This window comes from Sporosarcina sp. GW1-11 (assembly GCF_033088395.1).
GTDB lineage: Bacteria > Bacillota > Bacilli > Bacillales_A > Planococcaceae > Sporosarcina.
Genome location: NZ_JAPMIW010000002.1, coordinates 137,809 through 195,479, shown reverse-complemented (window position 1 = coordinate 195,479; position 57,671 = coordinate 137,809). Strand labels below are relative to the sequence as shown.

Annotated in this window: 58 protein-coding genes, 1 other RNA gene, 3 pseudogenes and 2 other annotated features; of the genes and pseudogenes, 54 read left to right on the top strand and 8 right to left on the bottom strand. The window is 42.6% G+C overall.

The window, feature by feature from the left end; genetic code table 11:
* Window positions 1–4: 4 nt before the first annotated feature.
* The 24 genes and pseudogenes from ORD22_RS03030 (at window position 5) to rpmA (ending at window position 19,548) form a co-directional block, all read left to right on the top strand.
* Entirely contained in the window at window positions 5–1,672 is a 1,668-nt protein-coding gene (locus tag ORD22_RS03030; protein WP_317644393.1) for a GspE/PulE family protein, read from the top strand.
* Between the two features lie 11 nt (window positions 1,673–1,683).
* The gene (locus tag ORD22_RS03025) at window positions 1,684–2,721 is read left to right on the top strand and encodes a type IV pilus twitching motility protein PilT (RefSeq protein ID WP_317644392.1); all 1,038 of its coding nucleotides are present in this window, start codon (window positions 1,684–1,686) and stop codon (window positions 2,719–2,721) included.
* Window positions 2,722–2,723: 2 nt separating this feature from the next.
* Window positions 2,724–3,935, top strand: a complete 1,212-nt coding sequence (locus tag ORD22_RS03020) for a type II secretion system F family protein (protein ID WP_317644391.1) — start codon at window positions 2,724–2,726, stop codon at window positions 3,933–3,935.
* Window positions 3,936–4,051: 116 nt separating this feature from the next.
* A complete protein-coding gene (locus ORD22_RS03015; protein ID WP_317644390.1) occupies window positions 4,052–4,195 on the top strand; it encodes a type II secretion system protein in 144 nt (47 codons plus the stop codon).
* Window positions 4,146–4,490, top strand: coding sequence for a Tfp assembly type protein (locus ORD22_RS03010; protein ID WP_317644389.1), 345 nt, complete (start codon window positions 4,146–4,148; stop codon window positions 4,488–4,490). The genes ORD22_RS03015 and ORD22_RS03010 overlap by 50 nt, the downstream gene beginning before the upstream one ends.
* 445 nt (window positions 4,491–4,935) lie before the next feature.
* Entirely contained in the window at window positions 4,936–5,919 is a 984-nt protein-coding gene (pilM, locus tag ORD22_RS03005) for a type IV pilus biogenesis protein PilM (protein ID WP_317644388.1), read from the top strand.
* A 1-nt stretch (window position 5,920) separates the two neighbouring features.
* Window positions 5,921–6,607: a hypothetical protein gene (locus ORD22_RS03000; RefSeq protein WP_317644386.1), complete on the top strand. Its 687-nt coding sequence runs from the start codon at window positions 5,921–5,923 to the stop codon at window positions 6,605–6,607.
* Window positions 6,600–7,286 carry a pilus assembly protein PilO gene (locus tag ORD22_RS02995; RefSeq protein ID WP_317644385.1) on the top strand — a complete coding sequence of 229 codons (687 nt, stop codon included), beginning with the start codon at window positions 6,600–6,602 and terminating at the stop codon, window positions 7,284–7,286. The genes ORD22_RS03000 and ORD22_RS02995 overlap by 8 nt, the downstream gene beginning before the upstream one ends.
* 11 nt (window positions 7,287–7,297) lie before the next feature.
* Entirely contained in the window at window positions 7,298–8,053 is a 756-nt protein-coding gene (locus ORD22_RS02990; protein WP_317644384.1) for a prepilin peptidase, read from the top strand.
* A 91-nt stretch (window positions 8,054–8,144) separates the two neighbouring features.
* Window positions 8,145–8,771, top strand: a complete 627-nt coding sequence (locus tag ORD22_RS02985) for a hypothetical protein (RefSeq protein WP_317644383.1) — start codon at window positions 8,145–8,147, stop codon at window positions 8,769–8,771.
* 84 nt (window positions 8,772–8,855) lie between these two features.
* Window positions 8,856–9,458 (top strand): Maf family protein, encoded by a 603-nt coding sequence (locus ORD22_RS02980; RefSeq protein WP_317644382.1) that lies wholly within the window; start codon window positions 8,856–8,858, stop codon window positions 9,456–9,458.
* A 1-nt stretch (window position 9,459) separates the two neighbouring features.
* Window positions 9,460–9,960 (top strand): annotated as a pseudogene (radC, locus tag ORD22_RS02975) (RadC family protein); the annotation flags it as partial.
* A 558-nt stretch (window positions 9,961–10,518) separates the two neighbouring features.
* A complete protein-coding gene (locus ORD22_RS02970; RefSeq protein ID WP_317644381.1) occupies window positions 10,519–12,330 on the top strand; it encodes a reverse transcriptase domain-containing protein in 1,812 nt (603 codons plus the stop codon).
* A 105-nt stretch (window positions 12,331–12,435) separates the two neighbouring features.
* A pseudogene (locus ORD22_RS02965) lies at window positions 12,436–12,639 on the top strand (JAB domain-containing protein); the annotation flags it as partial.
* A 317-nt stretch (window positions 12,640–12,956) separates the two neighbouring features.
* Window positions 12,957–13,973: a rod shape-determining protein gene (locus ORD22_RS02960; protein WP_317644380.1), complete on the top strand. Its 1,017-nt coding sequence runs from the start codon at window positions 12,957–12,959 to the stop codon at window positions 13,971–13,973.
* A gap of 18 nt (window positions 13,974–13,991) precedes the next feature.
* Complete coding sequence (gene mreC, locus ORD22_RS02955; protein WP_317644379.1) at window positions 13,992–14,879, top strand: rod shape-determining protein MreC; 888 nt, start codon at window positions 13,992–13,994, stop codon at window positions 14,877–14,879.
* 3 nt (window positions 14,880–14,882) lie between these two features.
* Window positions 14,883–15,404 carry a rod shape-determining protein MreD gene (gene mreD / locus ORD22_RS02950; RefSeq protein WP_317644378.1) on the top strand — a complete coding sequence of 174 codons (522 nt, stop codon included), beginning with the start codon at window positions 14,883–14,885 and terminating at the stop codon, window positions 15,402–15,404.
* Between the two features lie 19 nt (window positions 15,405–15,423).
* Window positions 15,424–16,095: a septum site-determining protein MinC gene (minC, locus tag ORD22_RS02945; protein WP_317644377.1), complete on the top strand. Its 672-nt coding sequence runs from the start codon at window positions 15,424–15,426 to the stop codon at window positions 16,093–16,095.
* A gap of 1 nt (window position 16,096) precedes the next feature.
* The gene (minD, locus tag ORD22_RS02940) at window positions 16,097–16,897 is read left to right on the top strand and encodes a septum site-determining protein MinD (RefSeq protein ID WP_317644376.1); all 801 of its coding nucleotides are present in this window, start codon (window positions 16,097–16,099) and stop codon (window positions 16,895–16,897) included.
* 94 nt (window positions 16,898–16,991) lie between these two features.
* Window positions 16,992–17,534 (top strand): peptidoglycan DD-metalloendopeptidase family protein, encoded by a 543-nt coding sequence (locus tag ORD22_RS02935; protein WP_317644375.1) that lies wholly within the window; start codon window positions 16,992–16,994, stop codon window positions 17,532–17,534.
* The gene (locus ORD22_RS02930) at window positions 17,531–18,154 is read left to right on the top strand and encodes a metalloprotease (protein ID WP_317644374.1); all 624 of its coding nucleotides are present in this window, start codon (window positions 17,531–17,533) and stop codon (window positions 18,152–18,154) included. Before ORD22_RS02935 ends, ORD22_RS02930 begins: the two co-directional genes overlap by 4 nt.
* Window positions 18,155–18,509: 355 nt before the next feature.
* Window positions 18,510–18,586, top strand: a sequence feature (ribosomal protein L21 leader region).
* A 14-nt stretch (window positions 18,587–18,600) separates the two neighbouring features.
* Window positions 18,601–18,909: a 50S ribosomal protein L21 gene (gene rplU, locus ORD22_RS02925; protein WP_317644373.1), complete on the top strand. Its 309-nt coding sequence runs from the start codon at window positions 18,601–18,603 to the stop codon at window positions 18,907–18,909.
* 6 nt (window positions 18,910–18,915) lie between these two features.
* Entirely contained in the window at window positions 18,916–19,242 is a 327-nt protein-coding gene (locus tag ORD22_RS02920) for a ribosomal-processing cysteine protease Prp (RefSeq protein ID WP_317644372.1), read from the top strand.
* A gap of 12 nt (window positions 19,243–19,254) precedes the next feature.
* Window positions 19,255–19,548, top strand: coding sequence for a 50S ribosomal protein L27 (rpmA, locus tag ORD22_RS02915; protein WP_317644371.1), 294 nt, complete (start codon window positions 19,255–19,257; stop codon window positions 19,546–19,548).
* Between the two features lie 66 nt (window positions 19,549–19,614).
* On the opposite strand, the gene ORD22_RS02910 is transcribed toward rpmA, so the two are convergent.
* Window positions 19,615–19,971, bottom strand: a complete 357-nt coding sequence (locus ORD22_RS02910) for a hypothetical protein (RefSeq protein ID WP_317644370.1) — start codon at window positions 19,969–19,971, stop codon at window positions 19,615–19,617.
* A 137-nt stretch (window positions 19,972–20,108) separates the two neighbouring features.
* Between ORD22_RS02910 and ORD22_RS02905 the strand changes: the two genes are divergently transcribed.
* The 7 genes from ORD22_RS02905 to ORD22_RS02875 all read left to right on the top strand — a co-directional run bounded on the left by ORD22_RS02905 (window position 20,109) and on the right by ORD22_RS02875 (window position 26,166).
* Complete coding sequence (locus tag ORD22_RS02905; RefSeq protein ID WP_317644369.1) at window positions 20,109–20,642, top strand: Spo0B domain-containing protein; 534 nt, start codon at window positions 20,109–20,111, stop codon at window positions 20,640–20,642.
* Between the two features lie 3 nt (window positions 20,643–20,645).
* Window positions 20,646–21,935, top strand: a complete 1,290-nt coding sequence (obgE, locus tag ORD22_RS02900) for a GTPase ObgE (protein ID WP_317644368.1) — start codon at window positions 20,646–20,648, stop codon at window positions 21,933–21,935.
* A gap of 32 nt (window positions 21,936–21,967) precedes the next feature.
* Window positions 21,968–22,423, top strand: a complete 456-nt coding sequence (locus ORD22_RS02895) for an ACT domain-containing protein (RefSeq protein WP_317644367.1) — start codon at window positions 21,968–21,970, stop codon at window positions 22,421–22,423.
* Between the two features lie 37 nt (window positions 22,424–22,460).
* Window positions 22,461–23,345 carry a prephenate dehydratase gene (gene pheA / locus ORD22_RS02890; protein ID WP_317644366.1) on the top strand — a complete coding sequence of 295 codons (885 nt, stop codon included), beginning with the start codon at window positions 22,461–22,463 and terminating at the stop codon, window positions 23,343–23,345.
* A 127-nt stretch (window positions 23,346–23,472) separates the two neighbouring features.
* Window positions 23,473–24,555 (top strand): LysM peptidoglycan-binding domain-containing protein, encoded by a 1,083-nt coding sequence (locus tag ORD22_RS02885; protein ID WP_317644365.1) that lies wholly within the window; start codon window positions 23,473–23,475, stop codon window positions 24,553–24,555.
* Window positions 24,556–24,561: 6 nt separating this feature from the next.
* Window positions 24,562–25,431 carry a phosphotransferase gene (locus ORD22_RS02880; protein ID WP_317644364.1) on the top strand — a complete coding sequence of 290 codons (870 nt, stop codon included), beginning with the start codon at window positions 24,562–24,564 and terminating at the stop codon, window positions 25,429–25,431.
* 12 nt (window positions 25,432–25,443) lie between these two features.
* Window positions 25,444–26,166 (top strand): YebC/PmpR family DNA-binding transcriptional regulator, encoded by a 723-nt coding sequence (locus tag ORD22_RS02875; protein WP_317644363.1) that lies wholly within the window; start codon window positions 25,444–25,446, stop codon window positions 26,164–26,166.
* Window positions 26,167–26,208: 42 nt separating this feature from the next.
* Here ORD22_RS02875 and ORD22_RS02870 read toward each other — a convergent pair whose 3' ends face one another.
* Complete coding sequence (locus ORD22_RS02870) at window positions 26,209–26,826, bottom strand: hypothetical protein (protein WP_317644362.1); 618 nt, start codon at window positions 26,824–26,826, stop codon at window positions 26,209–26,211.
* Window positions 26,827–27,128: 302 nt separating this feature from the next.
* Here ORD22_RS02870 and ORD22_RS02865 point away from each other — a divergent pair, with 302 nt between their 5' ends.
* From ORD22_RS02865 to ORD22_RS02835, 7 genes are all read left to right on the top strand, one after another.
* Window positions 27,129–27,695 carry an NADPH-dependent FMN reductase gene (locus ORD22_RS02865; RefSeq protein WP_317644361.1) on the top strand — a complete coding sequence of 189 codons (567 nt, stop codon included), beginning with the start codon at window positions 27,129–27,131 and terminating at the stop codon, window positions 27,693–27,695.
* 120 nt (window positions 27,696–27,815) lie between these two features.
* Window positions 27,816–28,421 (top strand): Holliday junction branch migration protein RuvA, encoded by a 606-nt coding sequence (gene ruvA / locus ORD22_RS02860; RefSeq protein WP_317644360.1) that lies wholly within the window; start codon window positions 27,816–27,818, stop codon window positions 28,419–28,421.
* Window positions 28,422–28,440: 19 nt separating this feature from the next.
* Window positions 28,441–29,439 carry a Holliday junction branch migration DNA helicase RuvB gene (gene ruvB, locus ORD22_RS02855; RefSeq protein WP_317644359.1) on the top strand — a complete coding sequence of 333 codons (999 nt, stop codon included), beginning with the start codon at window positions 28,441–28,443 and terminating at the stop codon, window positions 29,437–29,439.
* 18 nt (window positions 29,440–29,457) lie between these two features.
* Window positions 29,458–30,510, top strand: coding sequence for a tRNA preQ1(34) S-adenosylmethionine ribosyltransferase-isomerase QueA (gene queA / locus ORD22_RS02850; protein WP_317644358.1), 1,053 nt, complete (start codon window positions 29,458–29,460; stop codon window positions 30,508–30,510).
* Entirely contained in the window at window positions 30,511–31,650 is a 1,140-nt protein-coding gene (tgt, locus tag ORD22_RS02845) for a tRNA guanosine(34) transglycosylase Tgt (protein WP_317644357.1), read from the top strand.
* 50 nt (window positions 31,651–31,700) lie between these two features.
* Window positions 31,701–31,961 carry a preprotein translocase subunit YajC gene (gene yajC, locus ORD22_RS02840; RefSeq protein ID WP_317644418.1) on the top strand — a complete coding sequence of 87 codons (261 nt, stop codon included), beginning with the start codon at window positions 31,701–31,703 and terminating at the stop codon, window positions 31,959–31,961.
* Between the two features lie 108 nt (window positions 31,962–32,069).
* Window positions 32,070–32,705, top strand: a complete 636-nt coding sequence (locus ORD22_RS02835) for a DUF421 domain-containing protein (protein WP_317644417.1) — start codon at window positions 32,070–32,072, stop codon at window positions 32,703–32,705.
* On the opposite strand, the gene ORD22_RS02830 is transcribed toward ORD22_RS02835, so the two are convergent.
* Window positions 32,702–34,219: a putative polysaccharide biosynthesis protein gene (locus ORD22_RS02830; protein WP_317644356.1), complete on the bottom strand. Its 1,518-nt coding sequence runs from the start codon at window positions 34,217–34,219 to the stop codon at window positions 32,702–32,704. The genes ORD22_RS02835 and ORD22_RS02830 overlap by 4 nt on opposite strands.
* Before the next feature lie 114 nt (window positions 34,220–34,333).
* Here ORD22_RS02830 and ORD22_RS02825 point away from each other — a divergent pair, with 114 nt between their 5' ends.
* The 12 genes from ORD22_RS02825 to ORD22_RS02770 all read left to right on the top strand — a co-directional run bounded on the left by ORD22_RS02825 (window position 34,334) and on the right by ORD22_RS02770 (window position 50,396).
* On the top strand, window positions 34,334–34,645 hold the full coding sequence (locus tag ORD22_RS02825) for a post-transcriptional regulator (RefSeq protein ID WP_317644355.1): 312 nt from the start codon (window positions 34,334–34,336) through the stop codon (window positions 34,643–34,645).
* 130 nt (window positions 34,646–34,775) lie between these two features.
* A complete protein-coding gene (secDF, locus tag ORD22_RS02820) occupies window positions 34,776–37,043 on the top strand; it encodes a protein translocase subunit SecDF (protein ID WP_317644354.1) in 2,268 nt (755 codons plus the stop codon).
* Window positions 37,044–37,114: 71 nt separating this feature from the next.
* Window positions 37,115–37,477 carry a LapA family protein gene (locus ORD22_RS02815; RefSeq protein WP_317644353.1) on the top strand — a complete coding sequence of 121 codons (363 nt, stop codon included), beginning with the start codon at window positions 37,115–37,117 and terminating at the stop codon, window positions 37,475–37,477.
* 1,007 nt (window positions 37,478–38,484) lie between these two features.
* Window positions 38,485–40,830, top strand: coding sequence for a single-stranded-DNA-specific exonuclease RecJ (recJ, locus tag ORD22_RS02810; RefSeq protein WP_317644352.1), 2,346 nt, complete (start codon window positions 38,485–38,487; stop codon window positions 40,828–40,830).
* Window positions 40,821–41,333, top strand: a complete 513-nt coding sequence (locus ORD22_RS02805; RefSeq protein WP_317644351.1) for an adenine phosphoribosyltransferase — start codon at window positions 40,821–40,823, stop codon at window positions 41,331–41,333. The genes recJ and ORD22_RS02805 overlap by 10 nt, the downstream gene beginning before the upstream one ends.
* A gap of 151 nt (window positions 41,334–41,484) precedes the next feature.
* Complete coding sequence (locus ORD22_RS02800; protein ID WP_317644350.1) at window positions 41,485–43,683, top strand: RelA/SpoT family protein; 2,199 nt, start codon at window positions 41,485–41,487, stop codon at window positions 43,681–43,683.
* A gap of 14 nt (window positions 43,684–43,697) precedes the next feature.
* A complete protein-coding gene (gene dtd / locus ORD22_RS02795; RefSeq protein ID WP_317644349.1) occupies window positions 43,698–44,138 on the top strand; it encodes a D-aminoacyl-tRNA deacylase in 441 nt (146 codons plus the stop codon).
* Between the two features lie 84 nt (window positions 44,139–44,222).
* Window positions 44,223–44,442, top strand: a binding site (T-box leader).
* A 71-nt stretch (window positions 44,443–44,513) separates the two neighbouring features.
* Window positions 44,514–45,776 carry a histidine--tRNA ligase gene (hisS, locus tag ORD22_RS02790; RefSeq protein WP_317644348.1) on the top strand — a complete coding sequence of 421 codons (1,263 nt, stop codon included), beginning with the start codon at window positions 44,514–44,516 and terminating at the stop codon, window positions 45,774–45,776.
* A 135-nt stretch (window positions 45,777–45,911) separates the two neighbouring features.
* Entirely contained in the window at window positions 45,912–47,681 is a 1,770-nt protein-coding gene (gene aspS, locus ORD22_RS02785; protein ID WP_317644347.1) for an aspartate--tRNA ligase, read from the top strand.
* A gap of 76 nt (window positions 47,682–47,757) precedes the next feature.
* Window positions 47,758–47,937, top strand: a non-coding RNA gene (gene ssrS, locus ORD22_RS02780) — 6S RNA.
* Between the two features lie 258 nt (window positions 47,938–48,195).
* Window positions 48,196–48,963, top strand: coding sequence for a tRNA threonylcarbamoyladenosine dehydratase (locus ORD22_RS02775; protein WP_317644346.1), 768 nt, complete (start codon window positions 48,196–48,198; stop codon window positions 48,961–48,963).
* Between the two features lie 14 nt (window positions 48,964–48,977).
* Window positions 48,978–50,396, top strand: coding sequence for an NAD-dependent succinate-semialdehyde dehydrogenase (locus tag ORD22_RS02770; protein WP_317644345.1), 1,419 nt, complete (start codon window positions 48,978–48,980; stop codon window positions 50,394–50,396).
* A 53-nt stretch (window positions 50,397–50,449) separates the two neighbouring features.
* On the opposite strand, the gene ORD22_RS02765 is transcribed toward ORD22_RS02770, so the two are convergent.
* Together ORD22_RS02765 and ilvA are read right to left on the bottom strand one after the other, a co-directional pair.
* A complete protein-coding gene (locus tag ORD22_RS02765) occupies window positions 50,450–51,001 on the bottom strand; it encodes a GDYXXLXY domain-containing protein (RefSeq protein WP_317644344.1) in 552 nt (183 codons plus the stop codon).
* Window positions 51,002–51,288: 287 nt separating this feature from the next.
* Window positions 51,289–52,557, bottom strand: a complete 1,269-nt coding sequence (gene ilvA / locus ORD22_RS02760; RefSeq protein WP_317644343.1) for a threonine ammonia-lyase IlvA — start codon at window positions 52,555–52,557, stop codon at window positions 51,289–51,291.
* A gap of 885 nt (window positions 52,558–53,442) precedes the next feature.
* Here ilvA and ORD22_RS02755 point away from each other — a divergent pair.
* Together ORD22_RS02755 and ORD22_RS02750 are read left to right on the top strand one after the other, a co-directional pair.
* Window positions 53,443–53,868, top strand: a complete 426-nt coding sequence (locus ORD22_RS02755) for a DUF948 domain-containing protein (protein WP_317644342.1) — start codon at window positions 53,443–53,445, stop codon at window positions 53,866–53,868.
* Between the two features lie 21 nt (window positions 53,869–53,889).
* Window positions 53,890–54,363: a DUF948 domain-containing protein gene (locus ORD22_RS02750; RefSeq protein WP_317644341.1), complete on the top strand. Its 474-nt coding sequence runs from the start codon at window positions 53,890–53,892 to the stop codon at window positions 54,361–54,363.
* A 222-nt stretch (window positions 54,364–54,585) separates the two neighbouring features.
* Here ORD22_RS02750 and ORD22_RS02745 read toward each other — a convergent pair whose 3' ends face one another.
* Entirely contained in the window at window positions 54,586–55,023 is a 438-nt protein-coding gene (locus tag ORD22_RS02745) for a DUF948 domain-containing protein (RefSeq protein ID WP_317644340.1), read from the bottom strand.
* 5 nt (window positions 55,024–55,028) lie between these two features.
* Window positions 55,029–55,448 carry a DUF948 domain-containing protein gene (locus tag ORD22_RS02740; RefSeq protein WP_317644338.1) on the bottom strand — a complete coding sequence of 140 codons (420 nt, stop codon included), beginning with the start codon at window positions 55,446–55,448 and terminating at the stop codon, window positions 55,029–55,031.
* Between the two features lie 391 nt (window positions 55,449–55,839).
* Between ORD22_RS02740 and ORD22_RS02735 the strand changes: the two genes are divergently transcribed.
* Window positions 55,840–56,592, top strand: coding sequence for an SDR family NAD(P)-dependent oxidoreductase (locus ORD22_RS02735; protein ID WP_317644337.1), 753 nt, complete (start codon window positions 55,840–55,842; stop codon window positions 56,590–56,592).
* Between the two features lie 135 nt (window positions 56,593–56,727).
* Here ORD22_RS02735 and ORD22_RS02730 read toward each other — a convergent pair whose 3' ends face one another.
* Entirely contained in the window at window positions 56,728–57,153 is a 426-nt protein-coding gene (locus ORD22_RS02730) for a MarR family winged helix-turn-helix transcriptional regulator (protein WP_317644336.1), read from the bottom strand.
* Window positions 57,154–57,350: 197 nt separating this feature from the next.
* Here ORD22_RS02730 and ORD22_RS02725 point away from each other — a divergent pair.
* A pseudogene (locus ORD22_RS02725) lies at window positions 57,351–57,671 on the top strand (methyl-accepting chemotaxis protein); the annotation flags it as partial.

Sequence of the window (57,671 nt, the reverse complement as noted above, 5' to 3'; positions counted from 1 at the left end):
TCTAATGGCAGTCACTAGAAAGCGTCTTGGAGATTTATTGATAGAGTCGGGTTTACTGACAGATGAACAATTAATGGGCGCGTTAAAAGACAAGCCGCGTGATCAACGTTTGGGTGATGCCTTATTGCAACGTGGGTATATTACGGAGCAACAATTGATCGAAGTGCTTGAGTTCCAGCTTGGAATTCCACACGTTAACTTATTCAGATATCCGTTTGATCCGAAACTTTTTAATATTGTACCTAAAGGTTTAGCGAAGCAGAAGATGATCGTGCCGTTGAAGAAAGATGGCGATAAATTATTTGTCGCGATGGCGGACCCGATGGACTATAACACGATAGAAGATTTACGTTTATCTACAGGCTTTCATATTGAAACGGCTATTGCGTCAAAAGATGATATTACACGAACGATTACTAGATATTATGATGATGAGTTATTCGATGACATTTTATTCGAGGAGCCGGAAACGCCACAAGAACAACAACAACAGCAAGAAGATTTAGTCGACCAAGATTCACCTGTAGTCCGGCTCGTTAATCAGATTATTTCAAGTGCGGTATCGATGAAAGCAAGTGATATTCATATTGACCCACAAGAGCACCAAGTCGTCATCCGCTTTCGAATCGATGGGAAACTACAGACGGAGCGTGTGTTGCCGAAGCATATGCAAGCGATGCTACTAGCCCGCATTAAAATCATGGGGAACTTGAATATTACTGAATCGCGTATTCCGCAAGATGGGCGAATTAAAGTAACGATAGATTTTCGTCCTATTGATTTACGTCTATCAACTTTACCTACTGTGTTCGGTGAAAAAATTGTTATGCGTATTTTAGATTTAAGTAGTTCGTTGAATGATTTGGGGAAATTAGGATTTGGTCAGACGAATTTACATCGATTTTTAAAAGAAATCGAAAAGCCGAATGGAATTATTTTGATATCTGGTCCAACAGGTTCAGGTAAATCTTCTACGTTGTATGCCGCGCTGAATCGTTTGAATAATGAAGATGTCAATATCATTACAATTGAGGATCCTGTCGAGTATCAATTAGAAGGAATAAACCAAATACAAGTGAATTCGAACGTAGGGCTGACATTTGCGGCTGGACTACGTTCGATTTTAAGGCAGGATCCAGATGTAGTCATGGTGGGAGAAATTCGAGATAAAGAGACGGTAGAGATTGCGATACGTGCGTCCTTAACGGGGCACTTAGTGTTAAGTACGATTCATACGAATGACTCTGTCGCTTCAATTTCTCGTTTGCTAGATATGGGTGTTGAACCTTTCTTACTGACAGCTTCATTAAATGCGATTGTGGCGCAACGTTTAATTAGACGCGTGTGTCGTGACTGTGAAACTAGACAACCGGCAACGGAGCGTGAAAAATTAATTTTCGCCAAGCGTGGGCTAACGATTGACGAAATTCATCGTGGGTCCGGTTGTGCGGCGTGTAATATGACTGGTTATCGGGGGCGTATTGCGATTCACGAGGTGCTAATTATTAATGCTGAAATGCGTGACGCTATTAACAAAGAAGCTGCTCCGAATATATTACGTGAAATTGCAGAAAAGAGTAAAACGATTTTCTTAATTGATGACGGATTGGAAAAAGTTAAACAAGGCATTACGACAACAGAAGAAGTGTTGCGAATTGCATTGGTTGAATAGGAGGGTGTGCAATGCACGAACGAATTGATCAATTACTGACGGAAGCTTTTAATAGCAAGGCGTCTGATATTCACTTAACAGTCGGTGTACCTCCAATTTTTCGTATACATGGAGATTTAAAGCGTTATGGAGAAATACCGCTAACTCCTGATGATACGGAGAGAATTGTCTTTCAAACGATACCGGAAAAGATGCTTGCTGCATTTAAAGAAGCAGGGCAAATCGATTATTCCTATGAAATAGCGGGTGTCTCTCGTTTTCGTGTCAATGCTTTCCAACAACGCGGTTCGATTTCATTAGCGTTCCGAACGATTCCTACGAAAATTCCTACGATTGACGAGTTGAACATGCCAGCAACGCTTATGAACTTGGCTGGAACTGCTCAAGGCTTGATTTTGGTCACAGGTCCCACGGGTTCAGGAAAATCTACGACGCTAGCAGCGATGATTCGGTATATGAATGAAACGATGAGAAAGCATATTATTACATTGGAAGATCCAATTGAATACATGCATGAACATGGTACATCCATTATCGATCAGCGGGAAGTTGGTTTTGATACGAATTCGTTTGCGGATGGTTTGCGTGCTTCTTTGCGTCAAGATCCAGATGTTATTTTAGTCGGGGAGATGCGGGATTTGGAGACGATTTCCACAGCGATTACTGCAGCGGAAACAGGCCACTTAGTGCTCGCGACATTGCACACATGGAGTGCAGCTTCGACGATTGATAGAATTATAGACGTCTTTCCGCATGGGCAACAGTCTCAAATTCGCGTGCAGTTAGCGGGGGTTCTGACAGCGGTAGTGTCCCAGCGATTATTTAAAACGATGGATGGAACAGGCCGACGTGCGGCAACAGAAATTATGATTAATAATGCAGCGGTATCGAACTTGATCCGTTCTGAAAAGGTGCATCAGATTCCGAACGTGATTCAGACAAGCCGGGCGAGTGGGATGCATATGATGGATCATTCGGTGAAAAGTTTGATGGAGCAACGGATTATATCCTATGAAGCAGCCCTGCCGTTTTTACAGGGAGATGACTGATTATGCCACGTTTTACGTATGAAGGGCGTGACGCCAAATCTATCCGACGTGGAACGGTAACAGCAACGAATAAGCGAGATGCCGCGATCAAACTGAAAAATCAAGGGATCCGTGTAGTTAGTATTGTAGAACAAAAAGAAACGGCATTGACGAAAGAAATTACGATTGGTAGTCCGGTTAAACGGGATCAACTCATTATGTTTTTACGGCAGTTTTCCACGTTGTTGCAGGCGGGTGTGACAATTGTTGATGCCGTTCGAATTCTATCAGTACAAGTGGAACAAGCGGCGTTTCGTAAAATATTAACTTCGATACAAGAAGACTTACGTACTGGAACACCATTGTCCGTTGCTTTTGCGAAACATCCCAAAGTATTTGAACCGTTGATTTTAAATATGATCGGTGCAGGGGAAGTATCTGGGACTGTGGATGAGTCACTTGATCGGTTAGCAGATCATTTTGAAAAGGCTTATCGAACGAGACAAAAAGTGATATCTGCTTTGGCGTATCCAATTGTTGTTGGGATTGTAGCGATTGCGGTAGTGATTTTCCTTCTGTGGTTCGTTGTGCCGATGTTCGTTGAGATGTTTGATAGTATTGGTAGTCAGTTGCCATGGTTGACGCGAGCAGTTATGGCGGCGAGTGAATGGATAGAGAGTTACTGGTATATTTTGATTCTAATTACTTCAGCGATTGTTGTAGGGTATTTATTACTACGTAGTAATCCTAAGGGGAAATATACACTAGATACTATCGTTCTTCGATTGCCGATTTTCGGACCAATCGTTCAAAAAGCTGCATTGGCTATGATGACTAGAACATTAAGCTCGATGTTTTCTAGTTCAGTTCCTATTTTGCAAGCGTTGTTGATGACTGAACGTGTAATTGGCAATAAGGTTATTGCTAAAGTCATAGGTGAATCAAGAGAATCTATGGAACGTGGAGGATCATTGACAGAACCGATGTTAAATCATTGGGCGTTCCCACCGCTAATCCCTCATATGATTGCAATAGGAGAGGAAACTGGTTCTTTGGACTCTATGTTGGCGAAAGTGGCAGATTTCTATGAAAAGGAAGTAGAAGCTGCGACGGATCGCCTAAAGGCGCTAATTGAGCCATTAATGATCGTATTCTTAGCTGCGGTAGTAGGGACTATAGTTTTGGCAATTATGTTGCCGATGTTTAGTATGTTTGAACAGATAGACAATTTGTAACAGGTTTAACACATTTGTATGAAATAGATAATATTTTTTCAGTTTACTAGTGTTATATTCCTAAGTATTATGGTATAGTATATTCATAGAGTACGAAAAAAAGAGGAGGAAAACAAATGAAAAAGTTTATCCAAAAGAAGTTGAATCAAAAAGGTTTGACGCTTGTCGAGTTGCTAGCTGTTATTGTTATTTTGGGGATTATCGATCGCTGTGCCGGCTATTGGGAATATTATTACGAATTCGAAGGTCAGCGCACTTAAGGCTGATGGACAAAATGCTATTTCTGCTGCAAATATTTATTTTGCTGAAAGTAAAGAACCAGATACATCTATTACTATAGATGAACTTCAAGAAGATGGCTATTTAGATGATATTGGTGGACTTAGCGGAGATGGTACAGTTAATAAAGGTACTGGTGATGTGACTGCAATTACTATTTCTGCTACAGCAACGAATGGTAATATCTCAGTAGAATTCAATGATGCTTCTAATGCGGATATTAATGCCGCTGATAATAAAGCTGGTCTAGAAGGTAAAGTTACCGTAACACGCTGACAATAAAACATTTTTTTAACCGTGATTCTGTGAATTATCATAGGTATTACTGGCTTTTTAGAAGATTTAAAGCCTTGCAGTAAACATTGGACTCTGTAGAGATTAATTCTCTTCAGGGTCTTTTTTAAACTTTAATTCTCAACAGAGAAAATATGTTAAATAGTAAGCAAAACTATCTTGGATTTCTGGAAATACTGAAACAAATAAAAATCATGTAAAATTGAGGAGAGCAACTGTACAAATTATTCAAGAGAGCAGGAAGTCTACAAAAGTTGGGACAGAGTTTTGTGGAGATTTCACCTGATTAATGTAAAAGTTTATAGTCTATAAGCATTATTCACTACGAATCTTTCATTCCCCCCATATATTTGCTATAATTAGCGTAATCAAATAGTAGGATAAGAACCGTATGATTGCCCAGTATTGTTTGTCTGAAGGGAGCTGTATGATGGCCGTTTTCTCTAAAATATCACATCATTTATCGAAGTTTGGTCGTAAGAAGCGTATTCATTCCTTAACGCTCGATGACGACGCGATTCGTTATGTGCGCATTAAGTCTCGCCATCCAATCGTTCTCGATACCGCAAAAGAACTGGTTCTTCCGCCACATGTAATAAATGAAGGTAGAATTGCTAACGAAGAAGTGCTCGTGCAAGTGTTAGGTGAAGCGGTAAAGGATTGGAATCTTGTGAAACGTAGTGTGGCATTCCTGGCGCCTGATGCCTTTGTCATTATTCGTAAAGTCGCTTATCCAGAAACGGTTCAAGATGAAGAATTAAAGGGGCATTTTTTTATTGAAATTGGTTCGACGATTTATTTGCCTTTTGATGATCCGGTGTTCGATGTTGTTCCATACATAACGAATGGCGCTCAGCAAGAAGCCATTTTGATAGCTTCCAAGGAAAGTGTGATGCAGTCTTATGAAACTATTTTGGAGGCCGTGAAAACGGATCCTGTCGTTGCGGATATTGCTCCGCTTTCATTATACCGATTGGCGTATCATGAATATGCGTTTGAAGGTACAGAACATATTTTACTAGCTGATTTACGTGGACGTAGTTTGACGGTATCAATATTCAATAATCACTACCCTCTATTCATTCGCACGATGGAATTAGAAGTTCCACTTAGTATGACAACGGGTGAAACACTTGATGAAAAGCAAGTTGAACCGATGACGATTGTTATGGAGTTGGAAAAGTTAGCGAATTTCTATCGATTTAATTTGGCGGAGGGGGATTCGGTTATTACGCATTTGCTGTGGAATGGTACGTATGGACAGCAGGAGCTTGTACTTCAAATGGTGCGAGAGCGTCTGGCGATTGAAGCGCTTCCTTTAGTGAAGGAACGGATTACTTGTGTGGATGGTACGGAAGTTACAGCGGATTTCCACCGAGTAATTGGTCTCGCTTTGAAGGAAGAGGTGTAAGATGCATAAGTTAGTTGATATAAATTTACTGCCTGAGAAAATACGCGAACGCACTACATGGCTTTGGATTGTGCTTGGTATTTTCGTTGCGGCGCTACTCAGTTGGGCGCTTCTTTATTGGATGGGTCGGAATTATGAAGAAGATACGCAATTATTAAGAGAACAAACATATGACGTGCAGAAGCAACAAGAAAGTATTACGTCCCAGCTTAGACTCTCTGCGTTTGGTCAGGAAAAAGCAAGCTTAGCTTCTACGGTCGAATTTTTAGAAAAGTATCAATTTAAGACGCATCCATTGATAAAAGATCTCGTCAAAGCTTTGCCAGAGCGAGGATTCTTCTTGGAATTGACATTCACCGCGCCTAACGAAGCGACATTGACTGTTCAATTTGACGATTTAACGGAACCTGCTCATTATTTGACGCGCATTAAATCTTCTGAATTGGTGATTGACGCGACGTTTGAAGAATTGAGTGCAGTAGAATTGAAGGAAGAAGGACAACTACAAAATGTGTTACCACGCTACGAAGCGAAATATTTTATTCAATTTCTGGATGAACGTGGGGGTACAGCACCTGATGCGACAGTGGATCCGGATGCAATCGAAGCACTACAAGAAGAAACGTCTACAAATGAGTCTCAACCTTCTGCGAATATGAATACGGAAGGAGGCGGGCGAAATGGATAAGTATATATCGAGACGACAACAGCATATCGTATTAATCGTTTTAGCTGCTATATTTCTAGTTGGTGTCGTCTATTATTCGCTATTTAACCTGTATTTGCCTATGAGAGAAGAACATGAACAAACGTCTGCACAACTCGCTTCTGAACGTAATGTTTTGTTTGCGCTTCAAAAGCAGTTAGCGAATAAAGACTTGAATGAAACGATTTCTTCGGGTCCGCTACAAAAAAAAGTGCCTGTCATTCCGTTAGAAGATGCATTGCTGTTACGAATTGATAAAGCGGAAGTGAAATCGAACAGTCGAGTGCAAAATGTCAAGTTTAGTAAAAGTGAGTTCGTTGCAGAGGACTTGCCTGAAGAAGTACAAAACTTGGAAACGGTATTGATGGAAGTGAAATTGGTCGCAGATACATACGGTCAAGTAGAGAACTTCATCTATGAGATTGAAGAAATGCTGCGGATCATGAATGTCGAAACGATTCAGTTCAAAGGGTTGCCTGAAAAGACAGAAGCCGAATCGGATCTTGGTGAAATGGAATTAGTCATTTCGTTCAATGCGTTCTTCCGTCCGGACTTGGTCAATTTGCAAAGTGAAGCGCCGCGCGTAGACGCACCTGCTGCTGCGGGTAAAGACGATCCGACGACTATCAACAAAATGCGCGGCGATGAGACTGTGGAGTAAGGAGAGAGTCTATGGAATGGCTAATTGGGATATTTTTCTTCCTATACGGTATTACGTTTGGATCATTTTTTAACGTAGTCGGCTTGCGTGTACCGCTAAAGGAATCCATTGTAACTCCTCCTTCGCATTGTACGACGTGTGATCGTAATTTGACTGTGGTCGATTTAGTTCCTGTTTTTTCCTACGTGTTTTTGCGGGGGAAGTGCCGAGGATGCAAAGAGAAGATTAGTGCGATCTATCCGTTGATGGAATTGTTGACTGGTGTGCTGTTTGTTTGTGCCTATGTACATTTCGGCTTTCAATGGGAACTTGCGGTAGCTCTGTTGTTCATTTCGATGCTGATAATTATTACAGTGTCTGATTTGAAATATATGCTAATTCCGAATAAGGTGCTGTTACCGTTCGGCATTGCGATTTTCCTAGTGCGCTTTGTTAGCCCATTAACCCCTTGGTGGGATAGTTTGCTTGGGGCGGTAGTTGGATTTGGCGTGTTGTTTCTTATTGCGATTGTGTCGAACGGTGGCATGGGAGGCGGCGATATTAAACTGTTCTTTGTCATTGGTCTAGTGCTTGGGACGATGCAGACGCTGTTTACGCTGTTCCTCGCTTCATTAATTGGCGCGATTGTTGGGATGGTTTTCTTGAAACGGACAAAACAAGGACGAAAGACACCGGTGCCGTTCGGGCCGTCGATTGCGCTAGCTGCCCTCATTGCTTATTTTTATGGTAGTGAGATTGTCGGATGGTATACGAGTTTGTTTTATTAACTAAGAAAATGTTTACGGACAAGACGACAACAGTCTTGTCTTTTTTTGCGTCCGCTTTGGTAAAGTGAAGAAAAAGGTGGAGTGAGTGCAGATGAATTTTCGAAAGAGGTATTCAAGAAATATTGTAGTTCGAGCAATGGTGCAAGGCGTCGGGATTGGCTTGATTGCGGTGCTAGTTATTGGATTGACTATTTTTATGACAGGTGAAAAAGGTGCAGATCCAGCAAAGAAAATCGCTACTACGGGTCCAGGTGCGGATGAAGAGCAAGTGGCTGACGGTGATGCAGTAACGATGTTTGTAAAGCAGTACGGAGTGTTTTCGGCGAAGGAGGCGGCTGCTGAATTTGTGGCGACGGATCCATCGCTAGCAAAGACTGCCATCTTACCGGTAAACGGACAGTTTTACGTATGGGGTGCTGCTTGGCTGAAAGAAAGTCAGGTCGTCTTAAATGAAAAGGAAGATGCGTTTAAGAAGAAAATCCAAGTCGTGTCAGGCACTTGTAAGCACGCGAATGCGGATGAAGTGAAAAAAGCGTTGCTTGCGGACGATTTATCGAAAATTGAATTGTCTGCAGGTGAAGGTGAGAAGAAAAAAACAACGGATTTCGAGAAGAAATTGACCGCTATTACCGCATTTACAAAGGATTCCTCGATTGCGAGACTACATGTTTTGGCACATTATTCGAATGAAGATCCATGCTTCAAAATTCAATTTTGAGCCTATATACGGGGAAGAATTGAATTTCGCTACTTTTTCAAAAAGCTGATTATGACGTACACTATGGGAAAGGAGGCATTATCTATGAAATTTTCTAGTATTCAACCAATTATTCTCGCTTCAAATTCACCGAGACGTAAGGAGTTATTACAGTTAGCAGGTATTGAATTCACGGTGAAACCGAGTCGCGTGAAAGAGGATTTACCCTTTACACCACATGAACCCGATCGCTACGCGGTAAGGTTGTCTGAGCAAAAGGCACAGGCAGTCTTTGATGAGAATCCAACTGCGATGGTCATTGCGGCGGATACGATTGTTGTAAAAGACGACCGACAGTATCCGAAGCCAGTGAATAATGAGCAAGCTGTGGAATTTCTATTGCAGCTGTCAGGTGAGACCCATCAAGTGATTACAGGCGTCACCGTATTGTTAGAAGACCGCAAGTTGCAGTTCGCAAGCCTTTCCCAAGTGAAATTCAGAGACCTTGATATAGGGCTCGTGCACGAGTATGTGCGCTCTGGAGATGCGGCAGACAAAGCAGGAGCTTACGGTATTCAAACGGAAGGTATGTTGTTTGTTGAAGCAATTGTTGGCGATTATCAAAACATCGTTGGATTGCCGATTGGGGAACTAGTGGAACATTTGCGGCGCGAACAATGGCTGATGCTAGAAGTAGGTGATGCCTGATATGCCGCTAGATTTAGCACCTAAAATGATGATTCGTGATGTGCATATTGCAGACAGGCCACGTGAACGTTTAATCCGGGAAGGAGCGGGTAATCTTTCGAATCAAGAGCTGATGGCTATTTTATTGCGTACAGGTACGCGATCAGAATCAGTGTTAGTGCTTGCCAATCGTGTGCTATCAACGCTTGATCGTTTGGCTGATTTGAAAGAATTGACGGTAGATGAGATGACAAAGATTAAAGGGATTGGTGAAGCGAAGGCTGTACAGTTGCTGGCGGCTGCGGAACTTGGGAAGCGGCTTTACCGTGCGGCGCCACATGAACGGTATAAAATTCGCTCGCCGGAAGATGCCGCCAATTATTTAATGACGGATATGTCGTCGTTGAATCAAGAGCATTTCGTTGTTTTATTTCTAAATGTAAAAAATGAAGTATTACATAAGCGAACCATTTTTATTGGTAGCTTAAATTCTAGTATCGTCCATCCACGCGAAGTGGTGCGCCCATAAGGGTCTATAGAAAGTCTGCTTTCGCACAGCAGTAAGGGAATATCATAATGTTTTACCCTTATCATTAGTCAACTTATCTGAATGGGAAACCGGACAGGGAGTGTAGCATGTTGGAAAAGCCATAAGTTGCTTAATTACCAAAGCACGACTGAATGGCGAGATGAAATGTATGAACAAGGATGAAAGCTAAACTGCCTGAATGATAGCTCAAGGGGGACTACGGGGACCTTTAGCGGGAGGTAATGATATACGCTATATGAAATGTGCTTCATTCTTAAAAACTTCGAGAATGATGATATGATACCATTTCACCCAACTTTCGTATAAAAGTAACGAGCGAACGTCACATCCGATATCATACATGCGATATTTCTATAAATCTAAATGGGGATTACCTAAGTCAGAACGCCTAAAAGGCTATGCATATTTGATGCTGAATATCTGATAAGGTAACGGAGCTCCCGTAGTAGTCTGAGCTAGGGAAAGCCTAGTACATGGCGAAGGGGAGCAGTTTATAACGTTAATACCAAATTGGGAAGGAGCGGAGGCTCTATGAGAATTCCAACAGTAGTATTAAATCGTCTAACTGCCAAAGCAAAAGTCGGAAATTATGTATTTGAGCGACTGTATCGCAACTTGTACAACAAAGAATTCTATTTAGAAGCATATGCAAAACTGTATGGGAATAAGGGCAGCAACACCAAAGGAGTCAATGAAGATACAATTGATGGTATGAGTATGAAACGTATTGAAAAGCTCATTGAAAAACTACAAAACCAAACGTATCAACCTAATCCAGCACGAAGGGTATATATCCCTAAAAAGGATGGGAAAACAAGACCGTTAGGCATTCCTACCTTTGAGGATAAATTAGTACAAGAAGTTGTTCGCCGACTGCTTGAAAGCATCTTTGAACCATCGTTCTCTGCTCACTCTCATGGATTTAGACCAAATCGTAGCTGTCATACCGCATTAAAAGAAATCCGTAATACTTTTACGGGAACTAGATGGTTTATTGAGGGTGACATTAAAGGATTTTTTAATAATATCGACCACCATGTTTTAGTTGGCATTTTGCGAAAAAGAATTCACGATGAGAAGCTCATCAATTTAATCTGGAAATTTTTGCGCGCAGGATATGTAGAAGATTGGGTATTTCATAAAACCTATAGCGGTGCACCACAGGGTGGAATTATCAGCCCGCTTTTATCGAATATTTATTTGAATGAACTCGATGATTATGTGGGGCAATATATTGCACGCTATAACAAAGGTGACAAAAGAATTCACAATTCTTCCTATCATAACCTTGCTTCCAAGATTAACAATCACAAAGAAAAAAATAAACGTGATTGGCCAACTTTATCTGAAGAGGAAAAGAAGGAGCGGTTGAAGGGAGTAAAGGCCCTTTACAAAGAACTGCAAAGTCATGACAGTAAAGACCTCTTTGATCCAAATTATCGCCGCTTGAAATACGTTCGTTATGCGGATGATTTTTTACTCGGTGTCATTGGTAGTAAAAAGGAAGCTGAACATGTCAAACAAGATTTAACGCAGTTCCTACAAGAACAACTAAAACTAGAACTGAGTGCAGAGAAAACTTTGATTACCCATAGTAAGAACAATGCCCGCTTTCTTGGTTATGATATTCGTGTCTCTAGAGATTGGCATCGAATGAAAATGCCAAATGGAACAAAAAAACGAAAATTTAACTATCAAACAAAGCTTTTCGTTCCACACGAAAAATATATCCAAAAGTTAGTACAGTTGAATGCGTTAAAAATAGGACCGAATAATGGCTGGAAACCAATACATCGCTCGTATTTGGTGCACAATGACGACCTCGAAATTTTACGAACGTACAATGCGGAAATAGAAGGCTACTACAATTACTACCGCTTGGCGAGTAATGTACATGTTTTACAGTCTTTCCGTCAAACCATGAAATATAGCATGATTAAAACGTACGCGAATAAATACAATTCTACCGTTAGTAAGATTATCAATAAATTCAGCATTAACGGAGAATTCGGGGTTCGATATGAAACGAAAGAAGGCCCTAAAACAGCCTACTTTACGTTGCAACGAATGGAAAAAAACGATGCGATAAAACAACCAACCGTCGATACAGTTGAGAATACATTAATTTATTCAGGGCGAACAAGTATGATTGACCGTTTACTTGCCGAAAAGTGTGAATGGTGTGCTGTGTCAGGTGTACCACTTGAGATGCATCACGTTCATAAATTGAAAGATTTACAAGGGAAGAAAAAATGGGAGCAAAGAATGATAGCCCGCAGACGAAAAACGATGGCATTATGTGTAACATGCCATCACGATTTGCATAATGGCAAGTTAGATTAAAGTAAATGGAAAGCCGTATACTCTGAGAGGAGTACGTACGGTTTGGAGGGGAGTTCTTGGAAATCTAGTATAGCAATATACCAAGGCGCTGGGTTCTCACCCTACTTTCGTGAAGCGTTCAAGCGTTCGGCTGCTTCGATGATCATTTCACACAATCATCCGAGCGGTGACACGACGCCTTCAAAGGAGGATATTGAAGTGACGAAACGCTTGATTGATGCGGGCCGAATTATGGGGATTGACGTATTAGATCACATTATTATTGGTGATCAAAAGTTTATTAGTTTGAAAGACAAAGGGTATATTTGATGGTGCATTTACTGTGGAAGAGCAACAAGTAGGGAGAATGTTTATGTTCTTCCTACTTGTTTTTTTATTTTGCTTGCGTAGTGGGTTAAACGATTTCATTGGGCGGCCGAGAAACTACCTCATATGCAACACGCAATTTCCCAACGCAAAAGTGCCATGAGACTACAAATTGAGACAAGAGACTCGTAAATCAGTCTTTTTTCCATGTTTTTTGCTTTATGATGAGGCGGCACTGTAAATTTAGTTACCTTTCCGTTATAATGTAGTGTATGCTTTTAAGAAGGCCGATGACGGTTATGCAGAAAGGGAGAATACAATTGTTTGGGTTCAGAACAAGAAGTGTAGGGATTGACCTAGGGACTGCCAATACCTTAGTTTTCATCAAGGATCAAGGCATTGTACTGAGAGAACCTTCCGTAGTAGCAAAAAATACTGCAACAAATGAAATCATCGCGGTAGGTGAAGAGGCTAGAGCTATGATTGGTCGTACCCCGAACTCGATTGTAGCAATTCGCCCTATGAAAGATGGCGTCATTGCTGATTTTGAGACAACGAAGGCCATGATCTCTGATTATTTAAAAAAAGCCTTGAAAACATCAGGTAGTTCGTGGAGAAAACCAAATGTTATGATTTGCGTACCTTTTGGCATCACATCCGTTGAAAAACGTGCGGTTACCGATGCAGCGAAACAAGCGGGTGCAAAAGAAGCATTCACGATTGAAGAGCCTTTTGCAGCAGCAATCGGTGCAGATTTGCCAGTTTGGGAACCAACCGGTAGTATGGTCGTCGATATAGGTGGCGGTACGACAGAAGTTGCTATTATCTCACTCGGTGGAATTGTGACGAGTACTTCGATTCGTGTCGGTGGGGATGCGATGGATTCTGCAATCATAGAGTATGTGCGCAAAACATATCATATGCTGATAGGTGATCGGACAGCTGAAACAGTTAAGCGTGAAATCGGATCTGCTTTCGATTTAGAGAAAACAGAAAAGATGGATATTCATGGCCGTGATTTATTAACAGGCTTACCTAAAACAATGGAGATTACTTCCCAAGAAATCGTCATTGCGTTAAAAGAACCTGTAGCTGCGGTCATTGAAGGTATGCGTTCAACACTCGAGAAGACACCACCAGAATTAGCATCGGACGTTATGGATCGCGGACTTGTCTTAACAGGCGGTGGTTCGTTACTACGTAATCTTGATAAAGCCATCTCAGAAGAGACGAAAATGCCTGTCTTTATTGCGGAAAATCCATTAGACTGTGTAGTCATTGGTACAGGAAAAGCATTGGAAAATATAGATCTTATTAGAAAGATTCAAACACATTAATTGGAGGAGATGTAGGCGATGCCGCGTTTTTTTTCCAATAAACGATTAATCATTTTATTAGTAGGAGTAATCGTCCTTGTGGCATTAATTGCATTCTCACTTCGCGACCGTAACCATGCAAATGTTCCGGAACAAGCGGTGAAGGATGTTGTCGGATTTGGGCAGTCACTCTTTACGAAACCGGCTCATTTTGTCACGGGGGTCATTAAAAATATTGATACAATGCTTAATACATACGAAGAAAACAAACGATTAAAAGAACGACTGGACACATTTGCATCGATGCAAGCTGAATTGGCAGATGTCAAAGCAAATAATGTAAAATTACGTGGAATCATTGATAAACAAGAGGATCTGCGCGCGTATGAGCCGATTCAATCTACCGTAATTTCACGTAATCCCGATCAATGGGAAGAAAAGCTGATCATCGATAAAGGGACGACGAATGGCGTGGGCGTCAATATGGCGGTCATGACTGCACAAGGCTTGATTGGGAAAGTCATCTTGACGACTCCTTTCACGTCGACAGTTGAGCTAGTATCGACAGAAAACAGCAATTTCCGTGTAGCGGCAATGGTCGTTGGGGAGCAAGAAGTTTATGGTCTGATTGAAGGCTTTGATCGACAATCTCGCCAATTGATCATGAAGCGGATCGACTCTAGTTTTGATGTCAAAAAAGGAATGACCGTAACGTCTTCAGGACTCGGCGGGATTTTCCCGAGAGGCATTTTAATTGGAGAGGTGACGGAAGTGTCTACAGATGATTACGGCTTGACGAAGTTAGCGTATATTCGTCCTGCTGCCAATTTCTCCATGCTGGATCATGTCATGGTCGCGAAACGTTCTGCGATTGTGGTAGATGGTACCGATGGGGGTAATTCTGTGGACGCAAAGGGGGGACGATGAATCATGATTCGGTTCGTCATTCCCTTAATCGCTATCGTATTATTTTTCTTAGAACCGATTTTTAGCTTATTTTCTCCAATTGAGCTGAATGATACCTTCTATTTTTTTATTCCGCGATTTCTTATTGTCTATTTAATCTTTATTGCGTCATATTACAGTAGAAAACGAGCTTTTTTTTACGGTTTAGTGCTTGGTATCTTGTATGATATGTACCACATTGATATTATTGGATTATATACATTTATGTATCCGCTCATTTGTTATGTTTCGGCGTCTATTATTCGACAAATTGAGCGACGTACTTCGACAGTTATGATGTTATCATTAGTTATGATTGTCATGTTGGAATTATTGTCTTATCTTTTTGCAAGTATTATTGCATTGACATCCATTGATTTTAATGAATTCTTGACGAGTCGGCTTATTCCGACAGTTATTGCTAATTCACTATTCATCGGGATGTTTGGTTACATGTTTAAACAATTAATTGAAAAACGATTTTCACAAAAACAGGCTGGTTTTTAAGCATTGCGAGGTGATGTAGGTGACGAAATCACAGTTGATAACGATTAAAGGAACAAAAGATGGCTTAGTTTTGCGATTGGACGATCATTGTTCATTTTCCGATCTGCTGGATGAGCTAAAAGAAAAAGTAACAAGCAGCGTACTTGAAGGTGTATCTGACGTACAGCTACATACCGGGCGTCGATTTTGTGACGAGCAAGACATGAAGAGTATTCTTGCAATCATTCATACCTCTCCTAACCTACGTGTTTCGAAGGTTCATAGTGATGTCATTTCACTAGAAGCGTGCGAGAAGAAATTGATAGAGGAACAATCCGAGACCTATATCGGTATCGTTCGTTCAGGACAAGTTGTCCGAGCGGAAGGTGATTTAGTTATTATTGGGGATGTAAATCAAAGTGCCCAAGTTATTGCGGGCGGTAGTATTTATGTGTTAGGTCGCGTAAAAGGCATCGCGCATGCAGGAGCGAATGGGAATAAGGACGCTGTTATTGCAGCATCTTGGCTCGAAGCTACTCATTTGAAGATTGCCGATAAAATGGAAATCATGACAGATGAGTTAACGGTCCTTTCTGAACAACCTGAAATGGAATGTGCTTATCTCCACAAAAATGGGCAGATTGCGATTGACCGACTTCAGGAGCTCCGCCATTTACGTCCGAACCTTGCGACATTTAAGGGAGGTATATAATTTGGGAGAAGCAATTGTTATTACTTCTGGTAAAGGTGGCGTTGGTAAAACAACCACGTCCGCGAATCTTGGTACCGCTCTTGCGTTACAAGGTAAAAAAGTGTGTTTGATTGATACAGATATCGGTCTACGAAACTTAGATGTTATTTTAGGTCTTGAAAACCGAATCATATACGACCTTGTCGACGTAGTAGAAGGACGCTGTAAAGTCCATCAGGCGCTCGTAAAGGACAAGCGTTTTGAAGATCGCTTGTTTTTACTACCGGCAGCTCAGACGACAGATAAAAGCGCAGTTAATCCTGAACAGATGAAGAAACTTGTTCTTGAGATGAAAATGGATTATGACTATGTACTGATCGACTGCCCAGCAGGTATTGAGCAAGGGTATAAAAACGCTATTGCTGGTGCAGACCGTGCAATCGTTGTAACGACTCCGGAAATCTCCGCTGTGCGAGACGCAGACCGAATCATTGGTTTGCTTGAAGCAGAAGAAGGGATTGAGCCGCCTAAATTGATCATTAACCGGATCCGTGAAGGCATGATGGAAAGTGGAGAAACATTGGATATCAATGAGATTACGACGCATTTGTCGATTGATCTACTAGGAATCGTAATGGATGACCGAAATGTCATTTCTTCTTCTAACAAAGGTGAACCTGTCGTGATGGACCCAACGAATCCGGCAGCTATTGGCTATCGTAATATCGCCCGACGCATTTTAGGCGAATCGGTGCCGTTGATGACGATGGGGAAAACCAAAACAGGATTCTTTGGAAAAATCAAGAGTATGTTCGGGAAATAATAGATGTATTAACACTCAGTGCCTTTTCGGTGCTGAGTTTTTTTGCATTTTACTAGACAGCCTCTCATACACTACAGGTAAAGGAGGGGACGTGGTGAAGTGGAGAACGAAATGGATCATCGCCTTTGTGTTGACTGTGTCTATTGTCGGCTTATCAAAATTAGAAGAACGGCAGCTTGTGAATGTGCCGGTTACACAATATGTGACTACAGGTAAAGATTTTGTCATTATGAAAAAGTGGGTTTCCTCTTGGTTGGCAGATGACGAATCCATCACGGTATCTGCTGAATCAGCATTCGACCCATTCGCTTCATATGAATCGTTTCAGCCGTATCAAGATGGCGCTATTATTTCGTATACGCAACCGTTAGCTATTACGTCACAAGGCAATGGTCTCGTCGTATTTACAGGCTACACACGTTCGTCAGGTAAGACGGTGACGGTGCAATATGATAACGGGGATGAAGTGACGTACGGATTTGTCGGTTCGTTTTCAACATTACCTTACACCGCTGTGAGGCGAGGAGACGAAATCGCAGTGATGGATGAAGAAGCGATTTATATCCGAGTGAAACGCAACGGAATTCCGCTGGAGCCAACCGTTCTTGCGACGTATATGACAGGCGACCTCAAATGAAATTTCGCATTCATCCTATTTTATTGCCGATTTTCTTATTTTTCATGGTCGTCGGTGGTGTTTCCTTGTACGCAATGATTTTATTTTCGTTAGTATTTCATGAGTTCGGACACGTATTGGCCGCTACAAAAGCTGGTATGAAAATTCGAAATTGTACGATTTTTCCATACGGAGGGGAATTGCAGATTGTCAATCGACAGCTCGCAACGAAGCAGCAACGGCTGATGACAGCGCTAGGGGGACCTATCGCAACAGCCGTTCTGTTAGTCATTGGCTTAGTAATAGAATTTCCTGGTAGCGAGCAATTTTTGCAAATTCAGCACATTTTACTAACTGTCAATTTACTCCCGATCTTGCCACTGGATGGTGGACAAGTTCTTTCGGTATTGCTTGAGACCGAAAAAAATAAATATAGTACACGTTCACACTTCACACTCTACTCCATCATTGCATCCATCTCGCTAAGCGTCTATTTGACCAGCTACTTACCCGACAGCATGCCTTACGTACTGCTAACCTCATTTTTAGCTATTCAAAATATTATCTCCTATCGTTTTCGAAAATATGAACAAATCTTCGAACAGCTGGCGATTGGTAGGAAGCGTTCGTCGAGTAGTTAGCAGATGAGTCGATTGGAATTATGTGAATAACCTAGGCCTAATTCAAGAAACATTAGACCCATTATAAATATTCTGGGCGATAATGGTAGTAATTACGTGACTAACCGACACTTCTATACTTTTAAAATTCATGTGAAAAAACTTAGCGTAAGGGTGACAGTACCACTCACTAAATTCAAGGAAATACACCAGTGAAACGCATTGTAACGATATCCTTACTATTTTATTTACGGCTTAAATACCTCATAACGTTGAGGTTTTTCTTTTTTATATCAGTTAGATATTATTTCGAAAAAGATAGTGCTTGACCTTTTATTTTCTACGTGATAATATTTTACTGTTATTGATTGTAGCACCCGTGCTACAACCGCACTAAACAGGTTCAAGTATTCGCAAGACGAATCACCTGCCAAGGCGAGTCTGTATAAATAAGAGGAGGTGCAAGTATGTACGCAATTATTGAAACTGGTGGAAAACAAATCAAAGTTGAAGCAGGCCAAGAAATTTACATCGAGAAAATTTCTGGTGAAGCTGAAGAAGTGGTTACTTTTGACAAAGTCCTAATGGTTGGTGGCGAAGACATTAAAGTCGGTGCTCCATTCGTAGAAGGCGCTACTGTAACAGGTACAGTTGTCAAACAAGGCCGTGGAAAGAAAATTACGGTTTTCAAATACAAGCCTAAAAAGAACTACCGCAAAAAACAAGGTCATCGTCAGCCATACACGAAAATCGTGATCGACGGAATCAATCTGTAATCCGACATGATACATGTACGAATTATAAAAGAGCCTTCAGGGCGCATTTCAGTTTTTGAGATGGATGGTCATGCAGACTTTGCAGAACATGGTAAAGACTTAGTATGCGCAGGTGCATCAGCTGTAACCTTTGGTGCGGTTAATGCAATTGCTGAGCTAACGGGGATTATACCGGAAATCGAGCAAGGTGCGAATGGCGGATATTTACGTGTAGCGTTTCCGGTGACGGCGCGCGATGCGGAAGTCCAGTTACTCGTTCAAGCGATGATTATTTCTTTACAGACGATTGAATTAGAATATGCAAAACATATACAATTATCCTTTGAAAAGTAGGAGGTGTCAACTATGTTACTACGTTTGGATCTTCAGTTTTTCGCATCGAAAAAAGGAGTAGGTTCTACTAAGAACGGTCGTGACTCCCATTCGAAACGTCTTGGCGCTAAGCGTGCAGACGGACAATTCGTATCGGGCGGATCAATCCTTTATCGTCAACGCGGAACAAAAATTCACCCAGGTGAAAACGTTGGACGCGGTGGAGATGATACTCTATTCGCAAAAATCGACGGCGTCGTTCGTTTCGAACGCCTTGGCCGCGACAAGAAGAAAGTCAGTGTCTACCCACAAACACAAGAAGCTTAATCGGATAGCATGACTACATAGGAAAAGGACTGCACTCGTTGCAGTCCTTTTTCTTATGGGATAGATTTATGTAGGTTCAATGATCGCGAGGCTGAGTTCTATGAGCGTTGGAGTGGGTTCAATGATCGCGAGGCTGGTTTCTATGAGCGTTGGAGTGGGTTCAATGATCGCGAGGCTGGTTTCTATGAGCGTTGGAGTGGATTCAATGATCGCGAGACTGGGTTCCATGAGCGTTGGAGTGGGTTCAATGATCGCGAGGCTGGTTTCTATGAGCGTTAGAGTGGGTTCAATGATCGCGAGGCTGGTTTCTATGAGCGTTGGAGTGGGTTCAATGATCGCGAGGCTGGTTTCTATGAGCGTTAGAGTAGGTTTAATGATCGCGAGACTCGGTTCTATGAGCGTTGGAGCGGTTTCTATGATCATGAAGCTATATTTCGTGAGCGTCACCCCCGCTTCCACAATCCCAAAACACGAAACTTCACAAACACGAAGATTATTTTAGTGATTTCTGTATGAAAATGCTATACTAAGAAGTACGAATTGAGCTGGCGGTGAAAATAATGGGCAAGAATGAATTGAACGTGTCGCAAGCGGTGAAATTTAGTCGACATGATCATATGAATGATCTTCAATTATTGCTTATGTATATTGATATGGGAAAATATACAGAAGCTAAAAACTGCATCCTAGAAAAAACAGCAGATATGCAGCGGCAAGCATTGCTTCAAAAGCTTTGTCTGCCGTATACAGAAGAATGGCTGACGACACTTGAGTGGCGTTATCCTGTCTTGACAGTCGAACTGTATTGCGACATCGTTTCGAAAATTGATTCGAGCGATCTCGACGTAGTGCTTGTAAATTATTTGGAAAATCTCGTACAGATGGTGATTCCGAAAATTGAGCGCTATGCAAATTGTGCAGTAACCATTGAAGTGGTGACGGAAGAGACGTCTTGGTTTATTCAATTGACGTTTTCAGAAGTATGCATAAAACAACTAGACATCCCAGAAAACTCATCTCAGTTTACGGTCGAAGTCCACGGAGAATCGAATCAATGGACGATTACTATCGGTGGACAATTAGGAGGAAAATAAATAATGTTTGTAGATCACGTAAAAGTATTTGTTAAAGGTGGCGACGGTGGCGACGGTATGGTTGCATTCCGTCGTGAAAAATATATTGCCTATGGTGGACCCGCGGGTGGAGATGGTGGTAAAGGAGCAGATGTTACATTTATCGTAGACGAAGGTTTACGTACGTTAATGGACTTCCGTTACCAGCGTCACTTCAAAGCCCCGCGTGGAGAGCATGGCGGCAGCAAGAACATGCACGGACGTAGCGGGAAAGATATGATCGTTAAAGTTCCACCGGGTACAGTTGTTAAGGATGCTGAAACGGGAACGATTATTGCCGATTTGGTGGAAGACGGCCAGACAGCGGTAATTGCTCGTGGTGGACGTGGTGGACGAGGAAACAGCCGTTTCGCTACACCACAGAACACAGCACCTGAACTATCTGAAAAAGGAGAACCGGGAGTAAGTCGAGACATTATTTTGGAATTAAAAGTACTAGCAGATGTCGGTCTAGTAGGATTCCCGAGTGTCGGTAAATCGACGTTACTATCTGTCGTCTCTGCAGCGAAGCCGAAAATTGCGGACTACCATTTCACAACACTCGTTCCAAATTTAGGGATGGTGGAAACAGATGATCATCGTACGTTTGTTATGGCTGATTTGCCTGGATTAATCGAAGGCGCACATGAAGGCGTTGGACTTGGCCATCAGTTTTTACGTCATATTGAGCGGACGCGTGTTATTGTCCACGTCATTGATATGTCTGGACTAGAAGGTCGCAAGCCAATCGACGACTACCGCACGATCAATGCAGAGCTTGAGCAGTACAATATGCGCCTAACAGAACGTCCACAAATTATTGTTGCTAATAAAATGGATATGCCAGATGCAGAAGAGAATTTGATTGAATTCAAAGAAGCATTGGGTGACGAAGAAATACAAGTATTCCCGATTTCTGCATTGACAAGAACTGGACTAGATCCGTTATTGTATGCGGTACTCGATTTGTTGGAAACGACACCAGAATTCCCGATGTTGGAAGAAGTCGAGGAAGACGAAAACTCTGTATTGTATAAACACGAAGCGACAGGGCCGGATTTCGTTATTTCACGCGACGACGATGGCGCCTACGTGTTGTCAGGTTATACACTAGAGCGGTTGTTCCAGATGACAGACTTCAACTTCGATCAATCCGTTCGAAAGTTTGCTCGTCAGATGCGCGGAATGGGTATAGACGATGCATTGCGTGAACGTGGTGCGGAGAACGGGGATATTGTTCGGATCATGAATTACGAGTTCGAATTCTTGGAGTAAGACTTGTAATCGTTCGTTGTGGGGGGATCGTAATGGAGCAAATCGGGGAAGGCCAGTTTTATTTGGTCCGAGAAGATGTGTTGACAGAATCCATGCAGAAGATGCTGGAAGCGAAAAGAATGTTAGCGAGGGGCGAAGTGACAACGATCCAAGAGGCAACTAAACGGGTTGGTCTGTCACGCAGCGCCTTCTATAAATATCGTGATGCCGTGTTCCCGTTCGAGTCAATCGCACGGGACCGCATTTTGACAATCTTTATTCAACTAGAAGACTTGAAAGGGTCATTGGCTGTGCTATTGGAAATCGTCTCTGAGTCGAAGTGTAATGTCTTGACGATCCACCAGACAATACCTGTACAAGGTCGTGCCAATATTACATTGTCACTTGATGTTACGGAAATGGAAATAAAAGTAGAAGCCTTTTTACAGCGATTAAAAGCGCCTCGATTTATTGATTCTGTTGATTTAATTAGTTCAGGAGTGTTTTAAGTTTGATCGCTTGAATAGCTTAGGAGATGAAAGTGAAATGACAGAGAAGAAATATACACCGTCCGTTGCGTATTTGGGACCTGAAGCCACATTTACACATATCGCGGCTGTTGATTTATTTGGTAAAGAAGGATTGTCGCCACGACCGACGATTCCGGATTGTATTGAAGCTGTTACGGCAGGACATGTTGCGTATGCGCTCGTTCCATTAGAGAATGCGCTCGAAGGTTCTGTACCGTTGACGATTGATTACCTATTCCATGGTGGAGAATTATTCATCGCTGCGGAAATTTCTATACCGATTGAACAACACTTACTAGTAAATAAAGCGCAAATGGATCATATGGATGAATTGGAATCCATCCAATCTCACCCACATGCCCTTGCACAATGCCATAAGTTTTTACAGTATCGTTATCGTCGTGTTCCTTTAATTCGGACGACTTCGACAGCGGCGGCAGCTAAATCTATTTCTGAACAGCCAGAATTGCGCGTTGCAGCAATTGGTAATCGTCTGGCGGCAGAAACGTACGGCCTACATATAGCAGAAGAAAATATTCATGACTTCCATTTTAATCACACGCGTTTTGTTGTATTGTCGTTGCGAAAAGAAAAGCTTGAACATAACAAGCACGAAGCTTCAGTGAAGACTACATTGATGGTCAAATTACCTGAAGATGATCGGCCGGGTATGTTGCACCAGATTTTATCCGTTTTCTCATGGCGCCGTCTGAACTTGAGTAAAATTGAATCGAGACCGTTGAAGACTGGGCTCGGACAATATTTCTTTATTATCGATATTATGGAATCCGAAGAGCACCCAATGATGAAAGGTGCGATGGAGGAGTTAGCAGCGCTTGGTTGCACGGCTCGTTCATTAGGTTCTTATTATGTATATGAAAGTAATCCATCCACTAGCTAACGCTGGTTGGGTGGATTTTTTGTAATAAACGTTTTCCTACTGAATATACATGACAAGAGAGGATGCTTACGAGTAACCAAATTAGGCGTCCGTTCATACGATGGATTGATGGAAGGGGGAAATGTTAGTGGAAGTTCATATTGTTGTCAAAGGTGATACGTTATGGAAGATCGCAAGGCAATACAATATTCCATTTGAAGAACTAAAGCGGGTGAACGCACATCTCGCGAATCCTGACTACATTGTACCTGGGATGAAGATCTTTTTACCGATGGATAAGAAAAAACCGATTCGTAAAGGTGAGCAATCGAAGCGAGAGGTAAGACCACATGAGAAACCGCACCATGGGCCATCAGAGAAACCTTACCACAAGCCAACAGAAAAACCGCACCATAAGCCATCAGAGAAACCGGTGATACCGCCACAATCACATACGAAGCCATCAAAACCAACACCGCCAAAACCGCAGCCACCTGCACAACAAGTACCACCGTTGCCGCAGACACCACAAATGCCAATGCAACCACCAAAACCACCACAGATGCCGCACATGCCACAGCAACCACCAGCAACTCAATTGCCGCACATGCCGGCAGTGCCGATGTGGCAAGCCGTGTTTCCTATTTGTGGGTGGATGCCGATTTTCGATGCGGACTGTCATCCGCACATGTCACAACAACCAATGCCGCCAGCGATGCAAGCGCCTATTAAGCCATTACCGTCAAAAGAGTCTTCGAAATGGTATGAGGAATCATCGCATCATCACCATCGACCAGCACCTATCCCAATGCCGGATGGTTGGCAGTTAATAGAATCCAGCTCTCTGCACACGTCGACGAGACCAACACCGATGCCAGCGCCAACGCCACCCGTCGCGATGCCTGAACAGTCAGCGCCAAAACCAATGCCGATGCCAATGGTACCGCCAGCTCAGCCATCGATTCCACCGAAAGCGTGCACACCGGCAACATGGTGTCCGTCTAATCAAGACTATCAAGACCCTTGTTCACCACAATGGCCTGGTCAGCAACAGCCGCAATGGCCAATGCACTCCATGCCACCGATGCAACCATTTCAATGGTTGCCTGTGTGTCCGCCAGCAGCACCTATGATGCAACCATGGCCTCAACCAATGAACCCGATGCCGTGGCCACAAAATATGCCGAATTATCCGACGCCTAATCAGGATGATTGGCCTAGAAACCCATAATGGGATATGACAGATCATCAGCGATTTACGAAAATAAAACAGAACGTCTGGAAAATGGAATCTGGCGGAGCGGTATATTCTGTAAAGAAATACGAATCACTTGCGCAAGCGGTGAAAGTTCGACAAGTTCATCAAGTACTTAGCGTTCACAATTTTCCACACATCGTACCTGTTTTAGAGAAACAAGATCCATTGCTTCTGATACAGCCGTGGCTTGAAGGAGCGCGTGCTGTCAATTTCAAGCGTAGAATCGATCGGATCGATTCATTTAAAGCACTACAAGCATTACATGATACGAAGTCCCAAGTTGATTGGTCAACTGTTTCCTGTCTTCCTTATTATCATATGTTAGAGAAATGGGACGTCCGTTTAGCGAAGTTTTTGGAACTGCAAGAGATGTGCGAGCAGTTCCTTCCTCTTCATACGATTGAAGAGTTGCTCGCGTATGGTCAAGATGCGTTGAAGATTTGCAAGAAGCAAGCGCCACCCGTCGATTCGTTAACCTTACTGCATGGTGACGTAGTGCATCATAATATTTTGCGTGATGCTTCGGGTCAAATTCGCTTTATTGATTTCGATTTGGCGTGTTTAGGGACAGCCGAGGATGAGCGTGTGTTATGGATGCATCGCGTGCTACCGCAAATTTCCTATAATCCCGAATTTTTAATGGGTGAGCATCCCGATTTACAAACGTTGTCCAATCAATCCTTAGCTAAACTATTGTATCCGAATGAAGTGTTACGAGAATGGTTGCATCTATTGTCGCTTCCTGCTGCGCAACGACAGCGAATGGTCAACAAGCTCCTGCAATTTACGGAAACGGCCCTCTCACATTGGCCAAGATTATGGTATGATGTAGAGCGAATGATGAAGTAGGGGGTTTGATCCATGGCAGGCCATTCAAAGTGGAAAAATATCCAGAACAGAAAAGGCGCACAGGATGCAAAACGAGGAAAGATCTTTCAGAAGATGTCACGTGAAATTTACGTGGCGGCTAAGTCTGGCGGAGGCGATCCAGACACGAATCCAGCTTTACGTCTAGCAATTGATAAGTCAAAAGGTGAGAATGTCCCGAATGATGTAATTCAGCGAGCGATCGATAAAGCAACAGGTGCCGGGGCGGATGAAAACTACGAGGAAGTAATCTATGAAGGTTATGGACCAGGCGGAACCGCCGTACTCGTCTATTGCCTGACAGAAAACCGCAATCGTACAGGTCCTAATATCCGCGTAGCATTCAATAAAAATGGTGGTAGTTTAGGAGAAACTGGCTCCGTCAATTATTTATTCGAACGCAAAGGGCGCTTGTTTATTGAGCGAACAGACACAACGGACGAAGACGCAGTGATGATGGCGGCACTTGAAGCAGGTGCGGAAGATATCATCTCCACGGAAGAAGGATTTGAGATTATCACGACACCCGCTGATTTTTTAGCTGTGAAAGAAGCGCTTGAAGCAGAGGAACATGAATTGATCTCTTCGGAAGTTGAAATGATTCCGTCTGTCTATGCAGAGTTGTCTGAAGAGCAAGAAGAACAGTTTGAGAAAATGATCGATGCGCTTGAAGACGATGATGACGTGCAAAATGTGTATCATAATGCAGGAAATTAAAAAAATCCGACTGGTGAAAATACTCCAGTCGGATTTTTTGCGTTATTCATTCAGTTCAAGTGTCTCAAGCATATGATGGAAACGTGCACCATGACCTTCTTGCGCTTCAAGGAAATATGTCTCCGTAATGAGTAATGTTCCCGCGCCAGCTGCTAGTAGATACACAGTCTTCACTTCACTATCTGGTTCAATACCGTCTTTACCGTGTAGTGAAATTGCAGCTACAGGAGACGTGACATTCTCTTCTTCCATTGTATAAACAGTATCCTTCTGCAAGTCTTCTTTCACTTCTTCGGGTTTTTTATCATCGATCATAAGAAACTCCATCTGTACCTCTGGATACCCTTCAGGAACGTCAACGACAGGCCTCAGCACATCTTTATCTTCTCCTGTTTCGAATGTATAGCGTTCTTTATCGATATACAGCGAATACAGCGAGTCGTGACCCTCTACTAGGTCCATCGTGATCGTCATTTCTTCACCTTCTACAGATTGCGTTATTTCCTTCGTAGGCTCTCGATCAAGCGGCGGCGTCACCTCCGTATTTTCTGTAGGTACCTCCAAAGGTGCTTCCACGTCAATATCTTCGGTCTTCTCCGGCGAGCTACAGCCAACCAACAACAAAGCAGCGGCTGCACTAGAATACAAAACTTTTCGCATGAATAATCCTCCTTACATCTTGGTATACTACCATTGCTTTATGTTTCAGGTGGACACGTCTCTTATAATCCCTCAGTGAGCTGATTCTTCAAGGGTCTTCTTAAGATAATGATAAGAATGTTCAGCCGGTTAACAAAAAAATACAGTTTTAATTGTCATACCCATTGTCGAATAATTCAACCAATTAGACCGGATAATTAACGGCACAGAATGTAATGAAAGCTGAGCAAATGTCTAGAGAATCGACACAGCAAGAGTTATAATAATATAGCATATAGTCACAAAAAAAGGAGCAATACATCATGACAATTAAAGTAAAAGCAATTATAGGTAGCACAAGTTCTACATCATACAACCTAAAACTAGTCGAATTCATGGCGAAGCGCTATAAAGAACAACTAGACATTACACCCGTACGCATCAACGATTTGGAAATGTTCTCAATAGATAACGAAAACGAACCGTCCGCAGCGGTGCAAGCGTTCAAAGATGACGTCAAAGATTCAGATGCAGTGATGTTCGCAACGCCAGAATACAACTTCTCCATACCGGGTGCAATGAAAAACGCAATCGATTGGTTATCTCGTGGCGGTGATTTCACACTGCACGGTAAAACAGGCTTCATCGTTGGATCTTCAATGGGCGTCTTCGGTTCTGTACGAGCACAGATTCACCTACGTGAAATCCTATCGAACCCAGCATTGGCACCAATTTTATTGCCGGGTAACGAAGTATACATCGGTGCGATCCATACGAAGCTAAATGAAGAAGGCGACTTGACGGATGAGCCGACGATTGCTTTCCTAGATACAGTTGTCAATAACTTCATCGAGTTCCACAACAAACAACAAGCTGCACAATTAGCGTAACTCGTAAAAATGGACACGACTTTCACGTGTCCATTTTTTTGCGAGAAAAACTAAAGGTCTGACAAGTAGAAAACCCGTTCGTATGCTATAATAGCAGGTATACTTTAGGGGGAGAATACATTGTACGATTACATAAAAGGGTTAGTGACACGTGTGACACCGGAATATATTGTCTTGGAGCAGCAAGGAATTGGCTGGCAAGTGATGACGCCGAACCCGTTTGCATTCCATATTACAGAAGAGCAGCAACAAGTTTTCACTTATTTGCACGTCAGAGAGGACACACAGCTATTACTCGGCTTTAAAACGCTTGAACAGCGCGAACTGTTCCGCAAGCTAATTACAGTGTCTGGGATCGGTCCAAAAGGTGCGCTTGCTATACTCGCTAATGGATTGCCGTCTCAAGTCGTCAGCGCGATTGAACGCGAAGATGAAGGATTTCTTGTGCAATTTCCAGGGGTCGGTAAGAAAACGGCTCGTCAGATGATTCTGGATTTGAAAGGCAAGTTGCATGATCTGTTTACGGAAATTGACTTGCCAGATTCAGAAGATACGTTATTAACGCTTGCTGAAAGTGATGAGCTGGATGAAGCGATTCTTGCGTTATCGGCACTTGGCTATTCGGAGCGTGAACTGAAGAAAGTACGGCCACAGCTTGAAAAGGAAGAACTCGATACTGAAGGGTATATGCGTCTAGCGTTAAAACTATTATTGAAACAAGGCTAACACGATGGAGGTGGTTCCAATGGAAGAACGCATTTTGACGAATGAAGTAACTGAGTTTGACGATAGTTTTGAACAATCGTTACGTCCGCAATTATTACAGCAATACATCGGTCAGCAGCAGGTGAAAGATAATTTATCGATCTTCATCGAAGCGGCAAAAGGTCGGCAAGAAAGTTTGGATCATGTGTTGCTGTACGGTCCGCCGGGGCTTGGTAAAACGACGTTGGCAACAGTTATCGGTAATGAAATGGGCGTCAATGTGCGCATGACGAGTGGTCCAGCGATTGAACGTCCCGGTGACTTGGCAGCTGTTGTGTCTTCTTTGGAGCCGGGGGACGTGTTATTTATCGATGAAATCCATCGGTTGAACCGCGCGATTGAGGAAGTGCTGTATCCGGCAATGGAGGATTTTTGCCTGGATATTATGGTTGGTAAAGGCCCGACTGCGCGTTCGGTACGTCTCGATTTGCCTCCATTTACTCTAATAGGTGCGACAACGCGTGCAGGAGCATTGTCTGCCCCGTTACGCGACCGATTCGGTGTGCCGTTACGTCTAGAATATTATGAAGTAGAACCGCTGACTGAAATCGTTATTCGAAGCGCTGGACTATTTGATGTCCAGATTGATCCGCAAGCAGCTGTCGAACTGGCGATGCGCTCACGTGGGACTCCGCGGATTGCCAATCGTTTGTTGCGTCGTGTGCGGGATTATGCACAAGTCCGTGGCAACGGGACGATTACACAGACGATTGCACAAGAAGCACTCGATATGTTGCAAGTAGACAGTCATGGGCTCGATCAAATCGATCATCAATTACTCCACAGCATGATTGAACGTTTTCGTGGCGGACCGGTCGGTATAGACACACTCGCTGCGAGTATTGGAGAAGAGTCAGTGACGATTGAAGATGTTTATGAACCGTATTTATTACAAATGGGATTTATTCAACGCACAGCGCGTGGACGGATGGCGACAGAAAAAGCGTATGCACATTTCGGCTATCCGCTCCCGCAATGACAGATAGGAGTTAGCATGATGGATGTACAAGATTTTGATTTTGATTTACCGGAGCATTTAATCGCTCAAACCCCTCTTCTAGACCGTACAGCGAGCCGATTACTTGTGATGGATCGCGACAATGGAGAAGTAGGACATAAGCATTTTCGGGAGTTAGTGGATGAACTAGAAGCGGGCGATTTGCTCGTGTTGAACGATACGAAGGTCCTTCCTGCTCGTTTAATCGGGACGAAAGAAGACACGGGTGCGACGATTGAAGTATTATTGCTGAAGGAAATTGGCGAAGAGCGTTGGGAGACGCTTGTGAAACCGGCGAAACGTGTGAAAGTAGGCACGGTCGTAACATTTGGTGACGGACGTTTGCAGGCGAAGTGTACGGCAATCGGTGAACAAGGTGGACGTGAATTTACGTTTATCTATGATGGGATTTTTTATGAGTTGCTCGATCAACTTGGACAAATGCCATTGCCTCCCTATATTACGGAGTCACTAGAAGATCAGTCACGTTATCAGACGGTTTTCGCAAAAGAACGTGGTTCAGCAGCCGCACCTACAGCGGGTCTTCATTTTACGGATGAAATTTTAAATGCATTGCGTGATAAAGGTGTAAAAGTCGCGTTTATTACATTACATGTTGGACTCGGTACATTCCGTCCGGTTAGTGTGGAGTCTATTGCAGACCATACGATGCATGCGGAGTATTATGTGGTGACGGAAGAGACAGCAGCGCTTGTGCGCGAAACGAAAGCGAGTGGGGGGCGAGTTGTTGCGGTTGGTACGACATCGACGCGTACACTTGAAACGATTGCTTCGGAAAATGATGGTGTAGTAGTTGCTGCAAGCGGTTGGACTTCGATTTTCATCTTCCCTGGTTATGAATTTAAAGCGATTGATGGCTTAGTGACGAACTTTCACTTACCAAAATCGACGTTATTGATGTTGTTATCAGCATTTGCAGGACGCGACTCAGTATTATCCGCTTATGAAGAAGCCGTGAAAGAGCAGTATCGCTTTTTCAGTTTTGGGGACGCGATGTTTATTCGTCCCGCTACAAGAAAGGAACGAGTGTAATTGGCAGCTATTACGTATGAACATATAAAAACATGTAAACAAACAGGAGCGCGGCTAGGAATTGTCCATACGCCTCATGGCTCATTTGAAACACCTGCTTTCATGCCGGTCGGAACGCAAGCGACGGTTAAGACGATGGCGCCGGAAGAGTTGAAGGCAATGGGTGCGGGTATTATTTTAAGTAATACATACCATCTATGGCTTCGTCCGGGACATGAAATTATTAAAGAAGCAGGCGGACTGCATAAGTTCATGAACTGGGATCGTCCAATTTTGACGGATTCCGGTGGTTTCCAAGTGTTTTCATTAAGCAAATTCCGGGATATTAAAGAAGAGGGCGTTCATTTCCGCAATCATATTAATGGCGATAAATTATTTTTGAGCCCTGAAAAAGCGATGGAAATTCAAAACGCGCTTGGTCCGGATATTATGATGGCGTTTGACGAGTGTCCGCCATTCCCAGCGACACATGAATATATGAAGGCAAGTGTCGAGCGGACGTCTAGATGGGCTGAACGTTGTTTAGAGGCGCATCAACGTCCAAATGAACAAGCATTATTCGGTATTGTGCAAGGGGGAGAATATAAAGATCTTCGCCAGCAAAGCGCGAAAGATTTAGTGTCACTCGATTTCCCAGGCTACGCAATCGGTGGATTGTCTGTTGGGGAGCCAAAAGATATTATGAATCGTGCGCTTGAATTTACGACGCCTTTATTGCCTGAAAATAAGCCGCGCTATTTGATGGGTGTCGGTTCTCCGGACTCATTGATTGACGGTGCGATTCGTGGAATAGATATGTTTGACTGTGTATTGCCGACGCGTATTGCGAGAAACGGTACGTTGATGACGAGTGAAGGGCGCTTAGTTGTGAAAAATGCGAAATATGAACGCGATTTTGGTCCGCTTGATCCGAATTGTGATTGTTATGCATGTAAAAACTATAGTCGTGCGTATATTCGTCACTTAATTCGCGCGGGAGAAACATTTGGTATTCGTTTAACGTCTTATCATAACCTGCACTTTTTGCTGAATTTAATGGAGCAAATACGTCAGGCTATACGCGAAGATCGTCTAGGTGATTTCCGTGAAGAGTTTTTTGAGCGATATGGCTTTAATAAACCGAATGCAAAAAACTTTTAAATCAAGTATAATAAATCTTGATGATTCAGGAAGGGGGAAGATATAAGATGATGGAACAATATAGTGGTATTTTCACTTTAGTAATCATGGTTGCGATTATGTGGTTTTTACTCATTCGTCCTGCTCAGAAGAGACAAAAAGCGGCGAAAGAGATGCAAAACTCATTGAAGCGTGGAGATGAAGTTGTAACAATCGGTGGGCTTCATGGAACAGTAGACGCAGTAGACGAAACGTCAGTTTTCTTACGCGTTTCTGACACGACAGTTTTGCGTTTTGACAAGCAAGCAGTTGGTAGAGTAGTAGCAGCATGATAAAAAGCGGTTATCTAATGGATTGTCCATAGATTGCCGCTTTTTTGTATGTGTGCGTATAGAATCTGCGCTCTAAGCAACACTAGGTTGCAAGGAGGCAGATGCGTGATGCATGAGCTGTTGATCATAGGTTTCCGAACGATTTTTCTTTATGTTTTTCTTTTAGTGATTTTACGAATTATGGGTAAACGGGAAGTCGGTGAACTGGGTGTTATTGATGTTGTGGTGTTCATCATTATGGCAGAAGTAGCAGCGATGATTGTGGAATCGCCTGATCGACCGATTATCAACGGTGTGTTACCTATTCTCCTATTGCTTGTGATTCAATATATTTCATCGTTAATTTCATTGAAGAGTAAAGCATTTCGAGATCTTGTAGATGGAGATCCGACATTGATTATTAAACATGGGATAATCCAAGAACAGGAAATGCGTAAACAACGATATAACTTGGATGATTTATTTCAACAACTGCGAGAAAATCAAATTGCATCCATACACGATGTTACATTTGCTTATTTAGAGTCGTCCGGAAATTTATCAGTTTTTACGAAAGATAATGGCTCACCGATTATTGGGCTCATTCTCGACGGGGAGATCCAGCCCGAACATCTTCAATTAATTAACAAGACGGAAGATTGGTTGATGGATGAATTAAAAGCTAAACAACTGACCGATGTTTCTACTATTTTCTATTGTTCTTATGAGCAAGGTGAGATTAAAGTACAGTTGAAGGAAAGCTAGTAGCGTTTCACTAAATTCCGCAGCATAATCCAATCTTGCTTTTTAATTTGCCTCGTTAACAATAATAGTGCCAGTAATACAGCGGATGTGATCATGCATTCTGTAAATAGATGGTACGATCCGACGGGGATGAAGATTGGACGCATGACGACGGTTAATAAGAATGCGGCATAAGTCATAGCGAACATCGAGAATCCTGTCGCTGTTGATTTGTTTTGCCGCAACGTAGCGATATGCAAGAATGAAGTTACAAGGACACCAAAACCGATAGCGAGAACAGCACCCGTTTCTTGCAACCCCGGTTGTGACGCTAGAATGAACATGACCGCAAGTTTCGCAATCCCTCCATATACCGAGTTCATCATGCCGGCTTTCGCATCGCCGGTAGCTTGCAAAATCGAATACAATGGACTTTGAATATAATAAAAGAAAAAGACCGGAGCTAATAACGTCATATAACTGGCACCGTCTACTACATGGAATAACTTTTCCGCCAATGCTTGACCGTGAATATAAAATACAGTCGCTGCAAACGCACCCGTTAAAGCGGATAAACGAAGCGCTAAATGAATTCGTTCCTGCAACTTTTTGACGTTGCTTGAAGCGGCTGCACCACTAACGGCAGGAACGAGTACGACGGACAAAGCATACGGAATAAAGGCCGGAAACAACAGTAACGGAATAAGGACACCGGAAATGACACCGTATAATGACGTCGCTGCTACAGTACCAACGCCCGCCATACTCAACGCACGTAAAAAGATGATCGGCTCTAGAAACCAAGTAAAAGTTCCGAACAACCGACTACCCGATGAAGGGAGTGCTACCTCAAGAATAGGCTCCATTGGATAACGGGGTTCTTTTTCCTGTTTCTTTGGCAGTGTCTTTTGATGTTGTCTATATTTATGTAGCAAATACAGTACTGAAACGACTTCTGCCAAAAATGTCACAGCCATCGCATACGCAGCGTTGATCATTGGATCTTCTGGCGCAAGAATGTATGGCAACATCCACGTAATGAGTATGATCCGAAAGATTTGCTCAATGACTTGCGCCCACGCAGTTTCTTCTATGCGCGCAATCCCTTGGAAATACCCTCTGACTAATCCACCAATGGCCGCCACTGGTACGATTGCAATCGCTACATAAAGCGCATTTGACGTAGCTGCATTGCCAAGCAGATTACCTGCTAAGAATGGAACGAATAAAATACTTGCAGGAAGAAATATGGCACCCGACAGAATGGTGATGAACGTAGCGGTTTTCATCACTTGCCGTAGTTGCACTGTGCCACCTTTTGCTTTAATTTCAGCAATTACTTTAGCGAGCGCAATTGGAACGCCTAACTGAACGAGTGAAAGAAAGAACACAAACGCTGGATACGCAGTCATATAAATTCCAACCGTTTCTTCTCCCGCGACTCGCATGAATTGAATTCGATAGACAAATCCGAGTAGTTTCGATAAAAAGACAGCGCCCATTAAGAACATCGTACCGCGGATAAAGGATGACACGTAAACCACTCCTTCTCAATCTCCATAGATATGAATACAACCGTATGGAAATCTCAAATATAGTTAAGTGTATGTGTTATAATCGAGTTTATTCCGCGATAGGGGGAAGCTACGTTGAATGAACTATCGAAAGAGTTGTATGCACAGGTTTTGCCTGCACTTGAAAGTAAAAAGAATGAGTTTAATTTTTATGGTTATGCAGAGATATCAGAAGAAGCGTTGTGGGATTATTTTGTCGTGAAAAAGTGGCGAAAAAAAGATGTGTCAACTATGCATGCTTATGAAATGATTGCGGATGTCTTCGCATTGACTCCTGCTCAATTTATGACACACACGCAGACAGAGGCTCAGCGCAACAGCAAAGAATATCCCGAATTGAGTGATGAAGAACGTGCCCTTCTTTTTTCTCCAAAAAAGGTCGATTAATTTGCAACTATTGTCGTCAACTATTTGACACAGACAACTGACTGTTTCATAATTGGTATGTTGTACAATGAGAGAACGAAGTACATAACAAGTGCTGTGCCGCTCTAGTATATGAGGGGGAAAAGGAAATATGAAAAACAGAGGAAGGATTGTCGCGTTTTTGCTGCTTATTGTCATCCTAGCATCAACGATTTTTTCTACGACAAATCCAATTTTAAAAGACGTTAAGCTCGGTCTTGATTTGCAAGGCGGTTTCGAAGTCCTGTATCAGGTGAAACCATTGAAAGAAGGTCAGAAGATTACGGAGTCTACGGTAGCCGATACGGCCCGCGCGTTGACAAACCGAATCGACGTGCTCGGTGTTAGTGAGCCAAGCATCCAGATCGAATCGAACAATCGGATTCGTGTGCAGCTAGCCGGAGTCGAAGATCAGGAATCTGCGCGTGAATTATTATCCACTCAAGCGAATCTATCATTCCGCGATGCGGACGACAACTTGATGCTTGACGGAAATGATTTGAAGGAAGGTAAAGCGAAAGCCAATTTTGATGAAAACAACAACCCTGTTGTTACATTGGAAATGAAAGATCCGAATAAATTCGGTGATGTCACATCTCAAATTGTACAAAAGAAGCCAAACAATATGTTGGTTATCTGGTTAGACTTTAAAGAAGGCGAGAACTCCTTTAAAGAAGAAGCAATGAAACCAGATCCTGCATTTATCTCAGCTCCTTATGTTTCAAAGACGATTAACTCATCGAACGTCGAAATCTCCGGGAACTTCACCGTTGAAGAGACGAAAAATCTTGCGGGCATTTTAAACGCGGGTGCATTACCAGTACATTTGGAAGAGATCTACTCTACATCTGTTGGTGCACAATTTGGTGAACAAGCACTGGAAAAGACAGTATTTGCAGGAATCGTTGGTGTCAGCTTAATCTTTATCTTTATGGCATTCTATTATCGTTTGCCAGGGGTTATTGCAGTCGTTACACTTTCTGTTTATATCTACTTAATTTTACTAGTGTTTACGAAAATCAACGGTGTATTGACACTGCCAGGTATCGCAGCTTTGATGCTCGGGGTCGGTATGGCGGTCGATGCCAACATTATCACCTATGAGCGAATTAAAGAAGAATTGCGTGTAGGAAAGTCCATCAAGTCTTCCTTTACAGCTGGTGCAAAATCTTCATTCACGGCGATTCTCGATGCCAACATTACGACGCTTTTAGCGGCTGTTGTATTGTTCATCTTTGGAACAAGCTCTGTTAAAGGTTTTGCAACAATGCTCATTATTAGTATTTTAGTCAGTTTCTTGACAGCTGTTTGGGGCTCTCGTCTATTGCTTGGACTGCTCGTTCACAGTGGTAGCTTGGACGGAAAAGTCGGCTTGTTTGGACTTTCTAAGAAAGCCGTACACTCAGCAGATGAAGGTTATGAAACACTTGATTTAACGACGAAATTCGATCGTTTCGATTTCGTAAGTGTAAGAAAACGTTTCTATACGATTTCTATTGCGCTATTAGTAGTCGGTGCGATCATGCTTGGCGTCTTCAAGCTCAACCTAGGAATTGATTTCTCCGGTGGTACACGGGTCGAGGTTCTTGCTACGGACGCGCTCGATGAAGCAGTGGTCACAAAGCAACTAGAAGAGATCGGTCATCCAACGTCGGACGTTGTTATTTCAGGTGACGAGAAAAATATCGCAGTTGCGCGATATAAAGAAGATTTCACACAAGAAGAAGTCAACGGTATCAAGAGAGAATTACAAGCGATTTACGGTGCAGAGCCTAATGTTTCGACAGTTTCGAGTACAGTCGGTAAAGAGCTCGTGCGTAATGCGATTTATGCACTAGCGATTGCAGCACTCGGAATTATCATCTACGTAGCACTTCGCTTTGAATGGCGTATGGGTCTAGCGGCCATTCTCGGTTTACTACACGATGCGTTCTTCATGATCGCGGTCTTCAGTATTCTGCGTCTCGAAGTGGACATCACGTTTATCGCAGCGGTCTTAACGATCATTGGTTATTCGATAAACGATACGATTGTCACCTTCGACCGGATTCGTGAAAACTTGAACCACTCGAAGCATATTGATAATGCAGATGAATTGGCTTTGATTGTCAATAAATCATTGCGTCAAACACTCGGTCGTTCGGTTAACACCGTCTTGACTGTCATCTTCGTAGTTGTTGCGTTGATGATGCTTGGTGCAGAATCAATCAAACCATTCTCTATCGCGTTGTTGATCGGTTTACTTGCAGGCACGTATTCATCTATCTTGATTTCCGCACAGCTTTGGTTTGATCTGAAGAAGAAGCAAATTACAAAGAGTGGCGGTTTGAAAGTAGAAAAAGAGAAAAAGCAATGGGGCTCAGACGAACCAGTCGTTTAAGACGTTTGAACCATAGGAAAAGCAGGGTATACTTCGGTATATCCTGCTTTTTTGATTGGAGGAATGGTGGTATGAAGTTTCAGTGGACGGTGTTACTCAGTTTAGTGTTTGCTGTTATTATTGCGGTATTTGCGGTGTTCAATGTGGAGTCAGTGCCGGTTAACTTCTTGTTTAGTACAGAAATGATTCCACTCGTATTAGTTATTCTTGGTTCTGCATTACTCGGCGCGTTAGTCAGTGGACTATTTGCTATCTACAAGTCGTACAGCGGTAGTCGACGTGTGAAAGATTTAGAAAAGCAATTACACGAGAAAGAGCTCGAGATAACAGCGCAAAGAAAGCAGATGCAGGAAATGGAAGAGCGTATTGATGAATTGCAAGGTCGTATACCTGTAGTGGATGCGGAAATCATTTCGCCTGAGCGGTTGTATTGAGGGAAAGCAAGCATGGTGAGTGGAGAATTTGCTCATTGTGCTTGTTTTTTGTATGGCTATAGTTGGCTGTGAGCGTTTGTGGTTTTCTATGATCGCGAGGGTGAGTTCAATGAGCGTTTGTGGGTTTCTATGATCGCGAGGGTGAGTTCAATGAGCGTTTGTGGGTTTCTATGATCGCGTGGGTGAGTTCAATGAGCGTTTGTGGGTTTTCTATGATCGCGTGGGTGAGTTCAATGAGCGTTTGTGGTTTTCTATGATCGCGAGGGTGAGATCTATGAGCGTTTGTGGTTTTCTATGATCGCGAGGGTGAGTTCAATGAGCGTTTGTGGGTTTCTATGATCGCGAGGGTGAGATCTATGAGCGTTTGTGGTTTTCTATGATCACGTGGGTGAGTTTTATGAGCGTTTGTGGGTTTCTATGATCGCGAGGGTGAGTTCAATGAGCGTTTGTGGGTTTCTATGATCGCGTGGGTGAGTTCAATGAGCGTTTGTGGGTTTTCTATGATCGCGTGGGTGAGTTCAATGAGCGTTTGTGGGTTTCTATGATCGCGAGGGTGAGATCTATGAGCGTTTGTGGTTTTCTATGATCGCGAGGGTGAGATCTATGAGCGTTTGTGGTTTTCTATGATCGCGAGGGTGAGTTCAATGAGCGTTTGTGGGTTTCTATGATCGCGTAGGTGAGATCTATGAGCGTTTGTGGGTTTCTATGATCACGTGGGTGAGTTTTATGAGCGTATGTGGGTTTTCTATGATCGCGAGGGTGAGATCTATGAGCGTATGTGGGTTTCTATGATCGCGAGGGTGAGTTTTATGAGCGTTTGTGGGTTTCTATGATCGCGTGGGTGAGATCTATGAGCGTATGTGGGTTTTCTATGATCGCGTGGGTGAGTTTTATGAGCGTTTGTGGTTTTCTATGATCGCCCGACAGAAATCACCGCTCTTTTTCGTGTCATTTTCTTTCCGTCTCTCGGCATTTTCGCTATACTACTAGAAGAGGAAGTGAGAGTATTGATACAATCTAAAAAAAGATGGCAAATTGAACGTCCGGACGAGCAGCTCGTGTCGCAGCTCGCAAAAGATGTAAAGCTTTCCACTATGATTGCGAAAATCTTAGTCGCTCGTGGAGTCACAACGAGTGAACAAGCGACGGCGTATTTAGAGATGGACGAATCTAATTTGCATGATCCTTTTTTATTATATGGCATGAAAGAAACCGTAGAATTAATTAAACAAGCTATTACTGAACAAAAACAAATTACCGTTTATGGAGATTATGATTGTGATGGTGTGACGAGTGTAACTGTCCTGACGACTGCACTTGAGCGACTAGATGCGAATGTCAACTTCGCCATTCCAAACCGTTTTGAACACGGCTATGGGCCGAATAAAGACTATTTTGCGCAACTGCATGCGGAAGGTACAGAAATACTTATCACAGTCGATAATGGGATTTCTGGTATCGAGGAAGTAGCGTTTGCGAAATCACTCGGCATGACTGTCATCGTGACCGATCACCATGAGATCGGTGAGGAACTTCCCGCAGCTGATGCGGTGATTCATCCGCGTCACCCCGAAGGTGAGTATCCGTTTGGAGAACTTGCGGGTGTCGGTGTGGCATTTAAACTGGCATCTGCCTTACTTGGGGAGCCGCCGCTTGATTTACTGGAATTTGTGGCAATTGGAACGGTGGCCGATTTAGTGCCGCTAAAAGATGAAAACCGTTACGCGGTGAAAGAAGGAATTCGCAGATTGCGTCGCTCAGTACGTCCAGCGATTAAAGCGTTGATGCAAGTGAGTGGTCATGAGCAAAATGGGTTAACAGAAGAGACGATTGGCTTTACGATTGGACCTCGCCTTAATGCACCTGGCCGACTCGGTGATGCGGATCCAGCGGTATATTTATTGAAATCGGACGACGAACAGCAAGCGATGGGGATTGCCGAAGAGTTGAATGAAATCAATAAAGAACGCCAGCAATTAGTTAAAGAAATAGCCAAAGAAGCGGAACAACAAGTAGCTTTGCGATATGGAGACAAAATTCCGCATGTTTTTGTGATCGAAGGGGAAGACTGGAACCTAGGGGTTGTTGGGATTGTGGCCTCTCGCTTGACAGAGAAATACTATCGACCGTCGATTATATTGTCAGTTGATTATGAAACAGGCGTCGCTAAAGGTTCCGCGCGTAGTATCGAAGGTTTTGATTTATTTAAAGAACTCTCGAAAAATAAAGAGATACTGCCACATTTCGGTGGCCATGAGATGGCAGCAGGTATGTCGTTGAAAATTGAAGATGTTGAATTGCTGCGGGAGAATTTGAATGAGCAAGCAAAACAAGTACTGACAGATGAGCTTCTGCAGCCGAAACTTTCAATCGATGTACCGTTAGCGCTCGATGAAATCGATATTGCGTCGATTGAAGCACTCGAATTAATTCGACCATTCGGAGTGGGGTTCTCAAAGCCTGTCTTTTTACTCGAAAATCTTGAGACGATTTCTACACGCAAAATTGGTGCTGCGAAAGATCATTTGAAACTTGAAATGGGCGACGGTGACGAGCGACTAGATGCGATATACTTCGGCGCGGGTGCATTAGCTGATGAAATGGCGCCGCAATGCAAGTTGAGTCTGACAGGTGACTTACAGATCAATGAATGGAACGGACGTAAGAAAGCGCAATTGCTTGTCGGAGACGTCAAGTGTGAGGATTGGCAATTATTCGATTACCGTGGCGTTCGTGATCCAGCGAGATGGTTGCCACTGATTCCAGAACATGCGATATTCATTGCATTTACGGAACAAGCGACCCAGCATTTCGCACCGTTCCTACAGGGTTTTCCGATTTTGCTAGTAGGAAGGGATGAATTAGTATCATCGGGTTCAATTGTCTTGCTTGATATGCCACAAGACAACGAACAGCTACAGAAAACGATTGAAGCGACACAACCGGATCGGATTTATTTACATTTGTATGTACATGATTCGATGTACTTCGAAAAAATGCCAGATCGCCAGCAATTTGGATGGTATTACAGCTTTTTGAAGCAACGTGGAAGTTTTGATATGAAAAATCAACTAGATACGCTTTCCAAACATAAAGGTTGGAAAAAAGACATGATTAAATTCATGACAAAAGTGTTTTATGAGCTAGAATTTGTTACACTAGAGAATGGTGAGATTACGATGCTTGCGTCTGCCGACAAGCGTGATTTGGCAGAAGCACCATCCTATAAAAAACGCCAACAGCAAATCAAGTTGGAAGAGTTGCTTCTTTATGCGCCGTATCAAGACTTAAAGAAAGTTTTCGATTCTTTACAGAAGATAGATGCTGTTGAGGAGGAAAAATTGTGGATTTAAAGAAATTTGTAACGATTGTGGATGACTATCCAAAACCAGGTGTGAGCTTTAAAGACATTACAACAATCATGGATAACGGTGAAGCGTATAAATACGCGACTAACCAAATCGTTGAATATGCGAAAGATTTAGATGTGGATATTATTGTCGGTCCCGAAGCCCGCGGATTCATCATCGGCTGTCCGGTGGCTTATGCGTTAGAAGTCGGTTTTGCACCGGTTCGTAAGCCGGGGAAATTGCCTCGTGAAACGATTTCTGTTTTCTATGATTTGGAATATGGCCAGGATGAACTAACGATTCACAAAGATGCAATCAAGCCAGGACAGCGTGTATTAATCGTTGATGATTTGCTTGCAACAGGTGGGACCGTGGGTGCTACTATAGAACTAGTTGAAAAACTTGGCGGTGTAGTAGTAGGCTGTGCTTTCCTCATCGAGCTTACGTACTTAAATGGACGCGAGAAATTAACCAACCACGATATCCGGGCATTAATTACTTACTAATTGATAGGAGAATCCTTCGCATACCGCGGAGGATTCTTGCTATATCTGATAGGCTCTGCGTTTGATAAGCTATACATATAGGTGATAGTATACATATAATAGAAAAAATAGTTATCTGAATATTTCGGAATAGGCTGAAAGGGGTAAGAGTATGGCGAAAAATCAAGACATGACAGAACAAGATATATTTGAGCTTGTCGCCAAGTACATGAACGAAGAACATGTCGATTTTATCAAGAAGGCATTCGTCGTTGCAAAAGCTTCACACGAGGGACAGTTTAGGAGTTCAGGTGAGCCATATATCAACCATCCGATTCAAGTGGCCGGTATTTTAGCAGAACTTCAAATGGATCCTGAAACTGTTGCAGCGGGCTTCTTGCATGACGTTGTGGAAGATACAGAAGTGAGTCGAGAAGATATTATTCGTGATTTCGGTGAAGAAGTTGCGATGCTCGTAGATGGTGTGACCAAACTAGATAAATTGAAATTTAGATCGAATGAAGAAAAACAGGCAGAGAACCACCGTAAAATGTTCATCGCAATGGCGCAGGATATCCGCGTCATCTTGATCAAACTAGCAGACCGCTTACATAATATGCGAACGTTAAAGCATGTTCCGGCTGCCAAACAACGGCGCGTATCAGAAGAAACATTGGAAATTTTCTCTCCGCTAGCACATCGTCTAGGAATCTCCACAATTAAGTGGGAACTCGAAGATATCGCTCTTCGTTACTCCAATCCGCAACAATATTACCGAATTGTGAATCTAATGAAGCAAAAGCGTACTGAACGTGAACAATATTTGAAAGACGTTATGAGCCAAATGCGTGTTGAACTAGATAATATGGGCATTGTCGCTGAAATACATGGGCGACCGAAGCATCTGTACTCCATTTATCAAAAAATGGTTATTCAGAAAAAAGAATTTACAGAAATCTATGATTTATTAGCAGTCCGTATTATAGTTAAAAGCATTAAAGATTGCTATGCGGCACTCGGAATTATTCATACATTATGGAAGCCCATGCCTGGGCGATTTAAAGATTATATCGCTATGCCGAAACAAAATCTGTATCAATCCATTCATACGACGGTCGTTGGACCAGCGGGAGATCCGCTTGAAGTACAAATTCGGACAGAAGAGATGCACCGAATTTCTGAATTTGGTGTGGCGGCACACTGGGCCTACAAAGAAGGAAAGCAGATGGCAAAGCCCTCGAATGATATTGATTCCAAATTAACGTGGTTCCGCGAAATTTTAGAGATTCAAAACGAATCGTCCAATGCGCAGGAATTTATGGAATCTTTGAAATTCGATTTATTCTCGGATATGGTCTATGTCTTTACGCCGGACGGGGATGTTGTCGAATTACCGACGGGTTCTGTACCGATTGACTTTGCGTATCGTGTACACTCGGAAGTCGGCAATCGAACGACGGGAGCGAAAGTCAACGGCAAAATCGTTCCACTCGATTCGTCGCTTTCGACAGGAGATATCGTCGAGATTCTTACATCGAAGCAATCATTTGGTCCGAGCCGTGATTGGTTGAAAATCGCACATACTTCGCAAGCAAAAAACAAAATCCGCCAATATTTCAAGAAACAATTGCGCGATGAAAATATCGACAAAGGTAGTGAAATGGTCGAGCGGGAATTGAAGGCGCAAGAATATGATGCAAAAGAAGCGTTAAATCATGACAATATTCAGCGTACAATTGATAAATTCAGTTTTACTTCAGAGGAAGATATGTATGCTGCGGTAGGTTCTGGAGGCATCACCGCGCAACAAGTCGTCAATCGATTAGCGGAACGAATGCGTAAAGAACGTGAGAAAAAAGAGACGATCGATAAAATTGTCTCAGATATGAAAACACCTCAGACGGAAAAACAGACGGAATCAGGTGTCATCGTCAAAGATATCGACAATATGCTAATCCGTATTTCGAAGTGTTGTAACCCGGTACCTGGCGATGAAATTCTCGGCTTTATTACTAGAGGACGAGGTGTTTCTGTACACCGTACCGATTGTCCGAATGTGTTATCAGAACAAGCTGAGCAGGAACGTATCATCGAAGTTAAATGGGCGTTGCCTGATGACAAGATTCGTAAAGAATTCCAAGTGGATATTGAGATTTCAGCATTCGATCGTCAAGGCTTGCTGAACGAGGTAATGATGGTCGTTGCGGATATGAATACACCAATCATTGCGGTCAGTGGCAAAGCGGATAAAGATAATATCGCACATATTCATATGTCGATTAAAATTCAGAACATTACGCATTTACAGCGTACGGTCGAAAAAATTAAGCAAATTAAAGATGTTTATTCTGTAGAACGTGTCATGAATTAAAAGGAGGGGCTAGCATGCGGGTACTTTTACAGCGAGCGAAGGATGCGTCTGTAACAGTCGATGGTGAAATCGTTGGCTCTATCGAAACAGGCTATGTGTTATTAGTAGGCATCACCCACGAAGATAGCGAAAACGACGCCAACTATGTAGCGAAAAAGATTGCGGGCTTACGGATTTACGAAGATGAAGACGGTAAAATGAATCGTTCCATCGATGAAGTGGAAGGTGCGATTTTGTCCGTTTCTCAATTCACACTATACGGCAACGTCCAAAAAGGCAGACGCCCTAGTTTCATTGATGCAGCTAGACCAGAACACGCAGAACCACTTTGGGAGTATTTTAATGAACAACTGCGTGCGCTAGGACTAGTAGTCGAAACAGGAACGTTTGGTGCGATGATGGACGTTCAGCTGACGAATGACGGGCCGGTGACATTGCTAATTGAGTCGAAATAATCTTTTTTACGAAAGATCTACATTCGCTGAAAATGTTGACAGGTCGACTATTTACGACTAACATAGATACTAATCGAATTAATTAATTTACCGATGATATGGAAAGTACCTTTGCATACGGCTGGAAAGAGAACGGGGAACTTGGCTGAAATTCCCTGACAGAACAACAAAGCGAACAACACCATGGAGGATTCATGCTGAACTTAGTAGGCGTGGACGGAACCGGCCGTTATCCGGATTCGAGTGGGCACATTTTGTGTCAATTTGGGTGGAACCGCGGAAGCTACAAGCTCTCGTCCCTAGTTTTTTAGGGATGGGAGCTTTTTTACGTTTTCTAGGAAACCCTGTACCAGACAATTGAAAGGAGTTTTACTCATGAACTTTAAAGTCCCCCGCGGCACACAGGATATTTTACCCGATGCTTCTTGGAAGTGGCAACGCGTTGAAAAAATCGCTCGTTCGATTTGTGACGTATACAACTACAAAGAAATCCGCACACCTATTTTTGAACAAACGGAATTATTCCAACGTACAGTAGGTGACACGACAGATATCGTGCAAAAAGAAATGTACACATTCACCGACCGTGGCGATCGCTCGATGACGTTACGTCCTGAAGGTACAGCACCTGTTGTTCGTTCATTCGTTGAAAATAAAATGTTTGGCTACGCAGATCAACCGGTAAAGTTATATTACACAGGCCCTATGTTCCGCTATGAACGTCAGCAAGCCGGGCGTTACCGCCAATTCGTGCAGTTCGGTGTAGAAGCAATCGGCAGTGACGACCCAGCAATTGATGCAGAAGTGATTGAACTTGCGATGACCATCTACAAACGTTCTGGTTTGTCCGACATTAAGCTCGTCTTGAACTCACTTGGCGATAAGGAATCCCGTAATGCACACCGTGAAGCATTAATTGCACACTTCAGCCCGCATATCGGTGAATTTTGCTCAGACTGTCAACATCGTCTAGAGAAAAATCCATTGCGTATTTTGGACTGTAAGGTGGACAGAGACAATCCATTGATGAACACAGCGCCTTCATTGGCAGACTTCCTCAATGAAGAATCATCTGCTTATTTTGAGAAAGTGAAAAACTACTTAGACATCGCAGGTATCGAATACGAATACGACCCGAATCTCGTACGTGGACTCGATTACTACAATCATACGGCGTTTGAGATTATGAGCACGTCTAAAGGTTTCGGCGCGATTACGACGTTATGTGGCGGCGGACGCTATAATGGGCTCGCTGAAGAAATCGGCGGCCCAGCTGCACCTGGCATCGGCTTTGCGTTAAGTATCGAACGTCTATTACTAGCGCTCGATGCAGAAGGTAAAGCATGGACAGATGAACCTTCACTGGATGTGTACCTTGTCACACTTGGAGAAGAAGCGCGGGCAAAAGGGTTCGAAATTCTAGGGAAGCTAAGAGAACACGGTTTACGCAGCGAAATGGATTACATGGACCGCAAAATCAAAGCGCAAATGAAGTCTGCGGATCGCCTACATGCCAATTACGTTATCGTCATTGGCGAAGATGAAGTAAACGAAAACTCTGTCCAACTTAAAAATATGGCAGACGGACAACAGAAAAAAGTCTCTATTGATGAATTGATTGACGTGTTGACGAAGTAACACTTTGAAAGTGCAAAGGGGATTTTCATTCCGAGCGGACGCTTTCCTGCGGGAGTCGCCGCTCAGCTCCCTTTGCCAACACTAACTTTTATTCTCAAACTAAAATCCAAACACCAGAAAGGTAGTGCAATTATTATGCAACGCACACATTATTGTGGAAACTTAACAGAACAACAAATTGGTCAAGAAGTAACTCTTCAAGGTTGGGTACAAAAACGCCGTGACCTTGGAGGACTGATCTTCATCGACGTCCGTGACCGTGCAGGTATCGTCCAAACGGTATTCAACCCTGACATTTCCAAGGAAGCTCTAGAAATTGCGGAAACGTTACGTAACGAATACGTTATCGAAGTCAAAGGTCTTGTCATTGAACGTGAAGAACGCACAAAGAACAAAAATATTTCAACAGGCGCAATTGAAGTGCAAGTCGTTGAATTAAAAATCATTAACGAATCAAAAAATCCACCATTTACAATCGAAGACGACACGGATGTAAACGAAGAAACGCGTCTGAAATACCGCTACCTAGACCTACGTCGCCCAGAGTTAGCGAAAGTTTTCAAAATGCGTTCAGACATCACAAAAACGGTGCGTAATTTCCTAGATGACGAAGGATTCCTAGAAGTTGAAACGCCAATCCTAACAAAATCTACTCCAGAAGGCGCGCGTGACTATCTAGTACCAAGCCGTGTCCACGAAGGTGAGTTTTACGCATTGCCACAGTCGCCACAACTATTCAAACAGCTATTGATGGTATCTGGTTTCGATCGTTACTACCAAATCGCTCGCTGTTTCCGTGATGAAGACTTGCGTGCAGACCGTCAGCCGGAGTTCACTCAAATCGATATGGAAATGAGTTTCATGTCAATTGAAGACATTTTGGAGTTGAATGAACGTTTAATCCAAAAAGTTATGAAAGACGTTAAAGGTGTAGAGATTGAAGCACCATTCAAACGCCTACCATACGAAGAAGCGATGAGCCGTTTTGGTTCAGATAAGCCGGACACACGTTTTGGCATGGAGTTAACAGACGTATCTGAGATTGTTAAGGACTCTTCGTTCAAAGTGTTTACAAGTGCTGTAGAAACAGGTGGACAAGTTAAATTGATCAACGTCAAAGGTGCGGCAGAAAAGTACTCTCGTAAAGATATCGACGCACTAGGTGAATTTGCAAAAGTATATGGCGCTAAAGGTTTGGCTTGGTTGAAAGTAACGGAAGACGGCTTCAACGGTCCAATTGCTAAATTCTTCGACGGTGAAATCGGCGAAGCACTAAAAGCAGCAGGACATGGTGAAACAGGTGACCTATTCCTCTTTGGAGCGGATAAAAAATCAGTCGTTGCGGATTCACTTGGCGCATTGCGTCTAAAGTTAGGTAAAGACCTTGAGCTGATCGATCAGTCTCAATACAACTTCCTATGGGTAACAGAATGGCCACTATTCGAATACGATGAAGAAGACGGCCGCTACTATGCAGCTCACCACCCATTCACTATGCCAGCTGATGTTGAACAATTGACTACAAATCCTGAAAAGGTCAAAGCACAAGCATATGACTTAGTCTTGAACGGTTACGAGCTTGGTGGCGGATCATTGCGTATTTATCAGCGTGAAGTACAAGAAGCGATGTTCAGAGCGCTTGGCTTTACCGAAGAACAAGCGAGAGAGCAATTCGGCTTCTTGTTGGATGCATTTGAATACGGAACTCCTCCACACGGCGGAATCGCATTCGGTCTAGACCGTATCGTGATGTTGCTTGCTGGTTCTACAAACTTGCGCGACACAATTGCATTCCCTAAAACAGCTAGTGCAAGCGACTTATTAACTGAAGCTCCTAGTGCTGTAGACGATGCACAATTAAAAGAGCTTGGGATTAAAGTGGTAGCTGAGCCTGTTAAAAAGTGAGGAACCAACTATTTTTTTAACAATTCACACAAATTGATTGAATTATAAAAAAACATGTGCTAAGATGAAGATAGTAAAAATCCTGAAGTGTTCGTCATTTGTAAATTAGCGTTGACCCAACATCAAATCGTCGGGAGTCTATGTTATAACCCAGCTGGCATGCCTTTAAACGGGACGTCAAAAGTGTTATATAGGACACCCACCTGCTTTTAGCGGGTTCAAAGCGATATTCAAAGACGGCACAGTCGGGATTTTACTTTCTATCAAACTTACAAACCTTCTTGCGGTAATCGCAAGAAGGTTTTTTATGTGTTCTCATTCAAAAGTGAAAAGCGTCGTTTAGCCTCGACAGGCGTTGGAAGGCTGGCAATAAAGGCGTACTTTGCCTTTACTGTCAGTCTGAAACGTCCCAAGAGGCTGGCGCTTTAAAAACTAGCGGAATAAGTGCGTACACTGCACCTTTCCTTTATAATAAAAAGCAAGATACACTAAACCACAACAAAGGATGGATTGCATGTTACATCAATTTTCAAGAAATGAATTATCAATAGGTACAGAAGGCGTAGAACGTATGAAAGGCAAGACGGTTGCAATTCTAGGGGTTGGTGGCGTTGGTTCATTCGCAGCGGAAGCATGTGCGCGTACAGGTGTTGGACGGATCATCTTAGTCGATAAGGACACAATTGATATTACCAATATTAACCGTCAATTGGTAGCTTACCTTTCAACCGTCGGACGCTCTAAGTCAGCTGTCATGAAAGAGCGCATTGCGGATATTAACGCGGAATGTGAAGTAATCGATTTACACATGTTTTACACGGAAGAAACAGCGGAAGAGTTTTTCTCGTACAAACCCGATTATGTAATCGATGCATCCGACACAATTAGCTATAAAATTCATTTAATACAGCAATGTTTAGCACGCGGCGTTAAAGTGATTTCAAGTATGGGTGCTGCGAATAAGACCGATCCGACACGATTTAAAATCGCTGATATTTCTAAAACGCATACTGATCCATTAGCGAAAGTTATGCGTTTACGTTTACGTAAGCTAGGTATTCCTAAAGGTGTACCTGTCGTGTTCTCCGATGAAAGTCCAATCGTTGTGCGTGAAGATGTAGTTGGAACTGTTGGAAATCCTAATGCGGCGATCAGAAAAGCTAAAATGCCACCCGCATCAAATGCATTTTGTCCGTCTGTTGCTGGTTTGATTCTTGCCAGTTGGGTATTAAATGATATAGTGGCAGATATTCCAGTCGAACGTGTCAGTGATGCTAAATAAAGGAGAGATAAACGATGGATGCAATCCAAATGATGATCAACGGCAAGTGGACCGGATCTAATTTGCCGACAATCGAAGTAGTCAATCCTGCAACAAGCAAAAAAATCGCATCAGTACCAAAAGGCGGAGCAGATGAAGCGATGCAAGCAGTAGATGCAGCTTCACAAGCACTAGTCGAATGGTCCGCGCGTTCAGCGCATGAACGCAGTGCATTACTCATGAAGTGGCATGCATTGATAGAACAACATGAAGACAGTTTGGCGAAGACGATGACAATGGAACAAGGCAAGCCGTTAGCAGAAGCGCTAGGTGAAATGCGCTATGCCAATGGTTTTATTAGCTGGTATGCGGAAGAAGGAAAGCGGATCTATGGAGAAACTATTCCCGCTTCACAATCATCTAAGCGATTGTTCGTCCATAAACAACCAGTAGGCGTAGTAGCGGCCATTACTCCGTGGAATTTTCCTGCGGCGATGATTACACGGAAAGTTGGTCCGGCACTTGCTGCGGGCTGTACAGTCGTGATGAAACCAGCTTCTCAAACACCGCTAACAGCGATCCGATTAGTAGAACTTGCTAAAGAAGCGGGGATTCCGGACGGTGTAATTAACGTAGTGACTGGTAGTGCAAGTGAAATTTCAGCCGCGTGGCAAGCAGATGAACGCGTACGAAAGTTGACATTTACTGGCTCTACAGAAGTTGGTAAAAAGTTGATGAAAGGCGCTGCGGATACGATGAAGAAAGTTTCATTGGAACTTGGTGGACATGCTCCTGCAATCGTTATGGCGGACGCAGATCTAGATAAAGCGGTTAAGGGTGTCATTGCTGCGAAATTCCGTAACGCGGGACAGACGTGCGTTTGCGCAAATCGTATTTACGTTCATACCTCTATCGCGGAAGAGTTCACGAAGCGAATTAGTGACCAGACAAAAGCATTAAAAGTCGGTAATGGCCTAGAAGAAGGCGTTATGATTGGACCGCTAATTGATAATTCAGCTGTTGAAAAGGTAGAAGAACATGTATCTGATGCAGTAGCTAAAGGAGCGATAGTGGTTACAGGCGGTAAGCGCATCGAAGGCCTATTCTATGCGCCAACTGTGCTTAAAGACGTAACGGATGACATGCTCTGTATGAAAGACGAAACTTTTGGTCCCGTTTTACCGATTACGTTGTTTGAAACAACTGAAGAAGTGATTCAGCGTGCCAATGATTCAATTTACGGATTAGCCGCTTATGTCTTTACAGAAAATATTACGCAAGGGATCCGAGTGTGCGAAGCGCTTGAATATGGAATTGTCGGATTAAATGACGGATTACCTTCTGCACCACAAGCCCCGTTTGGTGGATTTAAACAAAGTGGACTTGGACGTGAAGGTGGTCATCAAGGTATAGATGAGTATTTGGAAGTAAAATATATTTCGCTCGGCCTTTAAATGAAAAAAAAGAAGCAGAATGGAAGAGGTTTACTCATCCTTTCTGCTTCTTTTTATTTTGTTTCTACTGCTCGTAAAATCCCATGCCCATCCCGTACTTTAAAATGAGCAGTCGTTGTTGCGCCTTGTAGACTATCTGCTGCCACACGGTGCCCCTTTTTCAGCACATAAAAGCGATCCAGACCAAAGTTCACAATATAATGATCACTTTCTCTGTATTCACGTTCAGTCGTTTGAGGTAGCCAGCCAGCTAGGTAGACGCCTTCAGTTGGTTGTTTTTCACTAAGATAAATTAGCTGATCGACTCCATCGCGTTTTTCCAGTACACCAAAGACTTTTGTCTGTCCTAATTCAGCGGGTGCTTTTAATCGTGCCACTAAGCTATCGGACAATCGTTCTTTCGGTACTTTCTCCACTTCGTAGTGTAAAACGATATAGTTTTCATTTGCGTCTTCTTTGGTGATGGGCTCGGTTTGTAGATAGACATCTGTACCAGTTGTAATGGTGGTAAAGTGTGGAATAGTGAGACTAGCAAGTACGAGCAGGGGAATAATAAAGAGAATCGCCACACTTATTTTACTATGCTTGTTTTGTTGGATGCTCACGTTCGAGTCACCGCCTATCTGTAATTTTCATAAAAAGATTCCTTCTTATGTATGTACAGCATGTGCATATTGTGTGCGCTTTACTATTCAATTACCCAAATATTTTATTTTGGAAACTAGGACGGGGGTGGAACGGAGTAGATTCTTAATTTTGCAGGGCTAGTGCACTCGAATTTGTGCTTTAGGTGGACGCCCTTTGGAAAGCGTCCTCCAGCTGTGGCATGAATCTCGAACCAACTATTTCTGCAAACAAAAATGCCCGATACGCATCGTATCAGGCATTTTTGTTAGATTAACAGTCCGAATAGGGTGCTGTCTTTGTTTACTTCTTTGTAAGGGAAACCGTTTTGTTCCATTCTTGTGATGAGGCCATTGTAGTCTTCTTTGTGTTTAATTTCTATACCGACGAGACCTGGACCGCTTTCTTTGTTGTTTTTCTTCGTATATTCAAACATTGTAATGTCATCTTCTGGTCCGAGAACAGAGTCGAGGAATTGACGTAGTGCACCTGCTCGTTGTGGGAAGTCAACTAGGAAGTAATACAGCAAACCTTCGTAAATCATCGACTTTTCTTTAATCTCTTGCATCCGTCCGATGTCGTTGTTGCCGCCACTAATAACACAAACCACGCATTTTCCTTTGATTTCGTTCTTATAGAAATCAAGTGCTGCAATCGGTAATGCGCCTGCGGGTTCTGCAATGATCGCGTGTTCGTTGTATAGATCTAGAATAGCAGTACATACTTTTCCTTCAGGGACGCTAACGATGTTTTCGACATACTCGTTACAGATTTCATAGTTCAAGTCACCAACGCATTTTACAGCTGCACCGTCTACAAACTTATCAATTGTTTGCAGGGGAACTATCTTCTGCGCGTCGATGGAAGCTTTCATACTAGCAGCACCCGCTGGTTCGGCACCAATCATCTTTGTGTGAGGCGATAGGTTCTTAATGTATGTACTTAGTCCAGACATAAGTCCGCCACCACCAATACTCGCAAAGACATAGTCAATCGGCTCTTCGATATCATTCATGATCTCTACCGCAACCGTTCCTTGACCTGCGATAATATCCTTGTCATTGAACGGATGAATGAAGATGCGTTTTTCTTTTTCCATCAATTCGATAGCTTTTTCGAAGCAATCATCAAATGTATCGCCGACCAAAATGATTTCAATGCGGTCGCGCCCGAACATTTTCACCATATCGACTTTTTGCTTAGGTGTAGTTTGTGGCATGAAAATCTTGCCGTCAATATCCAATTTAGCACAAGCATATGCTACGCCTTGCGCATGATTTCCTGCGCTCGCACAAACAATTCCTTGTTTACGTGCGTCTGATTCGATGCGTTTCATCTTGTAGTAAGCGCCGCGTAATTTAAATGAACGCACGTGTTGCAAGTCTTCGCGCTTAACATATACATGGCAGTCATACTTTTCCGATAGGCGATCATTTTTCTGTAACGGCGTGTGCGCTACTACATCCTTAAGTAGCTGATTAGCAATTAAGATATCTTCTACTTGAACACTTTGAGTTTCCATACTTTTCACCTTCATAATATATAGTCTAACCTCCGTTACTTAACGTTTATTCATAATAACATGAAAAAATCGGATTGAACACAAGAAGGTTCTAAATTGTGCGTTTATTTAATGAGTTTTCCTTCAATTCTATGAACTTCTTTGTTTGTAAGCGTTTACTCATCGTAGATGGTATTTGTTTACTTTGTAAGTAGTTTCTCCTTTTCTGTTTTCATTCAATATGGAGGGAATTTTTATTTGAAAATGAAATTTGTGTTTAATTCGAAAAGCTAAGGGAAAACTAATTAGAGAAGAGGTATTTAGAAAAATCCTGTGAAAGGAAGCGTTTTGCCATGCAAAAATGGGACAGTAGGCCGGAAAAACCAGATAACGCCCAGTGGACGGTGCTCGTCATCACTCTTGTCATTATTGCTGCGGTAGTAGTCTACAGCTTAATGATGTAAGAGATTTAATTCAGCATGCCGATATAAAGGTATGCTGATTTTTTGTGATTCTAACAGTTAGTTGATTTCGTCGCGCTCTTTTTCATTCTATCGTCAAATAAAAGCTTTTATCCAGAAGCGATGACAAGAATGTATCTTCTGTTATATATTAGTCCTAAGAAAAGTTGCTGTATCAGTACAGATTGTTACAAAAACGAATGGGGGAATGTAAGATGAAAATGACAACAGAGCAAAGACAAAAGGTTGAAAAGGTTTGTACAGAGTGTGGAAACAAGTTTACTGAAAAACGCGAGTCTATGATGTATGAGTGCGAACGCTGTGTCGGTCGTCACCAAGATTGATGAGTATGAAATCCTACACTTCCTTTATGGGGTGTAGGATTTTTATGTTTTAGAAAAACGCAGAGTGGTATAGAATGATAAGATGTATTTAAGTTTGTAGAAAGGAGGATGTGTGTATGGCGTATCTTGGTTTACTTTTCATCGCGATTTCATTTTTGATCGTCGCCATCTACCTCTCATTGTTGCTGACCAAGTCGTCTCATTTACTATTGACAGTAACCCACACTGTAAAAGATGTGGAAGCAGAGTTGGATCAAAGTCTGGAGCAATTATATGGAACATTACATGAAACTGAACAACTCGCAACTGATGTCCAAGTGAAATTGGCTGCTACGACACCGATGTTCGAAACAGTCGAAAATGTCGGGCGTTCAAGTCAATACTTGAGTGAAGAAGTGAATAAACGAACGAAGCAATTTGAAGAGGATGGCTCACTACCAGGCACAGAACCTTTTATCCAAGCGATTCAATATGGAGAGTTTGGATCAAAACTTCTGGAATCATGGAAGCGCGGTAAAGAAGACGCGAAAAATATTTACTAAGATAAGAAATGGGGAATGACAATGGATCTCATAGGAATTGGCGTCGTATTAATCGGCATTGCCTTTATTATTTTAGCGATTTATTTTGCCAAAGTACTGCAGCAAGTGGGAAACATCTTACAGGACGTGGACAAAACGGTAGAGAAACTTCCACGCCAGCTAGACGGTATTTTAGCGGAAACAGGAACATTGCTTAAAAATAGTAATAATTCATTGGCAGATTTGAATACGAAAATTGAAAACTTTACACCATTATTTAAAGTGGTTGGTGATTTAGGTGAATCAACGCATATGCTCACTTCTTCATTGGTAGACGTGACATCGTCAGTCCGGCAAAAGGGAGCACATACCGATGTGTCGGATCAAAACAAAAAACTAGGAAGCATTTACGGTTCGGCGATGTTAGGTTATTACATCTTTAAGAAACGTAAAGAGTCTGGAGTCGCTACGACAACTCAACCAGTTAAAAAGCTACCCGCACCTGATGCGAATTAAATAGATTCGCGTATAGAAAAAGGATTTGAGAGCTAATTCGCTTTCAAATCCTTTTTTCGTGCAATTAATTATTTGTGGGTGTTTATAGAACTTGGTTGTGAGCTCATAGAACCCGGTTGCGCGCTCATAGATCTTGGCTGTGAACTCATAGCCTGGTCATCCGCCCAAACCACCACAAACAAAAAATGCTGAGAATCCAAGGACTCTCAGCATGCACATACCTTACGGACGCATCTTCTTCAATTCTTTTCGCTGTTGCATCAAATAAAACACCAATGTTACAACGCCGTATAACCCTTTGTACTCTTTCTCTTTAACGAAATCACTAGCATTGGCAACGCGATCCTTGAATCGTATCGTCGTATCGAGTGCGGCAGTCGTTACTTCGCGTGAAGCTTCTCCTACATCACCAACAATTTGAAACACCGGTGTGATTTTTTTGACTTGCTTGTTTACATTGCTAATCGTCTCATTACTAGTATGGAGAATTTGTTGTGTCTGACCTGTGATATCCGCTACCGTTGACGGCAAGGTATCAGTTGTTTGTTTGACGCTCTCCAATACTTCGGCTAATTTTCCAAGGGGTTTGATCAATACAAATGAGATCACGAGTAGCGCGATGCCAATGAGTAAGACGCCTATGCCTAGTACCCAATCCATCAAGTTCACCTCTCTCCATTTTTCTGCTTCATGCTGTAATACATTTTTGATGCTGCTTCAGATAAAGCTGTTGTTTGTTGCATCAACTTAGCGTATTTACCAGGAGGCGCTGCTACCTGGTCGGCCATTTTCATCAATGAATGTTGAACGTAGGTGGTGGATTCGCTCAGTTGTTTCGCCGAGGCTGCTAATCCTTCTACTGATTGCAGTTTCGCGTTCGCGTCTTCTACAATGTCGTTCGTTTGATTCATGAGCTGGTCGGTTTTATCCGTAATGCCGCCCACTTTCAATTCCACACGTTGCATCGTGTCTGTAATGTCCTTCATCGCATGTTTAACCGTTTTGGCTGTTTTGATAATAGCAATTGCAATGACCACTAAAGCCGCAACGGCGACTATGGCACTAATGTACAAGAGTACCTTCAATCTAGTCACCTCCACATAATACGTGCATTGTAAAAATCTTACCTGTTAAACGTCAAATACTCAATCGAAAAGGGTAAACGTTCTATATTCTTGTCTTTCCACAAACCAGGTCAACTTAAACACTGGCTCATCAAATAACTAGAAATACTACTATTATAAAGCCTGATATAAAGTATGTGCAAGGTGTTTCGGCAGATGAAGAGAAGCAGCGTGATTTCTCAAAAAATCACTGTCCGTCGAAGAAAGGGAATCAATTATTCCGAGGCTATTTAGCAAGCTTTCTGCCATTCCACAGAAAGAGATACCAGTTGATTATGGAACACGTAGGTTTAATATATTTACATAACGATTACTTTAATGTTAAAATAGTTGTGTGAAGGAGATGTTTTAGATGAGATTAGAAAACAAAATTACGATTATTACTGGTGGCGCTGGCGGCATCGGTTTGGGAATCGCCACTGCGTTTGTCAAAGAAGGAGCGGTCGTAGCGATTGTCGACCTGAATCAGCAAGCAGGCGAAGCAGCAATCAAAAAATTGCAGGAAATCTCTCCAAACTCTATGTTTATTCAAGCGGATTTATCTGACACTCAAGCATTGCCGTCAATTATAGACCAAGTAGTCAAAGCGTACGGTAAGTTAGATGTTCTTGTGAATAATGCACATGCATCGCGCATGAAATCAATCGAAGACCTCACGCAAGCGGACTTTGATTTCTCATTCAACACAGGATTTTATCCGACGTTTTATTTAATGCAGGCAGCGTTGCCACATTTAAAAGAAACGAAAGGAACGGTCATCAATTTTGCATCAGGTGCAGGACTTAACGGCGACGTTCATCAAGCTTCCTATGCAGCGGCGAAAGAAGCGATTCGTGCAATCACAAGAGTGGCGGCGAATGAATGGGGACAGTACGGCATCACGTGTAACTTGATCTCTCCTATCGCTCTTACACCAGGTGTCGAGCAATGGGCAACGGCGAATCCGGATACGTACCAAGCGATGCTAGACAAGAACCCTCTCGGACGCCTAGGTGACCCAGAAGCGGACATCGGACGTACGGCGGTGTTTTTAGCGAGTGAAGATGCTAACTATATTACAGGTCAGACGATGATGGTTGATGGTGGTTCTATTAAATTACGCTAACCAGCGAGGTTAGGACATAAGCAAAACATCTTGTGTAACTACTAAAAAGAACAACATGAAAACCGCATGACACCAAGGTTCTCTAATCACTTGGTATTCATGCGGTTTTTATATTTGTCCCAGCTTCATTGCTTATCAAATAAATGTATCGTTAAGCTTTGTATAGATCTCCAGCAAGTACTGTCGCTCATCTTCGGATAAATGACTGAAAAATTCTGTTCGAACTTGTTGGCCGCAGCTTTTCGCCTCTATCAAGATATCCAAGCCAAGAGGTGTGATGTTCCAATACTTCGTGCGTCGATCATTTTCATCATTTCTCAACGTAACATATTCATTTTTGATCAACTTCGTAGATAAATGTGTCAAAGAGGCGGGTGTGAAGCCTAACGTCTCGGCTAAATCGGAAGGACGTTGTTCCCCTTTCGTATGTAATTCAAGCAGTACTAGAATATGTGAAATACCAAGAGACAGCTTGGACTCTTGTTGGAAGCGTATGAGCATTTTATTCGTCACTTGGTCCATTATATGTAGCAAATTAAAAATTGTTTGTTCGTCTTTCAAGTTAAATTCCTCCCTTATTCCTTGTTCTTTATGTTTATATACTATTCATCATACAACAATATAGCGAATTAGAACATTTCTATGACAAAGATTTCACGTTTTTTCATTTAGTCCTTTTTTATTGATGAGTAGTAGCGTATTATTAAGACATCGATTGAACTAGATGATTATAATAGTAAAGGTGGGCATAATATTTGATGAAATTTAAGGATTCACTAACGTTTCAACTGGGAACGATCATAGCAGGTATCTTATTGGTTATGTTAGCGATTACATCCATTGCAACTTATAAGACTGCGTATGATAAATTGTATGATGCAGCAGGAATTGAGGCGTATGGATGTGCCAATATTACTACTGGTTTGATTCGGCCGGAAGAGATACGTAAAGCATTATCCGGAGATGTTGAAATGCAAGATGAAATAGGGAAGACTTTGAACTGGACGACGGATCATAAGAATATATTTGAAACTCAATATATTTTAGATTTGGACGGAAATTTGATCGCTTTAGATGAT

Bases quoted from the DNA above. Each gene is read 5' to 3' on its own strand.
- ORD22_RS02770 (WP_317644345.1), top strand. From the start codon at position 48,978: ATGGATGCAATCCAAATGATGATCAACGGCAAGTGGACCGGATCTAAT.
- ORD22_RS02870 (WP_317644362.1), bottom strand. From the start codon at position 26,826: ATGCGAAAAGTTTTGTATTCTAGTGCAGCCGCTGCTTTGTTGTTGGTT.
- dtd (WP_317644349.1), top strand. From the start codon at position 43,698: ATGCGGGTACTTTTACAGCGAGCGAAGGATGCGTCTGTAACAGTCGAT.
- ORD22_RS02980 (WP_317644382.1), top strand. From the start codon at position 8,856: ATGAAATTTTCTAGTATTCAACCAATTATTCTCGCTTCAAATTCACCG.
- ORD22_RS02905 (WP_317644369.1), top strand. From the start codon at position 20,109: ATGGGCAAGAATGAATTGAACGTGTCGCAAGCGGTGAAATTTAGTCGA.
- mreD (WP_317644378.1), top strand. From the start codon at position 14,883: ATGATTCGGTTCGTCATTCCCTTAATCGCTATCGTATTATTTTTCTTA.
- queA (WP_317644358.1), top strand. From the start codon at position 29,458: ATGGATGTACAAGATTTTGATTTTGATTTACCGGAGCATTTAATCGCT.
- ORD22_RS02875 (WP_317644363.1), top strand. From the start codon at position 25,444: ATGGCAGGCCATTCAAAGTGGAAAAATATCCAGAACAGAAAAGGCGCA.
- ORD22_RS02775 (WP_317644346.1), top strand. From the start codon at position 48,196: ATGTTACATCAATTTTCAAGAAATGAATTATCAATAGGTACAGAAGGC.
- ORD22_RS02930 (WP_317644374.1), top strand. From the start codon at position 17,531: ATGAAATTTCGCATTCATCCTATTTTATTGCCGATTTTCTTATTTTTC.
- ORD22_RS02735 (WP_317644337.1), top strand. From the start codon at position 55,840: ATGAGATTAGAAAACAAAATTACGATTATTACTGGTGGCGCTGGCGGC.
- secDF (WP_317644354.1), top strand. From the start codon at position 34,776: ATGAAAAACAGAGGAAGGATTGTCGCGTTTTTGCTGCTTATTGTCATC.
- ORD22_RS02755 (WP_317644342.1), top strand. From the start codon at position 53,443: ATGGCGTATCTTGGTTTACTTTTCATCGCGATTTCATTTTTGATCGTC.
- ORD22_RS02865 (WP_317644361.1), top strand. From the start codon at position 27,129: ATGACAATTAAAGTAAAAGCAATTATAGGTAGCACAAGTTCTACATCA.
- rpmA (WP_317644371.1), top strand. From the start codon at position 19,255: ATGTTACTACGTTTGGATCTTCAGTTTTTCGCATCGAAAAAAGGAGTA.
- ORD22_RS02895 (WP_317644367.1), top strand. From the start codon at position 21,968: ATGGAGCAAATCGGGGAAGGCCAGTTTTATTTGGTCCGAGAAGATGTG.
- ORD22_RS03030 (WP_317644393.1), top strand. From the start codon at position 5: ATGGCAGTCACTAGAAAGCGTCTTGGAGATTTATTGATAGAGTCGGGT.
- ORD22_RS02970 (WP_317644381.1), top strand. From the start codon at position 10,519: ATGAGAATTCCAACAGTAGTATTAAATCGTCTAACTGCCAAAGCAAAA.
- ORD22_RS02815 (WP_317644353.1), top strand. From the start codon at position 37,115: ATGAAGTTTCAGTGGACGGTGTTACTCAGTTTAGTGTTTGCTGTTATT.
- ORD22_RS02910 (WP_317644370.1), bottom strand. From the start codon at position 19,971: ATGATCATAGAAACCGCTCCAACGCTCATAGAACCGAGTCTCGCGATC.
- ORD22_RS02990 (WP_317644384.1), top strand. From the start codon at position 7,298: ATGGAATGGCTAATTGGGATATTTTTCTTCCTATACGGTATTACGTTT.
- ORD22_RS02800 (WP_317644350.1), top strand. From the start codon at position 41,485: ATGGCGAAAAATCAAGACATGACAGAACAAGATATATTTGAGCTTGTC.
- ORD22_RS02995 (WP_317644385.1), top strand. From the start codon at position 6,600: ATGGATAAGTATATATCGAGACGACAACAGCATATCGTATTAATCGTT.
- ORD22_RS03025 (WP_317644392.1), top strand. From the start codon at position 1,684: ATGCACGAACGAATTGATCAATTACTGACGGAAGCTTTTAATAGCAAG.
- ORD22_RS02985 (WP_317644383.1), top strand. From the start codon at position 8,145: ATGAATTTTCGAAAGAGGTATTCAAGAAATATTGTAGTTCGAGCAATG.
- hisS (WP_317644348.1), top strand. From the start codon at position 44,514: ATGAACTTTAAAGTCCCCCGCGGCACACAGGATATTTTACCCGATGCT.
- ORD22_RS02920 (WP_317644372.1), top strand. From the start codon at position 18,916: ATGATACATGTACGAATTATAAAAGAGCCTTCAGGGCGCATTTCAGTT.
- ORD22_RS02750 (WP_317644341.1), top strand. From the start codon at position 53,890: ATGGATCTCATAGGAATTGGCGTCGTATTAATCGGCATTGCCTTTATT.
- rplU (WP_317644373.1), top strand. From the start codon at position 18,601: ATGTACGCAATTATTGAAACTGGTGGAAAACAAATCAAAGTTGAAGCA.
- ORD22_RS03015 (WP_317644390.1), top strand. From the start codon at position 4,052: ATGAAAAAGTTTATCCAAAAGAAGTTGAATCAAAAAGGTTTGACGCTT.
- ORD22_RS02880 (WP_317644364.1), top strand. From the start codon at position 24,562: ATGACAGATCATCAGCGATTTACGAAAATAAAACAGAACGTCTGGAAA.
- pheA (WP_317644366.1), top strand. From the start codon at position 22,461: ATGACAGAGAAGAAATATACACCGTCCGTTGCGTATTTGGGACCTGAA.
- ORD22_RS03000 (WP_317644386.1), top strand. From the start codon at position 5,921: ATGCATAAGTTAGTTGATATAAATTTACTGCCTGAGAAAATACGCGAA.
- mreC (WP_317644379.1), top strand. From the start codon at position 13,992: ATGCCGCGTTTTTTTTCCAATAAACGATTAATCATTTTATTAGTAGGA.
- aspS (WP_317644347.1), top strand. From the start codon at position 45,912: ATGCAACGCACACATTATTGTGGAAACTTAACAGAACAACAAATTGGT.
- obgE (WP_317644368.1), top strand. From the start codon at position 20,646: ATGTTTGTAGATCACGTAAAAGTATTTGTTAAAGGTGGCGACGGTGGC.
- ORD22_RS03020 (WP_317644391.1), top strand. From the start codon at position 2,724: ATGCCACGTTTTACGTATGAAGGGCGTGACGCCAAATCTATCCGACGT.
- ilvA (WP_317644343.1), bottom strand. From the start codon at position 52,557: ATGAAGGTGAAAAGTATGGAAACTCAAAGTGTTCAAGTAGAAGATATC.
- ORD22_RS02745 (WP_317644340.1), bottom strand. From the start codon at position 55,023: ATGGATTGGGTACTAGGCATAGGCGTCTTACTCATTGGCATCGCGCTA.
- ORD22_RS02835 (WP_317644417.1), top strand. From the start codon at position 32,070: ATGCATGAGCTGTTGATCATAGGTTTCCGAACGATTTTTCTTTATGTT.
- pilM (WP_317644388.1), top strand. From the start codon at position 4,936: ATGATGGCCGTTTTCTCTAAAATATCACATCATTTATCGAAGTTTGGT.
- yajC (WP_317644418.1), top strand. From the start codon at position 31,701: ATGGAACAATATAGTGGTATTTTCACTTTAGTAATCATGGTTGCGATT.
- ruvB (WP_317644359.1), top strand. From the start codon at position 28,441: ATGGAAGAACGCATTTTGACGAATGAAGTAACTGAGTTTGACGATAGT.